The organism is Clostridium sp. AM33-3, assembly GCF_003480315.1.
Taxonomy (GTDB): domain Bacteria; phylum Bacillota; class Clostridia; order Lachnospirales; family Lachnospiraceae; genus Brotaphodocola.
Map to the genome: position 1 here is coordinate 118946 of NZ_QUIV01000007.1, position 43094 is coordinate 162039.

At 51.3% G+C, this 43094-nt stretch carries 32 protein-coding genes and 1 tRNA gene; 32 read left to right on the forward strand and 1 reads right to left on the reverse strand.

Annotation, left to right across the window (positions count from 1 at the left end; all coding sequences use genetic code 11):
- The 17 genes from DW819_RS15790 to DW819_RS06195 all read left to right on the forward strand — a co-directional run.
- A partial coding sequence (locus DW819_RS15790) for a hypothetical protein (protein ID WP_207665297.1) occupies nucleotides 1-454 on the forward strand: 454 nt, incomplete at its 5' end.
- 190 nt (nucleotides 455-644) lie between these two features.
- Complete coding sequence (locus DW819_RS06120; RefSeq protein WP_347560175.1) at nucleotides 645-3023, forward strand: DUF3656 domain-containing protein; 2379 nt, start codon at nucleotides 645-647, stop codon at nucleotides 3021-3023.
- Between the two features lie 6 nt (nucleotides 3024-3029).
- Nucleotides 3030-4358, forward strand: a complete 1329-nt coding sequence (locus DW819_RS06125; protein WP_118732523.1) for an FtsW/RodA/SpoVE family cell cycle protein — start codon at nucleotides 3030-3032, stop codon at nucleotides 4356-4358.
- Nucleotides 4339-5754 carry a penicillin-binding transpeptidase domain-containing protein gene (locus DW819_RS06130; RefSeq protein WP_243025634.1) on the forward strand — a complete coding sequence of 472 codons (1416 nt, stop codon included), beginning with the start codon at nucleotides 4339-4341 and terminating at the stop codon, nucleotides 5752-5754. Before DW819_RS06125 ends, DW819_RS06130 begins: the two co-directional genes overlap by 20 nt.
- Before the next feature lie 54 nt (nucleotides 5755-5808).
- Entirely contained in the window at nucleotides 5809-6585 is a 777-nt protein-coding gene (locus tag DW819_RS06135; protein ID WP_118732525.1) for an FAD binding domain-containing protein, read from the forward strand.
- 1 nt (nucleotide 6586) lies between these two features.
- On the forward strand, nucleotides 6587-7045 hold the full coding sequence (locus tag DW819_RS06140) for a 2Fe-2S iron-sulfur cluster-binding protein (RefSeq protein ID WP_118732526.1): 459 nt from the start codon (nucleotides 6587-6589) through the stop codon (nucleotides 7043-7045).
- 3 nt (nucleotides 7046-7048) lie between these two features.
- Entirely contained in the window at nucleotides 7049-9334 is a 2286-nt protein-coding gene (locus DW819_RS06145) for a molybdopterin cofactor-binding domain-containing protein (RefSeq protein WP_118732527.1), read from the forward strand.
- A gap of 120 nt (nucleotides 9335-9454) precedes the next feature.
- Nucleotides 9455-9907, forward strand: a complete 453-nt coding sequence (locus DW819_RS06150) for an NUDIX hydrolase (protein WP_118533268.1) — start codon at nucleotides 9455-9457, stop codon at nucleotides 9905-9907.
- 111 nt (nucleotides 9908-10018) lie between these two features.
- Nucleotides 10019-11392 carry an FAD-dependent protein gene (locus tag DW819_RS06155; protein WP_118732528.1) on the forward strand — a complete coding sequence of 458 codons (1374 nt, stop codon included), beginning with the start codon at nucleotides 10019-10021 and terminating at the stop codon, nucleotides 11390-11392.
- 50 nt (nucleotides 11393-11442) lie between these two features.
- Complete coding sequence (locus DW819_RS06160) at nucleotides 11443-13116, forward strand: ABC-ATPase domain-containing protein (protein WP_118732529.1); 1674 nt, start codon at nucleotides 11443-11445, stop codon at nucleotides 13114-13116.
- A 128-nt stretch (nucleotides 13117-13244) separates the two neighbouring features.
- On the forward strand, nucleotides 13245-14834 hold the full coding sequence (locus DW819_RS06165) for a carboxypeptidase M32 (protein ID WP_118732560.1): 1590 nt from the start codon (nucleotides 13245-13247) through the stop codon (nucleotides 14832-14834).
- 77 nt (nucleotides 14835-14911) lie between these two features.
- Nucleotides 14912-16681 carry a S8 family peptidase gene (locus DW819_RS06170; RefSeq protein WP_118732530.1) on the forward strand — a complete coding sequence of 590 codons (1770 nt, stop codon included), beginning with the start codon at nucleotides 14912-14914 and terminating at the stop codon, nucleotides 16679-16681.
- Nucleotides 16682-16785: 104 nt separating this feature from the next.
- Nucleotides 16786-18144, forward strand: coding sequence for an MATE family efflux transporter (locus DW819_RS06175; protein ID WP_118732531.1), 1359 nt, complete (start codon nucleotides 16786-16788; stop codon nucleotides 18142-18144).
- A gap of 9 nt (nucleotides 18145-18153) precedes the next feature.
- The gene (locus DW819_RS06180) at nucleotides 18154-21315 is read left to right on the forward strand and encodes an ATP-binding protein (protein WP_118732532.1); all 3162 of its coding nucleotides are present in this window, start codon (nucleotides 18154-18156) and stop codon (nucleotides 21313-21315) included.
- 129 nt (nucleotides 21316-21444) lie between these two features.
- Nucleotides 21445-21819, forward strand: a complete 375-nt coding sequence (locus DW819_RS06185; RefSeq protein ID WP_118732533.1) for a GntR family transcriptional regulator — start codon at nucleotides 21445-21447, stop codon at nucleotides 21817-21819.
- A complete protein-coding gene (locus DW819_RS06190) occupies nucleotides 21816-22715 on the forward strand; it encodes an ABC transporter ATP-binding protein (protein WP_118732534.1) in 900 nt (299 codons plus the stop codon). The genes DW819_RS06185 and DW819_RS06190 overlap by 4 nt, the downstream gene beginning before the upstream one ends.
- Nucleotides 22690-24945 carry a DUF6449 domain-containing protein gene (locus tag DW819_RS06195; protein ID WP_118732535.1) on the forward strand — a complete coding sequence of 752 codons (2256 nt, stop codon included), beginning with the start codon at nucleotides 22690-22692 and terminating at the stop codon, nucleotides 24943-24945. The genes DW819_RS06190 and DW819_RS06195 overlap by 26 nt, the downstream gene beginning before the upstream one ends.
- Nucleotides 24946-25024: 79 nt before the next feature.
- Here DW819_RS06195 and DW819_RS06200 read toward each other — a convergent pair whose 3' ends face one another.
- Entirely contained in the window at nucleotides 25025-25456 is a 432-nt protein-coding gene (locus DW819_RS06200; protein WP_118732536.1) for an Rrf2 family transcriptional regulator, read from the reverse strand.
- A 170-nt stretch (nucleotides 25457-25626) separates the two neighbouring features.
- On the opposite strand from DW819_RS06200, the gene DW819_RS06205 reads away from it, so the two are divergent.
- The 15 genes from DW819_RS06205 to DW819_RS06275 all read left to right on the forward strand — a co-directional run bounded on the left by DW819_RS06205 (nucleotide 25627) and on the right by DW819_RS06275 (nucleotide 42998).
- A complete protein-coding gene (locus DW819_RS06205; RefSeq protein ID WP_118732537.1) occupies nucleotides 25627-27549 on the forward strand; it encodes an NAD(+) synthase in 1923 nt (640 codons plus the stop codon).
- 20 nt (nucleotides 27550-27569) lie between these two features.
- Nucleotides 27570-28397 carry an RNA methyltransferase gene (locus DW819_RS06210; protein WP_118732538.1) on the forward strand — a complete coding sequence of 276 codons (828 nt, stop codon included), beginning with the start codon at nucleotides 27570-27572 and terminating at the stop codon, nucleotides 28395-28397.
- A gap of 16 nt (nucleotides 28398-28413) precedes the next feature.
- The gene (locus DW819_RS06215) at nucleotides 28414-28854 is read left to right on the forward strand and encodes an NfeD family protein (protein ID WP_118732539.1); all 441 of its coding nucleotides are present in this window, start codon (nucleotides 28414-28416) and stop codon (nucleotides 28852-28854) included.
- Nucleotides 28854-29789 (forward strand): SPFH domain-containing protein, encoded by a 936-nt coding sequence (locus DW819_RS06220; protein WP_118732540.1) that lies wholly within the window; start codon nucleotides 28854-28856, stop codon nucleotides 29787-29789. The genes DW819_RS06215 and DW819_RS06220 overlap by 1 nt, the downstream gene beginning before the upstream one ends.
- A gap of 27 nt (nucleotides 29790-29816) precedes the next feature.
- Nucleotides 29817-30806 carry an ornithine carbamoyltransferase gene (gene argF / locus DW819_RS06225; RefSeq protein ID WP_118732541.1) on the forward strand — a complete coding sequence of 330 codons (990 nt, stop codon included), beginning with the start codon at nucleotides 29817-29819 and terminating at the stop codon, nucleotides 30804-30806.
- Between the two features lie 3 nt (nucleotides 30807-30809).
- Nucleotides 30810-31115, forward strand: coding sequence for a DUF6637 family protein (locus DW819_RS06230; RefSeq protein WP_118732542.1), 306 nt, complete (start codon nucleotides 30810-30812; stop codon nucleotides 31113-31115).
- A 3-nt stretch (nucleotides 31116-31118) separates the two neighbouring features.
- Nucleotides 31119-32099 (forward strand): biotin--[acetyl-CoA-carboxylase] ligase, encoded by a 981-nt coding sequence (locus DW819_RS06235; protein WP_118732543.1) that lies wholly within the window; start codon nucleotides 31119-31121, stop codon nucleotides 32097-32099.
- The gene (gene mutY / locus DW819_RS06240) at nucleotides 32086-33201 is read left to right on the forward strand and encodes an A/G-specific adenine glycosylase (protein WP_118732544.1); all 1116 of its coding nucleotides are present in this window, start codon (nucleotides 32086-32088) and stop codon (nucleotides 33199-33201) included. Before DW819_RS06235 ends, mutY begins: the two co-directional genes overlap by 14 nt.
- 40 nt (nucleotides 33202-33241) lie before the next feature.
- Entirely contained in the window at nucleotides 33242-34171 is a 930-nt protein-coding gene (locus DW819_RS06245) for a diacylglycerol kinase family protein (protein ID WP_118732545.1), read from the forward strand.
- Between the two features lie 122 nt (nucleotides 34172-34293).
- The gene (rpoD, locus tag DW819_RS06250; protein WP_118732546.1) at nucleotides 34294-35424 is read left to right on the forward strand and encodes an RNA polymerase sigma factor RpoD; all 1131 of its coding nucleotides are present in this window, start codon (nucleotides 34294-34296) and stop codon (nucleotides 35422-35424) included.
- An 11-nt stretch (nucleotides 35425-35435) separates the two neighbouring features.
- Nucleotides 35436-36068 (forward strand): epoxyqueuosine reductase QueH, encoded by a 633-nt coding sequence (locus tag DW819_RS06255; RefSeq protein WP_118732547.1) that lies wholly within the window; start codon nucleotides 35436-35438, stop codon nucleotides 36066-36068.
- 64 nt (nucleotides 36069-36132) lie between these two features.
- Nucleotides 36133-36399, forward strand: a complete 267-nt coding sequence (locus DW819_RS06260; RefSeq protein ID WP_118533218.1) for an HPr family phosphocarrier protein — start codon at nucleotides 36133-36135, stop codon at nucleotides 36397-36399.
- Nucleotides 36400-36745: 346 nt separating this feature from the next.
- Nucleotides 36746-41329: a glutamate synthase large subunit gene (gltB, locus tag DW819_RS06265; protein ID WP_118732548.1), complete on the forward strand. Its 4584-nt coding sequence runs from the start codon at nucleotides 36746-36748 to the stop codon at nucleotides 41327-41329.
- A 12-nt stretch (nucleotides 41330-41341) separates the two neighbouring features.
- Nucleotides 41342-42829 carry a glutamate synthase subunit beta gene (locus DW819_RS06270; protein ID WP_118732549.1) on the forward strand — a complete coding sequence of 496 codons (1488 nt, stop codon included), beginning with the start codon at nucleotides 41342-41344 and terminating at the stop codon, nucleotides 42827-42829.
- A 95-nt stretch (nucleotides 42830-42924) separates the two neighbouring features.
- Nucleotides 42925-42998: transfer RNA gene (locus tag DW819_RS06275), tRNA-Asp, on the forward strand.
- The last annotated feature ends 96 nt before the right edge of the window (nucleotides 42999-43094 follow it).

Here is a 43094-nt window from a genome sequence, read left to right on the forward strand (position 1 = left end):
GAGAAGCGAAACAGAAACCGCAAAGCAGGAGCTAGAGGAAGCATACGAGACAGCGACAAGGGCTGAGAGTGATCTGAAGGAAGCACGCGAGGAAAATGAGCGTCTCAACCGGGAACTGCTTCAGGCAAAACAGGATGCAGAGCAGGCGTGGCAGGAACTGGAAAGGTTGAAACAGTCAGCAGAACAGATTCAGCCTGAGGTACGGCAGACCCGGCCGGAGAAAGAGGCAGCAGTGGCCGTGGAAACCATGGAAGCAGCCGAAGTGGTTGAGGAGCAGGATGCAGAATCCGCAGCGGCTGAGGTGACTGCTGTGAAGGAGCTGGTTGCATCCATTCTGCCAAAGACAGTAAAAACGCCGGAAGAACAGAAAAAGGCTGATGAAATGGCAAAACAGGCAGCGTTCAAGGCAGCTCTTGCTGCAGCAACGCATCCGAACAGGCATTTTATCCGTTAAGTAATACAATATGGGGGTGAAGGGTGTTGAAAGACAATCGGAACTCCCTTTCTTTTGGCCTGAAACCAAAACGGTCATTTGACCGTTTTGATCCTGATTTGCAGAGAAGCGGATCCAGCGAAATGACTCACTTTAATATGAGGAGGAGAATTTGAATTCACGTGTAGAAATCCTGGCTCCGGCCGGGTCAATGGAAAGCATGATGGCAGCGGTTCAGGCTGGTGCCGATGCGATATATATGGGTGGCAGCCGGTTCGGAGCCCGGGCTTATGCAGACAATCCGGAGGAAGACAGGTTCTTGGAAGCAATCGATTATGTGCATCTGCATGGCTGTCGTCTTTATATGACAGTCAATACGCTGGTGAAGGAAGAGGAACTGGACCAGCTTTATGACTTTTTAAAGCCATACTATGAGCGGGGGCTGGATGCGGTGATCGTGCAGGATCTTGGTGTGTGGAAGTTCATCCGGGAGCATTTTCCGGATCTTCCGATTCATGCGAGCACCCAGATGACTGTGACAGGATGGCGCAGTGCCCAGAGCTTAAAGGAGATGGGAGCGACCCGCGTGGTAACAGCGAGAGAGTTATCTCTCCAGGAGATCGCAGAGATCCGCGACCATGTGGATGTGGAAATTGAGAGCTTTGTGCATGGCGCATTGTGTTACTGCTACTCCGGGCAGTGTCTGCTTAGCAGCCTGATCGGCGGCCGCAGCGGTAACCGCGGACGTTGCGCACAGCCCTGCAGACTTCCTTATGATGTGCTGACAGCAGCCGGAAAGCCGGTTCAGAGTGCGGCAAAGCAGAGTTATGCGAAACTGACGGAAAGCATATACGAAACCGGAAAACAGAATGCCAGAAATCAGAACACAGGAAAAAAGAACAAAGGAAAGCACAGTCCGGACATGCAGGACAGAAATGCCCGGATGAAGGGAAAGCCGTATGCACAGCAGAAAGCAGCGGTGGGGGATGACCGCTATGTCTTAAGCCTGAAAGACCTCTGCACCCTGGATATTCTCCCGGATATCATTGAATCCGGTGTCTATTCCTTAAAGATTGAGGGCCGCATGAAGAGTCCACGTTACACTGCCGGTGTTGTGAGTATTTATCGCAAATATGTGGATTATTATCTGGAGCATGGACGGGACGGTTATAAGGTAGATCCGGCAGACCGCAGGATGCTCCTGGATCTCTTTGACCGCGGCGGCTTTACGGATGGTTACTATGTCCGGCATAATGGCCGCGAGATGGTGGCATTAAAAGAAAAACCGGCATTCCGGGAAGGAAATCAGGCGTTGTTTGACCGTCTGGACCGGGAATATGTGGAAAAGAAAAAGCAGGAGCCGTTATCCGGCCATGTAGTGGTAAAGGAAGGCGAACCGCTGAAGCTTTCCCTCTGGTGCAGTGAGCCGGGGCGTCTTCTGGAGGAAGCAGCAGCTCAGAACCCGTATGCGGAGGTGACTGGCGCAGAGGTTCAGACGGCCCAGAATCAGCCCATGGGAGAGGAAAAGCTGTTAAAGCAGTTAAACAAGACCGGAAATACCCCGTTCTATTTTGAAAACCTGACAGCAGAGATCGAAGGAAACTGTTTTGTGCCGGTTCAGGCGCTCAATGAGCTGCGCCGGGAGGCACTGGAGCAGATGGAAGAGAAGCTGCTGCAGCCATTCAGACGTACAGAAGGAACGGTAGAAAGCCAGGATGAAGGCGAAAATGAGCGGTCTGAGCAGCAGAGCGAGACTGGCAGTGTGGAAGCAGGCTCCTGTGGTCTTCACATTTCCATCGAGGAACCTTGCCTCTTACCCACCGCCATTGCCCACTCGGATGTCACCCGCATCTACCTGGATTCCTGCGGCTTTGGTCCGGAGACCTGGAAGGCAGCGGTACAGGCATGCCATGACAACGCAAAGCAGTGCAGCCTGATGCTGCCGCATATCTTCCGCACGGAGGCGGAGACTTATTTCCGCAAACATATAGATGCGCTGAAAGAGGCCGGCTTTGATGAGCTTGTGGTAAAATCCCTGGATGAGATCACGTTTTTAAGAGAAAACGGACTGGGGGATATTCCTCTGGTATCTGACGCGAACCTTTATGTTCTGAACCATCTGGCAAGAGAGCAGATGGAAGACCTTGGAATTTCCCGCATGACCCTTCCGCTGGAGTTAAACAGCCGGGAGCTGGAGACACTGGGCTGTGAGGAGATGGAACTTTATGTGTACGGTTATCTTCCGGCTATGGTGTCGGCCCAGTGCATCGTAAGGACTACAAAGGGCTGTACGAAACAGCCGGAGGTCTTAAAGATGAAGGACCGCACCGGAAAAGATCTTCCAGTGAAGAATCACTGCCGGTTCTGCTATAACACCATCTACAATCCAAGTCCTCTGTCCCTGCTCGGACAGGAGAAGCTGATCCAACGGCTGGCTCCTGGGGCGCTGCGTCTTGCGTTCACGCTGGAGACACCGGAGCAGATGAAAGCAGTGCTGGATGCCTTTGCGGATCAGTTCCTTCACGGGGAAGAAACCAGGGATCCGTTCAAAGATTTTACACGCGGCCATTTCAAGAGAGGCGTAGAATAAATATATATGGTAAATATTGTCATTGAAGTATCGAAATACCTGCTGATCCTGCTGATCGCTGCTTATACCTACTGGAATTTCAGTTATTTCCGGTTTCGGGATCCCTGGCAGCAGGGAAGAGTCTGTGTCCGGCAGAATGTGGCCATGTTCCTGCTGCATTTTGTGGCGTATGCGGTGCTGTTCTTAAAATCAGAGGACGAGAGGGTAATCCTGTTTTATCTGGCACAGGTAGTATTCCTGGCAGTTTATCTGGGACTTTATAAGGTGTTTTATCCACTGCGGTCCAGGCTTCTGGTCAACAATATGTGCATGCTTTTGTGCATCGGCTTTGTGATCCTGACCCGTCTGGATTTTGACAAGGCCCTCCGCCAGTTTGTGATTGTTGCCATATCGGCTCTGATCACCTGGATTATCCCGTTCATTCTGGAGCGGGTGTGGCAGCTGGCGAGCATTCCGTGGGTATACGGTTTTGCCGGTCTGGCGCTGCTGATCGTGGTATGTATCATCGGCAACAACAGCTTCGGCGCGCAGCTTTCCGTGAACATTGCGGGCATCGCGTTTCAGCCGTCGGAGTTTGTAAAAATCCTGTTTGTGTTCTTTACAGCCTGCATGTTTTACCGGGACACCGAGTTTAAGACAATTATAGAAACCACGGTGATGGCGGCGGCTTATGTGCTGGTGCTGGTGCTTTCCAAGGATCTGGGAAGCGCGCTGATCTTTTTTCTGACGTACCTGACCATGCTGTTTGTGGCAACCGGAAGTTATCTGTATCTGTTTTCCGGCCTGCTTTGCGGCAGCGGCGCGTCGGTGGTGGCATATCAACTCTTTGCCCATGTGCGCACCCGTGTGGCAGCCTGGAAAAATCCATGGGCGGACATTGATAACCGCGGTTACCAGATTACCCAGTCCCTCTTTGCCATCGGCACGGGCGGATGGTTCGGCATGGGCCTGTATCAGGGTATGCCTTATAAAATCCCGGTTGTGGAAAAGGACTTTGTATTCGCGGCAATTTCCGAGGAGCTTGGTGGGATATTTGCTCTCTGCGTGCTGCTCATCTGCCTGGGCTGTTTCTTACAGTTTGTGCTCCTGGCAGCGCGTATGCAGGCATTGTTTTATAAACTGATCGCCTTTGGTCTTGCCATGGTCTATGCGGTGCAGGTGTTTTTAACTGTGGGCGGTGTGACCAAATTCATTCCGTCTACCGGTGTGACTCTGCCGCTTGTCAGCTACGGAGGCAGTTCTGTTTTGAGTACATTTATTATTTTCGGAGTGATCCAGGGCCTGTACATTCTGAAGCAGAATGATGAGGAGGACTATGAAAAAGACATCGACTGATAAGAGTATTTTGTTTGTGACCTATATTATGGTAGGCCTGTTTGTTGGTCTGATGGGCTATTTCGGCTATTTTCTGCAGGTGCAGAGTGAGACGGTCATCAACAATTCCTATAATGCGCGTCTGGACAGCTTTTCTGACCGGATCATCCGCGGAGAGATTTTAAGCAATGACGGCACGGTACTGGCGAAGACCAATGTGGCAGAAGATGGGACAGAGGTGCGGGAATACCCGTATGGAAGCCTGTTTGCCCATGTGGTGGGCTATTCCGACCAGGGCAAGACCGGCCTGGAATCTCTGGCGAACTTTTATCTGTTAAGTTCCCACATGAATCTGGTAGAGCAGGCCGTCAACGAGTTATCCGATGTGAAAAATCTGGGAGACCAGGTGGTGACTACGCTGGATGTGGGGCTGCAGCAGGCGGCTTCCGACGCGCTGGGCGACCGCAGGGGCGCTGTCGTGGTGATGGAGCCGGATACAGGCAAGATCCTCGCCATGGTTTCCAAGCCGGGCTTTGACCCGAATCAGTTGAGCAGCCAGTGGGAGAGCCTGATCTCCGGGGACAATACTGAGGCACAGCTTCTCAATCGTGCTGCACAGGGGGTGTATCCGCCGGGATCAACCTTTAAGATCGTGACGCTTCTGGAATATATCCGGGAGCATCCGGATACCTGGGAGGGTTTTACCTTTGACTGTGACGGCAGCTATGAGGCCGGAGATTACAGGATTTCCTGTTATCATGGAAATGCCCACGGCCATCAGTCGCTTTTGCAGGCATTTGCGAATTCCTGCAATGGCGCTTTTGCAAGCCTCGGTCTTACCATGGATCTTGGGCAGATGCAGAATACCTGCGGAGAATTGTTGTTTAATAAAGATCTTCCGGTGTCTCTGGCATATAGCAAGAGCTCCTATGCCATGGGACCCGGGGCTTCAGACTGGGAACGGCTGCAGACCGCTATCGGCCAGGGAAACACCCAGATGACACCGCTGCACAACGCTATGATCACAGCGGCCATAGCGAATGGCGGTACGCTGATGAAACCATATCTGATCGATCACGTGGAATCTGCGGCGGGAGAAGAAGTAAAGAAATATCTGCCTTCCGCTTACGGAAATCTCATGACTGCGCAGGAGGCTTCCACGCTCTCTATGTTTATGCGGAGCGTTGTGACGGATGGAACCGGTTCCGGCGTCCGTACCGATGCCTATTCCGTAGCCGGAAAGACTGGATCTGCGGAGTTTGAGACCGGAAAAGAAACGCATGCGTGGTTTACCGGGTTTGCCCCGGCAGAAGATCCGAAACTGGTAGTCACGGTACTGGTGGAGGAGGCCGGATCGGGTGGTCATGTGGCTGCACCGATCGCAAAAAGTATTTTTGATACCTATTTTTCAAGATGAAAATGGTGATATAACGCTACACAAAGTTTTTAGGAGTGACAAAGGAGGAATCGCATGTTTCATGCAAAGGAGTATGTGAAGGCGGAAAGCCTGGAACAGGCATATGAGCTGAACCAGAAGAGAAGCAACGTTCTGGTAGGCGGTATGATGTGGCTGAAAATGAGCAGCGGGAACCGGAATACGGTGATTGACTTAAGTGGTCTGGGTCTGGATCAGATCGAGGAGACAGAAGATGAATTCAGAATTGGCTGTATGTGCAGCCTGCGGCAATTAGAGCTTCATAAAGGCTTAAATCAGTACTTTGACGGCGCGTTTCGTGAGTGCACCCGCTGGATCGTCGGAACTCAGTTCCGCAACGGCGCGACTGTGGGAGGCAGTGTTTTCGGCCGATTCGGCTTTTCTGATATTCTTACCTGCATGATGGTTCTGGACAGCTATGTAGAGCTTTACAAGGGCGGAACCGTATCTCTGGAAGAATTTGCGAAGATGAAGTACAGCCGGGATATTCTGGTGCGCGTCATCATCAAAAAGGATGGCAGAAAAGCAGCCTATGTCAGCCAGCGACGTTCCAAAACAGATTTTCCGCTGATTGCCGTCGCAGCGGCAAAGAAGGATGACATGTGGTATATTTCCGTTGGCGCGAGACCGTCTAAGGCGGCACTGGTAACACGTCCGGTCCAGACCGGATGTGAGCTTTCCGCGCAGGCAGAGGAAGCAGTCAGCATGTTCTCATTTGGAGACAACCTGCGGGGCAGCGCGGATTACCGGAAGTCTCTGGCGGAAATTTATGTGAGAAGGCTCATGGAGCAGTTAAGTGGGGAGGAGGCATAGCATGAAGATCAGACTGATATTAAACGGAAAAAAAATCGAAGCTGAGATCAAGGCAGATACCCTGCTTCTGGATCTGGTCCGGGAAAAGGGCTGCTACAGTGTAAAGCGTGGCTGCGAAACTTCAAACTGCGGACTCTGCACGGTATGGCTGGATGGAAAGCCGGTGCTTTCCTGCTCTGTTCTTGCGGCCAGAGCCGACGGACATGAGGTTACAACTCTGGAGGGCCTTCAGAAAGAGTCAGAGGAATTTGCTGATTTTCTGGCAAGAGAAGGCGCAGACCAGTGCGGCTTCTGCAGTCCTGGTCTCATTATGAATGTACTGGCTATGGAACGGGAACTGGTAAAACCGACTATGGAAGAGGTGTGTGAGTATCTGGCAGGAAATCTCTGCCGGTGTACCGGATACGCCGGCCAGCTCCGCGCCCTGGAAAAATATTTAAACCGGAAGAAGGAGGCGTAAACCATGGAAGCGAAGAATAGATATGTAGGCATGTCTGTGATCAAGAAAGACGCAAAGGCACTCCTCGCCGGAAAACCGCTTTACACCGATGATATCGCTCCGAAGGATTGTCTTATCGTGAAGCTTCTGCGCAGCCCTCATGCACATGCGCTGATTGAGGAGATCGACCTTTCCAGAGCATTAAAGGTAGAGGGGATTGAGACGATCCTGACGTATCAGGACTGTTCCCAGAAGCGTTTTACCATGGCGGGCCAGACCTACCCGGAGCCAAGCCCGTATGACCGCCTGATCCTGGACCAGAGAGTCCGTTTTGTGGGTGATGCAGTGGCAATTGTGGCCGGTGAGACGGAAGAAGCTGTAGATAAGGCTCTGCGTCTTATCAAAGTAAAGTACCAGGTGCTGGAGCCGGTGCTCGACTTCCACACCGCTAAAGATAACCCGATCCTGGTACATCCGGAGGACAGCTGGAAGAGTCTGTGCCCGGTTGGCGCCGACAATAAACGCAACCTCTGTGCCTCTGCACAGGACAGCAATGGTGATGTGGATGCGATCCTGGCAGACTGTGCCCATGTTATTGACCGCACGTATCATGTGAAAGCGAATCAGCAGGCAATGATGGAGACCTTCCGGACCTTTACCTCCATGGACGCTTATGGACGTTTAAACGTGACATCCTCCACGCAGATCCCGTTCCATGTGCGCCGTATCGTAGCTCACGCGCTGGATATCCCGAAGTCTAAGGTCCGTGTGCTCAAGCCGAGGATCGGCGGCGGATTTGGTGCAAAGCAGACGGTGGTTACGGAGGTTTACCCGGCGCTGGTAACCTGGAAGACAGGAAAACCGGCCAAGCTGGTCTACACCCGCTATGAATCCCAGATCGCTTCTTCCCCGCGTCACGAGATGGAGGTACATGTGCGCCTGGGTGCGGATGAAAATGGAATTTTTCAGGCCATTGATCTGTATACATTGTCCAATACCGGAGCATTCGGTGAGCATGGCCCGACTACCGTAGGTCTGTCCGGCCATAAGTCTATTCCGATTTATTCCACGCCGAAGGCTTACCGGTTCTGCTATGATGTTGTTTATACGAATACCATGTCAGCAGGTGCGTACCGCGGTTATGGCGCGACCCAGGGTGTGTTTGCGCTGGAGTCCGCAGTCAACGAGCTGGCACGGGAACTTCAGATGGATCCGACCGTGATCCGTGAGAAAAATATGGTACACGAGGGCGATCTGATGCCGGCTTACTACGGCGAAACCGCCAACAGCTGTGCTCTGGACCGCTGCATGGCAAGAGCAAAGGAGCTGATGCACTGGGATGAAAAATATCCGTGCCGCGACATGGGTAACGGAAAAGTCCGTTCGGTAGGCGTTGCCATGTGCATGCAGGGCTCCTCCATTTCCGGTGTGGATGTGGGCTCCATTACCTTAAAGCTGAACGATGACGGCTTTTATACCATGATGATCGGTGCGTCAGATATGGGTACCGGCTGTGACACCACGCTGGCCCAGATCGCGGCAGACGTGCTGGGCTGTGATCTGGAAAACATTGTGTCCCATGGTGTGGATACAGATGTTTCTCCGTATGATTCCGGTTCCTATGCGTCCAGTACCGCTTACTTAACCGGTATGGCTGCCGTGAAGGCATCCAACTCCATGATCCGCCTGATCACCGAGAAGGGAGCGGAGTATCTGGAGAAGACACCGGAAGAGGTGGATTTTGACGGTGAGCAGGTATTTGCAAAGGACGGTTCGGCTTCCATCAGCTTAAAGGATATCGGAAACCGCGCCATGGCAAATAACGGGAAGGCCCTTGAGGTGACCGAAAGCCATTCCTCACCGGTATCTCCGCCTCCGTTCATGGTTGGTATGGCTGAGATTGAGATGGATCAGGAAACCTGTGATTTTGAGCTGGTCAACTATGTGGCTGTGGTAGACTGCGGAACCCCGATCAACCCGGCAATTGCCCGGGTACAGACGGAGGGAGGTCTTGGACAGGGCATCGGCATGGCAATGTTTGAGGATGTGACCCGTTCCGAAAAGGGCCAGGTGTATGAGAATTCCTTCATGCAGTACAAGCTTCCGACCCGCGTGGATGTGGGAAATATCCGGGTTGAATTTGAAAGCAGCTACGAGCCGACCGGTCCGTTTGGTGTTAAATCCATCGGTGAGGTTGTCATCAATACGCCGTCTCCTGCAATTGCAGCGGCCGTGGCAAATGCCACCGGCGTGCAGATCCGGGAGCTGCCGATTACTCCGGAGAAAATCTTTAAAGAACTGCACAAATAAAGTTTATGGAAGTAACAGAATAAGAAACTTGCAACTTACCCGAAATAGAGGTATACTTAAACCAGTCTGTGTGACACACCAAAGCTGTGCTTATTGCACGGTACAACAGGAGGAATTGCAATGATAGAAGCAACGAGCTGTGGAGGTGTGGTTATATTTCGCGGCAAGATCCTGGTCCTTTATAAGAATTACAAGAACAAATACGAGGGCTGGGTCCTTCCAAAGGGAACTGTAGAAGCAGGGGAGGAGTACAAAGAAACGGCTCTTCGGGAAGTAAAAGAAGAGACCGGCGTGAGCGCTTCCATTATTAAATATATCGGAAAGAGCTCCTATTCCTTCAATACGCCGCAGGATATGGTGGAAAAAGACGTACACTGGTATCTGATGATGGCGGACAGCTATTACAGTAAACCACAACGGGAAGAGCATTTTGTGGATTCCGGTTATTACAAGTTTTATGAGGCATACCACCTTCTGAAGTTCTCGAATGAGAAGCAGATTCTGGAAAAGGCCTACAACGAGTACCGGGATTTAAAAAAAGCGAACCTCTGGGGCAGCAAGAAGTATTTTTAAGATTTTGCAGAGCAACTGAAACAGTATGTAAGAACAGGGAATCCAGTGGATTCTCTGTTTTTATGCCCGGTGTTAAAAATGGGAATAAAAAAGAGAAGGAGTTTTGAGTGCATGAAGTATGATGTGATTATTGTGGGCGCAGGCCCGGGGGGTATTTACTCTGCGTATGAGCTTACAAAGAAGTGCGGCGGCAAAAAAATCGCGGTTTTTGATTCCGGCTACACCTTAAAGAAGCGTCACTGCCCGATTGACGGTGATAAGATCAAAGCCTGCATCAAATGTAAATCCTGCTCCATTATGAGCGGATTCGGCGGAGCGGGCGCATTCTCCGATGGTAAATACAACATTACCAATGATTTTGGCGGCACTCTGTACGAATACATTGGCAAAAAGGCAGCTACTGAGCTTATGGAATACGTGGATGAGATCAACATGGCTCACGGAGGTGAAGGTACCAGGATGTACTCTACCGCAGGAACCAGTTTAAAGAAGGTCTGCATCCAGAACCGCCTGAAGCTGTTAGATGCATCCGTGCGTCATCTGGGAACCGATATCAATCTGGTTGTGCTGGGACAGCTTTATGATGAGTTAAAGGAACTGGTGGATTTCTACTTTGAATCTCCGGTTACCCATATTGAGAGCCTCGAGGACGGAACCTACCGGGTATGGGTGGGGGAGACCTCCTATGACTGTGAGAAATGTATTGTTTCCGTAGGAAGAAGCGGAAGCAAATGGATGGAGAAGATCTGTAAGGAGCTTGAGATTCCGACCAAGTCCAACCGTGTGGATCTGGGCGTTCGCGTGGAGCTTCCGGCGGTACTGTTCTCCCATCTGACGGATGAGCTTTACGAGAGTAAGATCGTATACCGCACCGAGAAGTTTGAGGATAATGTGCGTACTTTCTGTATGAACCCGCGCGGCATCGTGGTAAATGAGAATACCAACGGCATCGTGACCGTAAATGGCCACAGCTATGAGGATCCGGCCAAACAGACAGAGTGCACTAACTTCGCGCTGCTGGTGTCCAAGCATTTCTCTGAACCGTTTAAGGACAGTAACGGCTACGGTGAGAGCATCGCCCGTCTTTCCAACATGCTGGGCGGCGGTGTCATCGTACAGCGTTTCGGTGATCTGGTACGCGGAAGACGAAGCACCCAGAAACGTATCGAGGAAAACATGTTCATGCCGACTCTTTCCGCAACTCCGGGCGACTTAAGCCTGGTGTTGCCGAAACGTATTCTGGACGGCATTATTGAAATGATCTACGCCCTGGATAAGATCGCGCCTGGTACTGCCAATGACGATACCCTGCTGTACGGCGTGGAGGTCAAATTCTACAACATGGAAGTAGATGTAGACGAGAATCTGGAGAGCCGCCATAAAGGCCTTTACATTATTGGTGATGGCAGCGGCGTGACCCATTCCCTGTCCCACGCATCCGCAAGTGGTGTGTATGTAGCGAGAAAGATCGCGGAAACATTATAGAGAATGACATCTGCACAGATGTCCGGCAAACGTGTATAAGGAGATATGCCATGAAATCATCGAATGAACTGCGCACGATGCTGCGTGCCATTGATCATAAAAGCTATCCGTCCTACAGGTCCCTGGCAGGGGAGTACCGATTCGGAACCTATGTGCTGGTGATCGACCATGTGCAGGGGGATCCGTTTGCATCCCCATCCGCGCTGCATCTGGAAATTTCCTGGAAGCAGTCAGGCTTTCCGGAAGAATTGCGGGATCAGGATTGTAAGCGCATTGCACTGCAGGATCATCTGACGAGACTGTTTTTCTCCCAGACAGAGCGGTTCAGCTTTCGGGCAAAGGGCTCCGGCAAGAGTGGTCTGATCTCCATCAGCCGGTGTGGGCAGGAGGTTTTGGAGCGAAGCGCCTGTGAGATCAGCCGCGACACCATTACTGTGCGCTTTCATGTGGGCTTTCCGGCCTTTGGAAGAACCATTGACGCGGGTGGACTGGAAAAGATCCTCTTTGATTTTCTGCCAAAAGCAGCGGAAAAGAGCTTCTTCGCAAAAAATCTGGACCGAAAGTCTTTGCAGGCAGCGGTATGGCTGGCTGAAGACCAGACTGAGCTGCGTCGTCGGATGCGGGAGCGAAATGTAGTGGCCTTTGTGGCAAACGGCTCTATTCTGCCGAGAAAAAGCGGTGTTTCTGACCAGCCTATGAAGGACAGTATTCCCTTTATTTCCCCGAAGACGATGGAGCAGAGCTTTGTTCTGCCCCATCACGGAGAGATTCGTGGCATGGCGGTTCCTGCAGGCATCACGCTGATCGTGGGCGGCGGCTATCATGGAAAATCGACGCTGCTTTCCGCGCTGCAGATGGGCGTGTACGACCACGTTGCAGGAGACGGACGGGAATTTGTCCTGGCGGATGAGACCGCGGTGAAACTGCGGGCCGAGGAAGGCCGTTCCATCCGGAATACCGATATCTCCATGTTCATCAATGACCTGCCAAACGGCAAGAACACGAAAAGCTTTTCCACGCCGGACGCCAGCGGAAGCACTTCCCAGGCGGCGGGCGTGTTGGAAGGCATTGAGGCTGGAAGCCGGCTGTTTTTGATTGATGAAGATACCTCCGCCACTAACTTTATGGTGCGGGATGATTTCATGCAGCAGGTCATCAGCCGGGAGAAAGAGCCGATCACGCCATTTCTGGAGCGGGCAGGAGATCTGTATGAGAAAGCCGGCGTGTCCACGATCCTGGTAGCAGGAAGCTCCGGAGCTTTCTTCTACATTGCGGACCATATCATTCAGATGGACTGCTATAAGCCGGTGGAAATTACGGAGCGGGTGAAAGCACTTTGTAAAGAGCATCAGGCACCAGAAACGCAGGCACCGGGCTTTGCAGTTCCGTCATTTGCAAAAGTGTATGCAGCGGGAAAATCTGAAAATGCTAAAGTGAAAACCTTCGGCCGTGATTCCTTCTCCATCGACCGGGAGACGGTGGATCTGCGCTATGTGGAGCAGATGGCGGATTTTGAACAGACCTCTGCTCTGGCCTATTTGACCCGTTACGCTCTGGAGCAGCTGGCCGACGGACGAAAGACTCTGCGGCAGCTTGCGGCGGAATTGCAAAAGCGGATGGAGACAAAGGGCTGGGACGGTCTGACGGGCTCCTATGTGCCCTGCGGGCTGGCAAAGCCGAGAATTCAGGAGATTTTTGCGGCATTGGATCGTTACCGGGGATAAGAATGCAGGCTTCCATTCTGTCTGGTGGATGTGTCAGAAGAGAATGGGGCATAGTAAGGCTGTCAACGGTGGCTGGAAATAAAAGCGATTCAGCAGGACCTTGCGTTTCCTGCGGTCAGGAGGACCACATGAATACAGAAAAGAAACAATCTGATTATGAAGAACTGATGCAGTATCTGGAAGAAGCCCAGGCCTACGAGACGGCGTTGATCCTCTTTGAGTGGGATGAGGAGACACTGGCTCCGGAGAAGGCGGGAAGCCGCACGGCACGGATGCAGGGCGTATTGTCTTCGTCTTACCAGCGCATTATGATGAGTGACCGGGTGAAGGAACTTGTGGACAAGTGCCTGCAGGAACTGACGGAAACAGAAGGTATTGCGCCGGATGGAACGCAAAACAGAGCAGAAAAACCTGCACTGGAGACCCCGGACGGGGAACTTACGGAAGAAGGCATCCGCTACGCCATTCTGAAGGCCGCAAAGCGCACCATCGAGGAGGTGTCCTGCATTCCGCCGGAGGAGTACCGGGCGTATCAGGAACTGACATCGAAATCTACGCGTATCTGGACAAAGGCGCGTCAGGAAAATGATTTTGCTTCCTTCGCCCCGGTTTTAAAAGAAATCATTGAGTACCAGAAAAAGTTTGCGTCCTATCGCCAGAAGGATGGCCAGAGGCTTTACGATGTGATGCTGGATTCCTTTGAACCGGGCTTTACCATGGAGAAGCTGGATGAATTTTTCAACATGTTAAAAAGGCATATCGTGCCGCTGTTAAAGCAGGTGATGGAAAGCTCTGTCCGCATTCAGGATGATTTTCTGGATGGAGACTATTCTGAGGAGAAGCAGCGGCAGCTGGCAGAATATCTGGCAAAGTATGTGGGCTTTGATTTTTCCAGTGGAGTCCTTGCGGTCAGTGCCCATCCGTTTACCACGAACCTGCATAACCGGGATGTGCGCATTACCACTCATTACAAATCCAGAGTGGATTCCTCCGCATTTTCCGTGATCCACGAGAGTGGCCATGCCATTTATGAATTTGGAATTGATGACCGGTTAAGCCAGACTCCGGCCGGACAGGGAACCTCTATGGGCATGCATGAGTCCCAGTCCCGGTTTTTTGAGAATATCATTGGCCGCAGCGAGGCGTTCTGGATCCCGGTATACGGAAAACTGAAGGAGCTTTTCCCGGAGCAGCTAAAAGGCGTTGGAAGAGAAATGTTTGTCCGCGCTATCAACAAGGTACAGCCCGGTTTGATCCGCACCGAGGCAGATGAGCTGACCTACAGCCTTCATGTGCTGGTGCGCTATGAACTGGAGAAAAGGCTGATTGAGGAAGACCTGGATGTGAATGAGCTTCCAAAGCTCTGGGCTGACAAATATGAGGAATACCTGGGAATCCGCCCGGAAACTGACGCGCAGGGCGTGCTTCAGGACATCCACTGGGCCCAGGGGTCCTTCGGCTACTTCCCGTCCTACGCGTTAGGCAGTGCCTTTGGTGCGCAGATGCTCTTCCAGATGAAAAAGGAGATGGATTTTGACCGTCTGCTGGAGGAAGGAAAGCTGGATGTGATCCGGGAGTATTTGAGAAAGCATGTACACCGCTACGGAAAGATGAAGGACAGCCGGGAAATTTTAAAGGATATGACCGGGGAGGATTTTAACCCCAAATATTATGTGGAATATCTGGAGGAGAAGTACAGGAGGCTGTATGCAGTATAAAAATCAGGGAACAGCTGACGAGTAAGAGAGTATAAAGTATATTGAGATATCAATGGGAAGCAGAAGCAGGTAGAACGATGTCTGTGAATCAGAAACTGGAAAATCTCTTAAACCTTTCCCTGGACACCACTGCTAAAGAACGGAGCCGCTCTGCGGAGCTGGAGACCGGCTATAACCCGGAAGAACAAACCTGGGAGCTGATCGTAAAATACTCCGGGAGCCTGGATGCGGCACGGGAGCTTGGCGCTGCGGTGGAGGAGATGCGTAACGAGTACGCGATCCTGACCGTGAAGGAAAGCCTGATCCCGTACATCAGCGCACTTCCGCAAATTGAATACATTGAAAAACCAAAGAGGCTGTTCTTTGCCGTTGACCAGGCAAAGACAGCCTCTTGTGTGAATCTGCTGCAGGAGGCATCGCCATATTTGAGCGGAAAAGGAGTGCTTGTAGCCATTGTCGATTCCGGGATTGATTATTTTCATGAGGTATTCCGGAAGGAAGATGGCACAACCCGGATTCTTGAGCTATGGGACCAGACGCAGAATCGGATTTATACGGAAGGTGAGATCAATCGCGCGCTGGAGGAGGGCAGCCGGGAGGCAGCCCGGAACATTGTGCCATCTGTGGATGCGAGCGGACACGGGACGGCAGTGGCGGGGATTGCGGTGGGAGACAGCAGAGGGAATACAGTTGGAAAGACTGCTGCTGGCGGCGAACGGAGCACCGCTTTTTCAGTCAGCACCGCATCCGGCATGTACCGCGGCATCGCCTGCGAGAGTGAGCTTTTGGTGGTGAAGCTTGGCACCGCCCGCCCGGAGAGCTTTCCGAGGACCACAGAGCTTATGAGGGCAGTCAATTATGCAGTTTCCTTCGCGGCAGAGCGTTTTCTTCCTCTGGTCATCAACATCAGCTTTGGAAATACCTACGGCTCACATGACGGGACCAGTCTGCTGGAAACCTTTCTGGATGATATTGGAAACTATGGCAGAACAACGATTCTGGTGGGGACCGGAAATGAGGGAGCATCAAGCGGTCATACCTCCGGGACGCTGCAGATGCGAAGAACGGAGAACGTGGAGTTTACAGTATCTCCCTATGAAAGCAGCTTCAGTATCCAGCTCTGGAAATCCTACAGTGATCAGTTTACGGTTAGTCTTCAGGCGCCATCCGGGGAGATGTTTGGTCCATTTTCAGAGGAACCCGGCACTGCCAGATTCCGTTACCGCAAAACACAGATTCTCCTGTATTACGGGGAACCGGGGCCCTACAGCACAGCCCAGGAGCTGTATTTTGATTTTATCCCGGATGAGGGCAGTTATGTGGAGGAAGGAATCTGGAGCTTTTATTTAAGTCCGGTCAGTCTGATAAGCGGCCGGTACGATTTCTGGCTTCCGTCTGCCGGAATTTTGAATACGTCGACCCGTTTTCTGCGGCCGACGCCGGATACCACCTTGACGATTCCGTCCACAGCCTCTAAGGTGATTACCATTGGAGCCTATAACAGCAGGTATCATTCCTATGCGGATTTTTCCGGCCGGGGATTTACCCGCCTGACGAACCAGATAAAGCCGGATCTTGCCGCGCCAGGCGTAAATATCATGGCTCCGGCAGCAAACGGCGGATACCAGTCTGTTACCGGAACCTCTTTCGCAACACCGGTGGCTTCCGGAGCAGCAGCGCTTCTCATGCAGTGGGGGATTGTAAACGGAAATGATCCGTTTTTGTATGGGGAGAAGGTAAAAGCATATCTGAGAAGAGGAGCAAAGAAACTTCCGGGGATTTCGGAGTATCCGAATCCGATGGTGGGGTATGGGGCACTGTGCGTGCGGGACAGTCTGCCGGAGTGAACGAAGGCGGCCGTGATTTTACCGGATACCAGCGAGGACACTTTTCACGAAGCCAGGACCATGCTATACTCTAAATCAGGAATAAAGAAAAGGACGAAAGAGACATGAAACAACTTGATTTTGAACATGGTACAGTGACCGGAAATATCCTCGGAGCTGCGGTTCCTATGCTGGTGGCGCAGATTTTAAATCTGCTCTACAACATTGTGGACCGCATTTATATTGCACGTATCCCCAAAGTGGGAACAGCAGCGCTGGGAGCAGTGGGACTCTGCTTTCCACTGATCGTGATCATCACGGCATTTTCGAATCTGTACGGAAGCGGAGGCGCACCGCTGTTTTCTATTTACAGGGGGAAAAAGGAAACACGGGCAGCGAATGATATTATGAATACGTCATTTTCCATGCTCTGCCTGACAGGAGTGATCCTGATGGTAGTTGGCATGCTGCTGATCCGGCCGATCCTGATATTATTCGGAGCGTCAGAGGGAGCACTGGCATATGCCTGTCCGTATATGATGCTTTATCTGATCGGTACGCTGCCCTCTATGATCGCGGTGGGTATGAATCCATTTATCAATGCCCAGGGCTATTCCCTGACCGGCATGCTTTCCGTTGCGATCGGTGCGGCGGCCAACCTGGTTCTGGATCCGCTGTTTATCTTTGTTCTGGGCTTTGGTGTGCGTGGAGCAGCTATCGCAACGGTTATTTCCCAGTTTTTGTCAGCGGCCTTTGTACTGCATTTTCTTTCCGGAAAAGCGGAGCTGAAGGTGCGCTTCCTGCGCAGGACGGAACTTGCAGGATCCGTCAGTTACGCGAAAGAGATCGTCAGTCTCGGTACGGCGGGTTTTATCATGCAACTGACCAACAGTCTGGTGACGATCTGCTGCAACCATGTGCTTTCTGCTACAGGTGGTGATATTTATATTTCAGTCATGACTATTGTATCCAGTGTGCGCCAGCTGGTGGAAACTCCGATTTCAGCGATCAATGACGGATCTTCTCCGATTTTAAGCTACAATTATGGAGCGCGCCGTCCGGCCCGGGTGCGGAAAGCGGGCGTGGTGATGGGACTTCTGATCCTGGGCTATACAGCGGTAATGTGGAGCGTTATCATTCTGGCACCTGGAGCGCTGATCCGGGTGTTCAGTTCTGATGCCCTTCTGCTGCAGGACGCGGTTCCGGCCCTGAAACAATATTTTGCGGCATTTATTTTCATGGATCTGCAGTATATGGGACAGACCACGTTTAAATCACTGAACAAAAAGGCCTATGCGATCTTTTTCTCATTGCTTCGAAAGGTGTTTATTGTGGTTCCGCTGACTTATTTCATGCCATATGCGCTGCATATGGGAACTGCTGGTGTATTTCTGGCAGAACCGGTCTCAAATGTGATCGGCGGCAGCCTGTGCTTTATCACCATGCTCTGCACGGTATTGCCTGAATTAAAACGAATGGAGTAGACAAAAACTATGAAAAAGAACGCTGCAAAAAAACTGACTTATGTAAGCCGTGCGTGCATGACGGTTCTGACTACAGTGCTGATCGTATTATTTTTCTGTATCATGTCTCTGGTGGGGAAAATTCAGGGGACAGCAAGGGTGGTAAACTACGCCGGTCTGGTGCGCGGCACGACGCAGCGCATAGTCAAGCTGGAAAACATGCAAAGTCCGCAGGATGAGATGCTTGAGGAGGTGGAGTCGATCATAATCGGACTCCGCTATGGAAGTGATGATCTAAACCTGGTCCGTCTGGATGATTCCGCATTCCAGGATAAGATGCAGGAGCTGGAGGATTATTTTGAAACCCTGAAAGTGGAAATACAGCTTGTTCGGGAAAATGGCTATGAAAACACGCAGATCATTGAAAAGAGTGAGCAGTTCTTCCGGATCTGTGATGAGGCTACCGGACTTGCGGAGGCCTATTCCCAGAGAAAGGCAACGGCACTGAATCAGCTTGAGCAGGTGGTCTTCGCGGATATCGCAGGACTTCTGATCCTGATTGCCATGGAAATATTTAAGGCACTGCGCTATGCGGCCCAGAACCGCATTCTGCAGAAAAAGGTTTATCTGGATGAGGCCACGGGGCTTCCGAATAAAAATAAGTGTGAGGAAATTCTGGACAATGATACATTTCTGGAAGATGGGGAAACGGTTGCAGTCTGTGTGTTTGATTTAAACAATCTGCGTATCATCAATAATAATCTCGGCCATGAGAAGGGAGACGAATATATCCGTTCCTTTGCGGTGCAGCTGCGCGGGGCTATGCCGGCGGAGCATTTTGTAGGACGCGACGGAGGGGATGAGTTTCTGGCCGTGATCCGCGGACTGGAGCGGGAGGCGGTGGAAGCCTGCCTTTCCCAGGTACGGAGCCAGACAGCGGAGTATTCTGCCGATCATCCGGAGATGCCCATCAGCTATGCGGCTGGTTATGCGATTTCATCGGATTTTGAATCCTGCAGCATGCGGGATCTGTTCCGGCAGGCCGATAAGAATATGTATGTCGATAAGAACCGCGCCAAGATGCTGGAAGCGGCGGAAAAGCAGAATGAAAATATCCGGCTGCTGGATACAGTCAAACAGCAGGGCTATTCGTTTTCGGACTGCCTGTACTGCGATGCATTGCTCGACCAGTACCGGGTGCTGCGTGCAGATTCCGAGTTTTTTCTGGCGGAAGACGGCAGCTACTCCGGTGCAGTGGAGCAGATCGTGCAGGAACTGGCCCAGGGAGCGGAACGCGGACCATTGCGCCGGAAGCTGCAGCCGGAGGCGCTGAACCAGGTGCTGACCAGTACGCGGAAAAAGCTGGACTTTCCGTATCAGTATACGGACGGCGAAAAGGTGCGCAGAGGCCGCATGACGTTGCTTTTCTTAAACAATACGGAAGATGGACGGCTGCATCATTTTATCTTTGGTTTTGAGCCGTTCCATGACAAAAATCAGGTGTCAGCCAATGAGAAGGTCCAGCTGACCCGGTATTATGAGCAGATGAAGCAGTCCATTCTGGAAAATGGAAATTATGTGGATGCTCTGGTGGATGCGGCTGAGGCGGTCTATACGGTGGACTTAACACATGATCGTCTGGAAAAAATCTTTTTTCCGTCCGGCAGCAATAAATTTAGGATTTCGCAGCAGGCACCCTGCTCTTACAACGAATATTGTGCATCCAGAATTGTGCTGGTCACAGAGGATACCATGGAGAATTACCGCATTGTGGATTCTTCGGAAAAACTTCTGGAGCGTTTTCAGAATGGCGCTAAGCAGGTTACGGTGGAGTATCAGGAAAACGGAGCGAACGGGAAACCGGAGTGGCTGCAGAAGACAGTGCTGATGTCGCAGGATACACTGTACGATGAAAAAGTGGGACGGGAGATGACCGTGGTGCACGGGATTATCCTCTTTAAAAATACATCTGTTTTCCATGAGAAGGAGCAGAAGGAAAAGGAGCGCCTGAAGGTGGCCTACGAGGAGGCAGACCTGGCAAGTAAGGCAAAAACGGAGTTCTTAAACCGTATGAGCCATGATATCAAGACACCGATCAATGGCGTGATGGGTATGCTGGAGATCATCCGACGGAACATGGATGACCGGGAACGGGTCGAGGAATGTCTTGGAAAGATCCAGCTGTCCACCAGACATCTGCTGGAGCTGGTCAATGATGTGCTGGACATGGGGCGCATTGAGACAACACAGGAAAAAGGAAGGATGGAAGCCTTTGATCTGGAACAGCTCATGACCGAGACTTCCTCTCTGGTGGAAGCCCAGCTGGCGGAAACCGGAATCCGGCATTACCGGCACAGGGAAGGAATCCGGCATACAGATCTGACCGGAAACCCGCTGCATCTGCGCCAGATCATGATCAATCTTCTGAGCAATGCAATCAAATACAATAAGCCGGGCGGAAGGATTGATACCTATGCGAAGGAGCTTTCCTGCGATGGAAAGCAGGCTTTTTATGAGTTTGGGATTACGGACACCGGCATTGGCATGCAGAAAGAATTTGTAAAAAATAAGCTGTTTCAGCCCTTTACACAGGAACAGGCAGACGCCAGAACCCAGTACAAGGGAAGCGGTCTTGGCATGTCGATTGTCAAGGGCCTGATCGAAAGTATGAATGGTTCTATTCAGGTGGAAAGCGTGCCGGGAGAGGGAACGACCTTCACATTTCAGCTTCCTTTTCTTCTCGATGATACGGCTTGCAGCAATCGGAAGAGGGAGCAGACGGCAGAGACTGATGCAGCCGGAATGAAGATCCTGGTGGTGGAGGACAACGAAATTAATATGGAAATTGCCGAATTTTATCTGACGGAAGCAGGGGCGAAAACGGAAAAATCATGGAATGGAGCCGAGGCAGTTCAGAAATTTGCGGAATCCGAAACAGGAAGTTTTGATGTGATTCTGATGGATGTTATGATGCCGGTCATGGACGGCCTGGAGGCAACTAGAAGAATCCGTGCGCTGGAGCATCCGGATGCAGGGACGGTCACGATTCTTGCTATGACAGCCCAGTCTTCTGCCGACAGCATTCACCAGTGTGAGCAGGCTGGAATGAACGGCTATATCGCAAAGCCGGTGGAGGCAGCAGAGCTGATAAAGATTCTGTCAGAAAAATGTCCAAAAGGGTGCAAAAACTAAAATGAAATTCTGACGAAAATCTTAAATATGGAAACTTTTGTGAGATATGGTTGCATTACAGGGGAAAACATGATATAAGTGTATTAAGATAATTAATACACTTATACAGGAAGGAGACGCATCAGGGACATGATTCATCTGGACTATAAAGACAGCCGACCGATTTATGAACAGGTGGCAGACCGTTTAAAGGAGCTGATGATCCTCGGTGTTCTGGAAGAGGACGGCCAGATGCCTTCTGTCCGATCTCTGGCAACGGAATTGTCCATCAACCCCAACACCATACAGCGGGCTTATGCGGAACTGGAACGGAATGGCTTCATCTATTCAGTCAAGGGACGGGGAAGCTTTGTGGGAAGCATCAGCAGACTCCGGGAGCAGAAACGCCGGGAGCTGGAAGAGAAGGTAGCAGGTCTTGCGGTGGAGGCAAAAAGTCTTGGTATGGACAAAACAGCATTCGTCCGCATGGCGGAGGAACAGTTTGGAGGAGAGAAAACAGTATGATAGAGGCAACCAATCTCACAAAAAAATTTGACGATATCCTTGCGGTGGATCATATCAATGCGCAGATCCGGGAAGGCAGCGTCTTTGGTCTCATTGGAACCAACGGAGCCGGAAAGAGTACGTTTTTGCGGATGGCGGCAGGTGTGCTGAAGCCGGACGAGGGAAGCATCACGATAGACGGAATGGATGTATATGAAAATGAGGCGGCAAAACGGAAATTTTTCTATATTTCCGACGACCAGTATTTCTTCGGCAATGCGACACCGGGGGATATGATGAACTATTACCGTATTGTTTATCCGGAGTTTGACGAAAAACGCTTTGACTCTCTGTTAAAGAGCTTCGGACTTCAGAAAAACCGCAAGATCAATACCTTTTCCAAGGGCATGAAAAAGCAGGTTTCCATCCTGTGCGGTATCTGCGCAGGGACAGAGTATCTGTTCTGCGATGAGACCTTTGATGGCCTGGACCCGGTTATGCGCCAGGCGGTCAAGAGCATTTTTGCGAATGACATGGAAGAACGGAAGCTGACCCCCATCATTGCATCCCACAATCTGCGGGAGCTGGAAGACATCTGCGATCATGTCGGCCTTCTGCACAAGGGTGGTATTCTCTTAAGCCGTGACCTGGATGAGATGAAGATGAATCTCCACAAGGTTCAGTGCGTACTAAAAGAGGGCATGCAGCCGGAGCATATTACCGGTCTTGACATTTTGAAGACGGAGCGGCGCGGAAAGCTTCTGACCCTTACGGTACGAGGCAGTTTAAATCAGGTGGAATTTGTTATGCAGCAGGCGGATCCGGTATTTTATGAAACTATTCCGCTGTCCTTAGAGGAGATTTTTATCAGTGAAACGGAGGTAGTCGGTTATGACGTCAAAAAACTTATTTTTTAAGCTGATGCGGGAGGACTGGAAAAACCGCCTCTGGGCGCCGGCCCTCATTACTCTGGCAAGCTTTTTCGCTTATCCGGTTTTTCTGGCTTTTATGGCAGGAAAGGCTTACCGGGACTGGAACACAGCTGCGGAAGCCTTCCACTGGTTCTCGGAACAGTCCATAAGATGGATCTCTTTTGAAAACGGTGTGGCAGTCTTTTTCGTAGTGGTGGTTTCTCTGGTCTGCGGACTCAGCAGCTTCTACTATTTAACCTCCGGAAAGCGTGTGGATTTTTATCATAGCATACCGGTACGGCGGGAGACCCTGTTCCTGGTCCACTATGCAGACGGCATCCTGATGCCGGCCATTCCGTACGCACTTGCACTTGCTGCTTCTGTGATCGTGTGCGCGGCAAACGGTGTGAGCACGGATGCTCTGTGCACAACAGCTGTAAGTGCCTATATACTGCACATGATCTACTACATCCTTTGTTACACAACCGTGGTGATCGCGTCCCTGATGACCGGTCATCTTGTGATCGGCTTTTTTGGCAGCATGGTGCTGATGTTTTATATGCCGATCGCAGCCAGCCTGTTTGAATCCTTTTTTGAAAGCTTTTTTCTGTCCTATTATTATCCGGGTGACGATTCTGTGTTTGAAAATCTGATCCGAATTTCCCCGGTCATGGAGTATGCTCATACGGTATCGCTCTACGCAGATCAGAAGCCGGTGGTTATGGTGGCGGCTGTAGCGCTGATCGTGTCGCTGATCCTGATAGCGGCAGCAGTCTTCCTTTACAAAAAGCGCCCGTCGGAGGCGGCAGGAAAGGCTATGGCCTTTGCAGTGAGCCAGCCGGTCATCCGAGTGCTCATCACGGTGGTGGCAGGTCTTGGCATAGGGGATTTTTTCTGGTCCCTGCAGCACTCCAACGGCTGGATGGTTTTTGGTGCGGTCTGCGGAAGCCTGATTTCGCACTGTGTGATCGAAAGCATTTATCATTTTGACTTTAGAAAACTGTTTTCCCATAAGGAGCAGCTTGCCTTCAGCACCCTTGCGGCACTGGCAATTCTGTTTTCATTCCGGTTCGATGTATTCGGATATGACACCTACCTTCCGTCTGCAGATAAGGTTGCGTATGCATCTGTGGATATTGGCAGGCTAAATGACTGGGTTTCCTATGGAAGATTAGTGGAAGATCAGGAAATATATGGACAGCGGGTGCTTTATAGCTATGAGTTCATGCCATCGGAAATCTATATGGCGCAGCATATGAAAAGCACCGATGTGAATACCATTCTGAATATTGCCGCAGCCGGTATTGAGGAGAACCGTCTCCGCAAGAACGAGTGGGATCAGCGTGGGACAGGAGAAAACGCAGTGGCCTATGAAATGGCTGAGGTGACGGCAGCTCCGGCAGAGACATCTGATGAGAGTGAAACCGCGCGCTATACCACGGCAACCGTTACCTATACCTTAAAGAGCGGACGCAGGGTCATCCGCAATTACAGCATCAACATGACAAAGAGCTATGAGCTGATCAAGAAGCTCTCTCAGGATGAGGAATACCAGAAAGCAGCATATCCGCTTCTTGCGGCAGATGCAGATACCTTTGTTAACGTGCGTTACCGCCAGAGCCGTTCCAAGGGAGACCAGAGCCTGAAGAATCTCACAGCCGAGGAGCGGAATGAAGTGTTTTCTGCATATCGGCAGGAGTTTTCTGCCATGACCCTGGAGCAAATGAAGGAGGAGATGCCTGTAGGGCTGATCCGCTTTACCACAGAGACCGATGAAAAGGCGATTGCATGGTGGAATAACCCGGATCTTGACACTGTGAGCAGCCGGAATTACTATTACGGTGCAGATGTGCGGGATCAGGATTTTTATCCGGTGTATCCGTCCTTTGTCAGGACCATCCGGCTGCTTGGGCAGTATGGTGTTTCTGTGAAGGATGAACCACTTTCAGATAAGATTGTTTCGGTGACCGTGAGCGGTTATGCGCCAAATTCAGATTCTTACCAGATGGTTACGTTTACGGATCCGGAAGAGATCAAAGCCCTTGGCGATATCACACGCAATGAGCGGCTGCTCTACTATGATCCCATGTACGAGAAGGATGATCTTACGGTAGCAGTAACGGTATCGGATAAAACAGGAAAAGCAGAACAGGAAGATGATATGGAAAATACATACAGCAGCTTTTTCAGAAAAGGAGAGGTTCCTCAGATCGTAAAAGACAGGATGGGATTCTGATAAAAATAAAGACAGGATATGCGCGGAAAGGAAGGATTTCCGTGTATATCCTGTCTTAAATTATGCATAATCATGAAGTCTACATGAGGTTTGCGTCCGGCATGTTTTTCTGCTCCTCGATCAGATCGGCGAGGGTTGTGTTATCTACCACGTTGTCGATGGCATCTTTTAACTGCTGCCAGATTGTTAATGTGGTGCAGCGGCCGGCATGTTCACAGTGGTTGATGTCTTCATCCAGGCAGGAGACCGGAGCAAGGCTTCCTTCGGCAGCGCGCAGGATCATGCCGACTGTATATTCCTCCGGCTTTCTGGTAAGCATATAGCCGCCCTGTGCGCCGCGGATACTCCGGACATAGCCGGCTTTGTGAAGAAGTGAAACGATCTGTTCCAGATATTTATCGGAAATGCCCTGGCGTGCGGCCACCTGGCTGATCTTGGTACACTGGTCCGGATTCAGGCCAAACTCGATCATCATGCGCAGTGCATAGCGTCCCTTGGTTGATACTCTCATGGTTATCCCTCCTCACAGGATATTGTACAGGAAAAAGTCATGAATGTAAATGGAAACGGCTTTTTCTCATGCTTTATTTTTGATGCAGGATATGATATACTGTCTGCAATAGTATGCACTGATTCAGTATGAAATCTGATATGTGCACATTCCGTCAGGAGGAAACTGATATGAGAGACGGCTTTATCCGCACAGCGGCAGCTACACCTAAGATCAAGGTTGCAGACCCGGTTCATAACCGAGAGACCATCTGCCGGATCATAGAAGAATATGAAAAGAAAGGAGCAGAGCTTCTGGTCTTCCCGGAGCTGTGCCTTTCCGGATATACCTGTAACGATCTGTTCCAGCAGGAGATCCTGCTGGAACAGGTAAAAGAAGAATTAAAGAATCTTGTGGATTTCACAAAGGAACGGAAAATGCTTTTGTTTGCCGGACTTCCCTGGGAGCATGAGGGAAAGCTTTACAATGTGGCAGCAGCCATCTGTGATGGAGAACTCCTTGGCCTGGTGACAAAGACCAATATGCCGAACTATTCAGAGTTTTATGAACTGCGGCATTTTACACCTGGTATGGAGATACCGGTCCTGACAGACTGGCTGGACACCCAGGTTCCTATGGGAACCAACCTGCTGTTTACCTGTAAGGAGAATCCGAAGCTTACGGTGGCAGCCGAGATCTGTGAGGATGTGTGGGTACCGTGCCCGCCAAGTATCCGCCATGCGCTGGCCGGCGCAACCGTTATTGTGAACTGTTCCGCAAGTGATGAGGTGGTCGGAAAAGATTCCTACCGCCGGGAACTGATCTGCGGCCAGTCTGCGCGCCTCATCTGCGGTTATGTGTATGCCAACGCCGGAGAGGGTGAGTCTACCCAGGATCTGGTATTTGGCGGCCACAATATCATTGCGGAAAACGGAACCCGCCTGGCAGAGTCCTCCCGGTTCGTCCCGGAGACAGTCATGGCAGATATGGACCTGGAGCGTCTGAATGCGGAGCGCCGCCGTACCACCACGTACCCGGCAGCAGACCGAAGCGGTTATCAGACCATCTGTTTTTCGCTGGCTTCTTCTGAAAAAACTTCAGAAAAGCTTCTCCGCTATATCGATAACCGTCCGTTTGTACCGCACAATGAAGCGGAACGGAGCCGCCGGTGTGAGGAAATCTTCACGATTCAGGCCATGGGCTTAAAAAAACGCCTGGAGCACACAGGCTGCAGCCATGTGGTTCTCGGCATTTCCGGAGGACTGGATTCCACCCTGGCACTTCTTGTGGCGGCGAGGGCCTTTGATATGCTGGATATTCCGAGAAACCAGATTCATGCCATCACCATGCCATGCTTCGGCACGACAGATCGTACCTACCAGAATGCCTGCCAGATGACAGAAAAGCTTGGGGCATCTTTAAAGGAGATCGATATCAAGGCGTCGGTGACCCGTCATTTTGAGGACATCGGCCACGACATTTCTGTCCACGATGTGACCTACGAGAACGGACAGGCCAGAGAGCGCACCCAGATCCTGATGGATATCGCCAACCAGGTGGGCGGTATGGTAATCGGCACCGGTGACATGTCAGAGCTGGCTCTCGGCTGGGCTACCTATAACGGTGACCACATGTCCATGTACGGCGTAAATGTTTCTGTGCCGAAGACACTGGTCCGTCATCTGGTGCGCTATTATGCGGACGCCTGTGGCGAGGAAGCACTGAAGGCAGTTCTTCTGGATGTGCTGGATACTCCGGTAAGCCCGGAACTGCTTCCGCCGGAGAATGGCGTCATTTCCCAGAAGACAGAAGATCTGGTGGGACCGTATGAGCTTCACGATTTCTTCCTCTACTATGTGCTCCGTTTTGGCTTCCGGCCTTCCAGAATTTACCGGATGGCCCTGCAGGCATTTGAGGGAGAATATGACAGAGAGACGATACTCAAGTGGCTGAATGTATTTTACCGCCGCTTTTTTGCCCAGCAGTTTAAGCGTTCCTGTCTGCCGGATGGCCCGAAGGTCGGTTCTGTGGCTGTATCCCCGAGAGGAGATCTGCGCATGCCGAGCGATGCGGCAAGAAGAATCTGGATGGAGGATCTCGAAAACATCCATTAAACATAAGGAGAGTATAAAACGTGATCAGCAGTACAACCAACAAGCAGGTGAAATTTGTGAATGCTCTGGTGAAGAAAGCAAAAACCAGGCGAGAGGAAGATCTGTTCGTGGCGGAAGGACTCCGCATGTGTTCGGAAATTCCCAAAGACCGTATTCACACCCTGTATCTGTCCGAAAGCTTCAGCAAAACGAAGGAAGGCAAAGCACTCCGGGAAGGTGTGAAGCATATAGAACTGGTAACCGATGAAGTATTTAAAAACCTGTCTGACACTCAGACACCACAGGGGATCCTGGCGCTGGTAAAACAGTATCATTATACTCTGGAGGATGTGGCCGGCGGCAGCCGGAAGTCTGCACAGGCAGAGGACCTGCAGGAAAAACCGGCACTTCTCATGGTGCTGGAAACCATTCAGGATCCGGGCAATCTCGGAACGATCCTGCGCGCGGGCGAGGGCGCCGGTGTGACCGGCATCGTGATGGATGCGAACACCGCGGATATCTACAATCCCAAGGTGATCCGTTCCACCATGGGCTCCGTGCTCCGTATGCCGTTCGTCTATGTGGAGAATCTGCATGAAACGCTGGAAGAACTGAAAAAGAAAAAGATCCGCCTGTTCGCGGCTCATTTGCAGGGGAAACATGCCTATGACCAGGAGGATTATACCGGTCCTGCGGCATTTCTCATCGGAAATGAGGGCAACGGACTTACGGAGGAAACCGCGGCTATGGCAGACACCTACATCCGCATTCCCATGGAGGGCCGCGTGGAATCGTTAAATGCAGCTGTGGCAGCCTCAGTCCTTATGTTTGAGGCGGCAAGACAGCGCAGAAACCATACAGGAAAATAAGAAAGGGGGAGTTGTTATGGCAGCAATTTACTGGCTTATCGCTTTTGTAGTGCTGGTGGGGATCGAGATCATGACTACAGCCCTGACCACGATCTGGTTTGCGGGTGGCGCAGTCATTGCCTTTGTGGCAGCCCTCTTAGGCGCAGCGGTAGCAGTACAGCTTCTGGTATTTGTTGTGATCTCCTTCCTCCTGCTGTTTCTGACCCGCCCGCTGGCTATCAAGTATGTCAATACCTCTACGGTGAAGACAAATGCAGAGAGCCTGATCGGAAAAGATGCAGGAGTAACGGCAGAGATCGACAACACAAAAGAGACCGGTGCCGTTATGGTGCAGGGCCAGGAGTGGACCGCACGGGCAGAAAAAGACAGTGAGGTGTACCCGGAGGGAACCAGAGTCCGGATCCGTGCGATCCAGGGTGTGAAACTGATTGTGAGTGATGAAAAGGAGGAGGCATAATGGGTTTTCTGTTTATTTTTCCGTTACTGATCGTGATTTTAGCGGTGCTGGCATCCTGTATCCGCATTGTACCACAGGCTCAGGCACTGGTTGTGGAGCGTCTGGGAGCCTACCTGGACACCTGGTCGGTCGGTGTGCATTTTCTGGTTCCGTTTGTGGACCGCGTGGCAAAAAAGGTAAGCTTAAAGGAGCAGGTAGTTGATTTTGACCCACAGCCGGTCATCACCAAAGACAATGTTACCATGCGGATCGATACCGTTGTGTTTTTTCAGATCACAGATCCGAAGCTTTACGCCTACGGTGTGGTAAATCCGATCATGGCGATTGAAAATCTGACGGCAACCACTCTGAGAAATATCATCGGTGACCTGGAATTAGACCAGACCTTAACTTCCCGTGAGACCATCAATACCAAGATGCGGGCTTCCCTGGATGTGGCGACTGACCCCTGGGGCATTAAGGTAAACCGTGTAGAACTGAAAAACATCATCCCGCCGGCGGCCATCCAGGATGCCATGGAGAAGCAGATGAAGGCAGAGCGTGAGCGCCGTGAAGCGATTCTTAGAGCAGAGGGTGAGAAGAAATCCACGATTCTGGTTGCGGAAGGTAAGAAAGAATCCGCGATCCTAGATGCAGAGGCAGACAAACAGGCAGCGATCCTTCATGCGGAGGCAGAGAAAGAGCGCCGGATCCGCGAGGCAGAAGGTGAGGCTGAGGCAATCTTAAAAGTACAGCAGGCAAAGGCAGATGGTATCCGCTTCTTAAAGGAGGCAGGTGCAGATGCTGCCGTGCTTCAGCTTAAGAGCCTGGAGGCATTTGCGGCAGCAGCAGACGGCAAGGCCACCAAGATTATCATTCCGTCTGATATCCAGGGCATGGCAGGTCTGGTGACATCCGTGGCTGAGATCGCGAAGAATCAGGATGGAAAGCAATAAAAATTTTTATACAGAGGAGAGACAATTATGAACTTAAGAGGAAGACATTTTCTGACACTGAAGGACTACACTCCGGAGGAAATCCTGTATCTCCTGGATCTTTCCGCAGAGGTGAAGCGTAAGAAACAAGAAGGCATTCCGGTTGATAACTATAGAGGCAAAAACGTGGCCCTGATCTTTGAGAAGACCAGCACCCGCACCAGATGCTCCTTTGAGGTTGCAGCGCATGATATGGGCATGGGCACCACCTACCTGGATCCGTCAGGCTCCCAGATCGGCAAGAAGGAGAGCATCGCGGATACCGCACGCGTACTTGGCCGTATCTACGATGGTATCGAGTACCGCGGCTTTGGACAGGAAATTGTGGAAGAGCTTGCAAAATATGCAGGTGTTCCGGTATGGAACGGTCTGACCAACGAGTATCATCCGACCCAGATGCTGGCAGATATGCTGACAGTCCGTGAACAGCTTGGCCGTTTAAAGGGCGTTAAGTTTGTGTACATGGGTGATGCCCGCTACAACATGGGCAATTCCCTGATGATTGTCTGCTCCAAGCTGGGACTCCACTTTGTAGCATGCGCACCAAAGAAATATTTCCCGAATCCGGAGCTGGTAGCACAGTGTGAGGAGTACGCAAAAGAATCCGGTGCAACCATTACCCTGACTGAGAATGTGGAGGAGGCAACCAGGGACGCTGATGTTATCTGTACCGACGTATGGGTATCCATGGGTGAGCCGGACGAGGTATGGGAGGAGCGTATCCGCGACCTGACTCCGTATAAGGTTACCTCTGCTGTTATGAAGAATGCAGGTGAGAAGGCAATCTTCTTACACTGCCTGCCGTCCTTCCATGACTTAAAGACAAAGATCGGTGCTGAGATGGGTAAGCGTTTCGGCATTACTGACATGGAAGTAACCGATGAGGTGTTTGAGTCTGAGCAGTCCAAGGTCTTTGAGGAGGCAGAAAACCGTATGCACACCATCAAAGCAGTTATGATGGCAACGCTTGGAGTGTAATTTATGGCTGGGCAGGAGAAAAAACGCAATCCGCGCAGTGCGGCGCTGATTCTGGACCTGCTGCATATCGTGATTGGCATTCTTGTTGTTATCTGCGCCATTCTGGCGTTTTTGGATCCGGAAGGGAACAGTATTCTGTTCCCCGTGATTTTCTGGCTGGCAGCCCTGCTGAACGGTATAGTCGGCGGATTCCGGTTAAAAATGAGCGGACACGATAAAAAGAAGCAGGCGGGGGGAGCGGTCCAGTGCCTGCTGGCAGTGATCCTGACGATACTGGGTGTGTTAAGTGCCATCAGCATCTGGAGGTAAAGTTTGAAAAACGAAATTTTAAAATGCTTAAAACAGACAGACGGTTATGTTTCCGGGCAGGAGCTCTGTGAGCGTCTCGGGGTATCCCGCACCGCGGTGTGGAAGGTGATCCGCCAGCTGGAAGCGGAGGGCTATGAGATCGAGGCAGTGCGCAACCGTGGCTATCGTCTGCATGACAGTGCGGATATTTTAAATGAAGCAGAAATCCGTGCCGTATTAACATCTCAGTGGCTGGGACAGAATGTAAAGTTTTTAGAAGAGATTGATTCCACCAACAATGAAGTACGCCGTATGGCAGAGCAGGGCGCGCCGGAAGGCACCCTGGTGGTGGCAGAAAACCAGACAGCCGGAAAGGGCAGACGGGGGCGCAGATGGGACTCTCCAAAGGGGAGTGGGATCTGGTACAGTTTCCTGCTTCGCCCGGAGTTTGCGCCGGAGCATGCCTCCATGCTGACGCTTCTTGCAGCTATGGCTGTACAGAATTCCGTGAAAGAGGTCACCGGCCTTGATGGACTGATCAAATGGCCGAATGATATTGTGGTGAACGGCAAAAAAGTCTGCGGAATCCTGACGGAGATGAGCACGGAGGAGGATGCCATCCGTTATGTGGTGGTGGGAATCGGCATCAATGCCAATACCACGGATTTTCCGGAGGAAATCCGCGCTACGGCTACATCCCTGGCACTGGAGCTGGGCCATCCGGTTTGCCGGGCGGCTGTGATCAACGGTGTGATGTGCGCTTTTGAGGAATATTATGGAAGGTACCGCGAAACACTGGATATGAGCCTTCTGAAGGAACTCTATAATCAGAAGCTGGTCAATGCGGAGCGGGAAGTTAAGGTGCTGGCGCCGGGGGGTGATTACACCGGAATCTCCCACGGAATCAATGACGCGGGAGAGCTGATCGTGGAACTGCCTGACGGCAGCATCCGGGAGATCAATTCCGGAGAGGTGTCAGTAAGAGGAATTTATGGATATGTATGATGCAAAACAGCTGTATGACCGCTTGAAGGTTTCAGAGCGTGAGGACGGGATATTAGATCTGGATGCCAGACTGCGGGCCATGAACGGTCCGCTGCTTGCCTGGTACGAGGAGCATGCCCGGATCCTTCCCTGGAGGGAGAATCCGGAAGGCTACCGGGTCTGGATCTCGGAGATCATGCTGCAGCAGACCAGGGTTGAAGCGGTAAAACCTTATTTTGAGCGGTTTCTTGAGGCGCTGCCGGACGTGGCTTCGCTGGCATCTGTAGAGGATGACCGGCTGATGAAACTCTGGGAGGGCCTCGGCTATTATAACCGGGCGCGCAATTTAAAAAAGGCAGCAGGAGTCATTATGGAAGAATATGGCGGGAAGATGCCGGAGCAGTATGAGGAGCTCTTAAAGCTTCCGGGGATCGGCAGCTATACAGCCGGAGCCGTTTCTTCCATCGCCTTCGGTCATCCGGTGCCCGCTGTAGACGGAAATGTGCTCCGGGTTATTTCAAGGGTCACAGCCAGCCGGGAGGATATTTTGAAGGCATCCACAAAAAAGTGGATGGAGACTCATCTGCGGGAGACAATGCCCAAAAACCGGGCCAGCCATTTTAACCAGGGTCTCATTGAAATCGGTGCCATTGTCTGTGTGCCGAACGGGCAGCCCCATTGTGCAGAATGTCCGCTGGAGTCCATCTGCCTTGCAAAGCGGCAGAAACTGATCGGTGAGATCCCGGTCAAAACCCCACCGAAAAAACGCCGCCTGGAAGATAAAACGGTCTGTATTCTGGAATGCGGCAGCCGGGTGGGCCTGAATAAACGGGCTGACAGCGGGCTTCTGGCATCTCTTTATGAGCTTCCAAACCGCGAAGGCCATCTTGCGCCGGAGGAGGTGCCGGAGGCCTTTGGCCTGGATCCGGGAGAGATTGTGGAGCTGGAGCCAATCGGCCCGGCAAAGCATGTCTTTTCCCATGTAGAATGGCATATGACCGGCTACCGGGTACGGCTGAGGCATGAAATCCCGAAGTCCTACATTGCTGCTGCAAAAGAAGAGCTGAAAACGATTTACGCACTGCCGAATGCGTTTGGCAGGTATACAAAGATGATAGAATGACGATAATGAAAAAGAATGAGAAGGAGGCAGACGGTATTATATGGCAAAGAAAAAACAAATGCTTCTGATCATTAATCCGAGATCCGGAAGGGAGAAGATCCGCTTAAAGCTTCTGGATATTCTGGATGCCTACACAGGTGCCGGATACCAGATCCAGGTGCACGTGACGCAGAAATCCCTGGATGCCAGAGATGCTGTCTTAAAATATGGCGGAAAGAAAGATCTGATCGTGTGCAGCGGCGGAGACGGAACCCTGAATGAGGTCATTTCCGGCATGATGGAGCTGACAAAGCCTGTTGCCTTGGGCTATATCCCGGCCGGCTCTACCAACGATTTTGCGTCCAGCCTGAAACTTCCAAAACAGATGATGCCGGCAGCCCTGAATGCGGTAAATGGCATTCCCCGTGCTGTCGATATCGGCAGGTTCTGTGAGGACAGCTATTTTGCTTACGTGGCGGGCTTTGGAGCCTTCACGGAGGTGTCCTACATGACGCCGCAGGATAAGAAAAATCTGCTTGGACATCAGGCGTATATTCTGGAGGGCGTAAAGAGCCTTGCTTCTATCAAATCCTACGTCATGAAGGTTACCTCTCCGGCAGAAACCATAGAAGGAGAGTTTATCTATGGCATGGTGACCAACACCGTCAGTGTGGGTGGGTTTAAAGGACTGATCAATCAGAATGTATCGCTGAGTGATGGTCTGTTTGAGGTGCTTCTGATCCGTATGCCGAAAACACCACTGGAGTTCAGCAGTATTGTGACGGGGCTCTTGATGCGGGAGGAGGAAACAAGTGATCTCATCTATAAATTCAAAGCCAGTGAGCTGCATATTGAGGCACAGGAGCCGGTAGACTGGGTGCTGGACGGAGAATTCGGAGGAAGCAAAACAGCAGTGTCCATCCGGAATCTGCCGCGGCAGATTGAGATTCTCTGCCCGGAACCGGGAAAGGAACGAAAATATGCTGTATAATGAGAAGATACCTGCCGTAAAAACAGAGAATAATGAAAATAATTGTTGAAATCTGCCGCTGGGTATTATATAATGGTTAGTTGTGTAGGCTTTCGTAAACCTTCAACTGAAAGGATGTTACTGTGGAAAAAGACAATTTTTTAGATAAGCTGAAAAAGCTGGTAGAAGTTGCCAAAACAAAGCATAATGCATTGGACATCACCGAGATCAATGACTTTTTTAAAGGGGAAAACCTTGGTCCTGAGCAGATGGAGCAGATTTACAGCTTCCTCGAGGAAAAAAATATTGATGTAGTCCCTGTTATTGATGATGCTGCCCTTGCAGATGACAGTCTGCTTCTCGATGACGATGATGTAGACATGGACGACAGCTTCATGAAGGATTCCGATGATATTGAGCTGGATGCGGTTGATCTGCTTGAGGGAATCGGAACTGAGGATCCGGTCCGCATGTACTTAAAGGAAATCGGAACCGTACCGCTGCTTACCACCGAGGAAGAGCTGACGCTTGCAAAGCGTAAGGCAGAGGGCGATGAATATGCAAAAGAGCGACTGATCGAGGCAAACCTGCGTCTGGTAGTAAGTATTGCAAAGCGCTATACCGGCCGCGGCATGAGCTTCCTTGATCTGGTCCAGGAGGGCAATCTTGGTCTGATCAAGGGTGTAGAGAAGTTTGATTATACAAAGGGATATAAACTGAGTACATATGCGACTTGGTGGATCAGGCAGTCTGTAACCCGTGCGCTTGCGGATCAGGCCCGTACGATCCGTGTGCCGGTGCATATGGTAGAGACCATCAACAAGATGTCCAAGATGCAGCGTAAGCTGACTCTGGAACTGGGCTATGAGCCGTCTGTTGCGGAGCTGGCAGATGCTTTGGAGATGTCTGAGGATAAGGTTATGGAGATCATGCAGATCGCCAGAGAACCTGCATCGCTGGAAACACCGATCGGTGAGGAAGATGATTCCAATCTGGGAGATTTTGTTGCAGACAGCAATGCTGTGACACCGGAGGGCAATGTGGAGAACGTGATGCTGCGGGAGCACATCGACGCGCTTCTTGGAGATTTAAAGGATCGTGAGCGTCAGGTTATCGTGATGCGATTCGGCCTGGAGGATGGCCATCCGCGCACACTGGAGGAGGTTGGAAAGTCCTTCAATGTAACCCGTGAGCGTATTCGCCAGATTGAAGCGAAGGCACTGAGAAAACTGCGCAATCCGGTCAGAAGCAAACGGATCCGTGATTTCCTGTAAAAGGAGCTGTTATGAACCGCAGAAATTATCAGCGTGAGCTGGAAGCAGTCATAAAAGAAAATGAAAACAAGAGTCGGGTTCCCCGGCTCTTGTTGCATAGTTGCTGCGCTCCCTGCAGCAGCTATGTGCTGGAATACCTGTCAGATTATTTTGAGATCACTGTATTTTATTATAATCCCAATATTTCTCCGGCTGAGGAATACGAAAAGCGTGCCGCAGAGCAGCAGCATCTGATCCGGGAGCTGCCTGCAAAGCATCCCATTACGCTTGTAGTCGGTGCTTATGAGCCGGAACGCTTTTACGCAGTAAGCAGGGGACTTGAGACAGTTCCGGAGGGTGGAGAACGCTGTTTTCGGTGTTACCGACTGCGTCTGGAAGCGGCTGCCAAAATGGCGGCGGAGGGCGGTTTTGATTATTTTGCCACGACTCTTACTATCAGTCCGCTTAAGAATGCCGGCAAACTCAATGAGATCGGAGAGGAACTCTCTCAAATCTACAAGGTAGAGCACCTGCCATCGGATTTCAAGAAGAAAAACGGTTACAGGCGTTCCGTGGAATTATCTGCGGAATATGGACTTTACCGGCAGAATTACTGCGGCTGCGTGTTCTCAAAAAGAGAACAGGAACTTAGGGAAGAACCTTGACACTTGTCGTGATTTGTAATAAAATTTATTAAGGTTGATATTAATTCTAAAGGAGACGTGAACTATGCTTAGTAAGAATTTAACCGTTGTAAATCCGTCCGGATTACACTTAAGACCGGCAGGAGTTTTATCCCAGACTGCCATGAAATTCAAATGTGACGTTATCATCGAGTGTGGTGAGAAGAGAATCATTGCAAAGAGCGTATTAAACGTAATGGCAGCAGGCATCAAGTCCGGTACCGAGATTACCCTGATCTGTGACGGTGAGGATGAGGCAGCCGCTATGGAGACTGTGAGCAAAGCAATCGAGAGCGGTCTTGGAGAAATGTAAGTCTTCTTTGAACAAATGCAAGTGAACATATTTGAATAGAAAAAGGTATCTTTTGGAAGAAAATTCTGGAAGATACCTTTTTTATTTCTGAGAATGCAATAAAATACTGATAATAGCAATCAAAAGATATAAATAGACAAATAATCTGACAATTTAAAATAAAAAAAGGATTTACAAATGAGAAAATATGTAGTATTATGCAGGAAGATTACACAAGGAAATCGCGAGGGTGCGAAAATTCGAAATGGATTTTCGCGCCCTCTTTTCATTTGCTCTGCAGATTGAGAAAGCGCCAAAAGGCGCATCCGCTGATTTCCCCATTACAAAACAGGAAAGGAAATGATTTATGGACAGCGATCAGAGAACCTTAACCAACTCCCCAAAAAACTCTGCTCCTACAGCAAAGGCTCCGGGCCTTTATGATCCGAGCTTTGAGCATGACAACTGTGGTATCGGTGCTGTAGCCAATATCAAGGGTATCCCGAGCCACCGTACCGTGGAGCAGGCACTTCATATTGTAGAAAACCTGGAACACCGCGCCGGCAAGGACGCGGAAGGAAAGACCGGAGATGGTGTCGGCATCATGCTTCAGATTTCCCACAAATTCTTCCAGAAGGTAACAAAGCCGCTTGGCATTGAGCTTGGCGAGGCCCGTGAATACGGTGTCGGCATGTTCTTCTTCCCCCAGGATGAACTTGCAAGAAACCAGGCAAAGAAAATGCTGGAGGTGATTGTAAAGAAGGAGGGACTGAAGTTCCTTGGCTGGAGAACCCTTCCGACTCATCCGGAGAAGATCGGTGATAAGGCTGTAGAGAAAATGCCTTACATCATGCAGGGCTTTATCGGAAAGCCGGCAGAGGTGGAAAAGGGACTGGATTTTGACCGTCGCCTCTATGTGGCACGCCGCGTATTCGAGCAGAGCAATGACGACACTTATGTGGTATCCATGAGCAGCCGCACAATTGTATACAAGGGTATGTTCCTGGTCAAAGAGCTGCGTCAGTTCTTTGAGGATCTGCAGGATCCGGATTATGAGTCCGCTATTGCAACCGTACATTCCCGTTTCAGCACCAATACCAACCCGAGCTGGATGCGTGCCCATCCGAACCGCATTATTGTCCACAACGGTGAGATCAACACTATCCGCGGCAACGTGGATAAGATGATGGCTCGCGAGGAGAACATGGAAACAAAGTTCTTCAAGTCTGACATGTACAAGGTTCTTCCGATCATCAGCCAGGAGGGCTCTGACTCTGCCATGTTAGATAACGCGCTGGAATTTATGGTCATGAGCGGCATGGAGCTTCCGATGGCGGTTATGATCCTGATCCCGGCTCCGTGGCAGCATGACCGGTTCATGCCGCAGGAGGTCAAGGACTTCTACCGTTACTACGCAACCATGATGGAACCATGGGATGGCCCGGCCTCCATTGTATTCAGTGATGGTGATGTAATGGGTGCGGTTCTTGACCGCAACGGCCTGCGTCCGTCTCGTTACTACATTACTGATGACGACCAGGTGATCCTGGCTTCCGAGGTTGGCGCGATCGATATCGACCAGTCCCATGTCATTAAGAAAGAGCGCTTAAGACCGGGCAAGATGCTCCTCATCGATACTGTGAAGGGCGAACTGGTAGGAGATGAGGAATTAAAGCTCCGTTATGCGTCCCGCCAGCCGTATGGTGAGTGGCTGGATGCCCAGATGGTAGACTTAAAAGATCTTCCGATTCCGAACAAGGGCGTGCCGGAGCTGACTAAAAAACAGCGTGCGCAGATGCAGAAGACCTACGGCTATACCTACGAGCAGTATAAGACGATGATCCTTCCGATGGCATTAAATGGTGCAGAGGCCGTTTCCGCTATGGGTGCGGACAGTCCGCTGGCCGTGCTGTCCAAGAAGCATCAGCCGCTGTTTAACTACTTCAAACAGCTCTTTGCACAGGTAACCAATCCGCCGATCGATGCGATCCGTGAGGAAATCGTAACTTCTACCACGGTTTATGTCGGTGAAGAGGGCAATGTACTGGAGGAGGCTCCGGAGAACTGCCACATCTTAAAGGTAGATAATCCGATCCTGACCTGTACCGATCTGTTAAAGATTAAATATATGAAGAAACCGGGCTTCAAGGTAGAAGTGATCCCGATCACCTATTATAAGAATACTTCCCTGGCCAAGGCGATTGAGCGCCTGTTCCTGGAGGTAGACCGTGCGCACCGCGACGGCATCAACATCATCATCCTGTCTGACCGTGACATCGATGAAAACCATGTGCCGATTCCGTCCCTGTTAGCGGTATCTGCCCTGCAGCAGCATCTGGTAAAGACCAAGAAGCGCACTTCCATGGCTCTGATCCTGGAGAGCGGCGAGCCGAGAGAGGTACATCACTTCGCAACTTTGCTGGGCTTTGGTGCCAGCGCCATCAACCCGTATCTGGCTCAGGAGTCTGTTCACTACCTGATCGAGTCCAAGATGTTAGATAAGGACTATTATGCAGCCGTAAATGACTACAATTCCGCAGTCCTTCACGGCATTGTCAAGATCGCGTCCAAGATGGGTATTTCCACCATCCAGTCCTACCAGGGCGCGCAGATCTTTGAGGCTATTGGCATCTCTAAAGAGGTCATCGACAAGTACTTTACCAACACGGTCAGCCGTGTGGGCGGTATCACCCTGGAAGATATCGCTAATGATGTGGATGTGCTGCATTCCACCGCATTTGACCCGTTGGGCCTGGATGTAGATCTGACCCTGGAGAGCGTGGGAAGCCACAAGGAGCGCTCTGGTCAGGAAGAACACCTGTACAATCCGCGTACCATCCATCTGCTCCAGCAGGCGGCATGGACCGGAAATTATGAAATCTTCAAAGAGTACAGCCATGCGCTGAACGAGGAAGAACAGACCATTAACCTGCGAAGTCTCATTGACTTTAACTTCGATGAAAACGGAGGTATCCCGATCGATGAGGTCGAGAGTGTGGACTCCATCGTGAAACGTTTTAAGACCGGCGCGATGTCTTACGGCTCCATTTCCCAGGAAGCCCATGAGACTCTGGCCATTGCCATGAACCGTCTGGGCGGCAAGTCCAATACCGGTGAGGGTGGTGAGAGCCTGGAACGTCTGGTTCCGGGATCAAAAAACAACAACCGCTGTTCCGCTATCAAGCAGGTGGCATCCGGACGATTTGGCGTTACTTCCCGTTATCTGGTCAGCGCCCAGGAAATCCAGATCAAGATGGCCCAGGGCGCGAAGCCTGGTGAGGGTGGACAGCTTCCGGGCGGAAAGGTATATCCGTGGGTGGCTAAGACCCGTCATTCAACAACCGGTGTCGGCCTGATCTCCCCGCCGCCGCACCACGATATCTATTCCATTGAGGATCTGGCACAGTTAATTTATGACTTAAAGAATTCCAACACCAGAGCAAGGATCTCTGTAAAGCTGGTATCTGAGGCCGGTGTGGGAACCGTAGCCGCCGGTGTTGCAAAGGCAGGTGCACAGGTTATCCTGATATCCGGCTTTGACGGCGGTACCGGTGCTGCTCCGAGAAACTCCATCTACAATGCGGGACTTCCGTGGGAGCTTGGCGTGGCTGAGGCGCACCAGACCCTGATCATGAACGGCCTGCGCGACAAAGTCATTCTGGAGACTGACGGTAAGCTGATGACCGGACGTGATGTGGCTATTGCCTGCATTCTGGGTGCCGAGGAGTTCGGTTTCGCAACCGCTCCGCTGGTAACCATGGGCTGCGTCATGATGCGTGTCTGCAACCTGGATACCTGTCCGGTGGGCATCGCGACTCAGAACCCGGAGCTGAGAAAACGCTTCAAGGGCAAACCGGAGTACGTGGTAAACTTTATGCATTTCGTAGCACAGGAGCTGCGTGAGTACATGGCAAAACTGGGTGTCCGCACCGTGGATGAGCTGGTTGGCCGTACCGATTTATTAAAGAAGAAAGAGCACATTCCGTCTGAGCGTGCGAATAAAGTGGATTTAAGCAATATCCTTGGAAATCCCTACGAGGGCATGCATTTTTGCGGTTACCGCGATAAACTGGAATACGATTTCAAGCTGGATCAGACCATCGACGAGCAGGTATTCTTAAAGCAGTTAAAGACCGCCCTGAACAAGGGACAGAAGAAGAGCCTGCAGGTGGATGTCTCCAACGTAGACCGTACCCTGGGAACCATTTTCGGATCCGAAATCACCAGACAGTATCCGGACGGCCTGCCGGAGGATACCTTCACCATCCAGTGTAACGGAAGCGGCGGCCAGAGCTTTGGCGCCTTCATCCCGAAGGGACTGACCCTGGAGCTGGTAGGTGACAGCAATGACTACTTCGGAAAAGGCTTATCCGGCGGCAAGCTGATCGTATATCCGCCGAAGGCTGTAAACTTTAAGGCAGAGGAAAATATTGTTATCGGTAACGTTGCACTTTACGGCGCTACCAGCGGCAAGGCTTACATCAACGGCGTAGCCGGTGAGCGTTTCTGTGTCCGCAACTCCGGCGCAACGGCAGTTGTCGAGGGCGTGGGCGATCACGGATGTGAGTACATGACCGGCGGCCGTGTCGTAGTCCTTGGCACCACAGGAAAGAACTTCGCAGCCGGCATGAGCGGCGGTATTGCTTATGTGCTGGATGAAAACCGTGATTTCTACAAGCGCCTGAACAAGGAACTGGTTTCCCTGGAAGAGGTAACCAACAAGTACGATGTCCAGGAATTAAAAGAAATGATCCAGGAGCATGTGACTTACACCAACTCCGCAAGAGGAAAAGAGATTCTGGATCACTTTGGCGAGTACCTGCCGAAATTCAAGAAGGTTATGCCTCATGACTACCGCCGCATGATGAACACCATCGTGCAGATGGAGGAGAAGGGCCTGAGCAGTGAGCAGGCGCAGATTGAGGCATTCTACGCAAATCAGAGAAAGTAAGGAGGAGAGAAGATGGGAAAGCCAACAGGATTTTTGGAATATGACAGAGTAAACGGCAAGGCGGCTGCACCACTGGAGCGCATCAAAAACTTCAATGAGTTCCACACTCCTTTGACGGAGGCACAGCAGAGAAAGCAGGGCGCACGCTGTATGGAGTGCGGAGTCCCCTTCTGCCAGTCCGGCATGATGATGAACGGCATGGTATCCGGCTGTCCGCTCCACAACCTGGTTCCGGAGTGGAATGACCTGGTGTACACCGGAAACTGGGGTCAGGCTTATAACCGCCTGAAAAAGACCAACAGCTTTCCGGAGTTTACCAGTCGTGTGTGTCCGGCTCCCTGTGAGGCAGCCTGCACCTGCGGCCTGAACGGAGATCCGGTCAGTATCAAGGAAAACGAGCATGCCATCATTGAAAAAGCCTACGAGACAGGAGCGGCAGGGCCAAAACCGCCGCATCTGCGTACCGATAAAAAGATCGCAGTCATCGGCTCCGGCCCCTCCGGCCTGGCTGCGGCAGACCAGTTAAATAAGCGCGGACACAATGTGACCGTGTTTGAGCGGGAGGACCGCGTGGGCGGTCTTCTGATGTACGGTATCCCGAATATGAAGCTGGAAAAGCAGATCATTGACCGCAAAATCAACGTGATGAAGGAAGAGGGCGTGACCTTTGTGACCGGCGCCAATGTCGGAAAGAACTACAAGGCAGCGAAGCTTTTAAAGGAATTTGACAGCGTAGTGCTGGCCTGCGGCGCATCCAATCCCCGGGACATCAATGTGCCGGGCCGGGACGCAGAGGGTATTTACTTTGCGGTAGACTTCTTAAAATCCACCACAAAGAGCCTGTTAAATTCTAACCTGGAGGACGGCAATTACATTTCCGCAAAGGATAAGCATGTCATTGTCATCGGCGGCGGCGATACCGGAAACGACTGTGTCGGCACAGCCATCCGCCATGGCTGTGCATCCGTGACCCAGCTGGAGATGATGCCGAAACTTCCGGAAAAGCGCACGGAGAACAACAGCTGGCCGGAGTGGCCGCGTATCTTAAAGACTGACTACGGCCAGGAAGAGGCCATTGCCGTGTTTGGTCATGACCCGCGCATCTACCAGACTACTGTGAAAGAGTTTGTGAAGGATGAGAGCGGCAAGCTGGTAAAAGCAATCCTTGTCAGCCTGAAGGCAGAGAAGAACCCGGAGACCGGACGTATGTCCATGGTGCCGGTGGAAGGCTCCGAGAAGGAGGTGCCGGCAGATCTGGTGCTGATCGCGGCAGGATTTTTAGGTGCCCAGAGTTACGTTGCAGACGCATTCGGCGTAGAACTGAATGCCCGTACTAACGTAGCAACCGAAGCCGGAAAATATGCCACCAATGTTGAGAAAGTCTTCACCGCAGGAGATATGCACCGGGGACAGTCCCTGGTGGTATGGGCCATTCACGAAGGCCGCGATGTGGCAAAGGAAGTGGACAAGTATCTGATGGGATATACGAATCTGGCGTAACATTTGCCTGTAAAAATAAAAAATCCGCTTGACAGGAAGTCGGTCATCTTATATAATGTTGTTATTGCATGAGCAATACATACAATTTATAAGATGGCCTGGTGGCTCAGCTGGTTAGAGCGCCGCCCTGTCACGGCGGAGGTCGTGGGTTCGAACCCCATCCGGGTCGTTAAAAAGAAGTCTGGCAGCAGGCTTCTTTTTTGCGTAAATAAAAATTTGAGTTACAAAGCTGAATAAAGGTCCGGAAGTGAAAGAGACCGCCTTC

What these genes read in the sequence shown, in the direction of transcription:
- DW819_RS06120 (WP_347560175.1), top strand. Translation starts at nt 645, where the DNA reads ATGGAAAGCATGATGGCAGCGGTTCAGGCTGGTGCCGATGCGATATAT.
- DW819_RS06125 (WP_118732523.1), top strand. Translation starts at nt 3,030, where the DNA reads ATGGTAAATATTGTCATTGAAGTATCGAAATACCTGCTGATCCTGCTG.
- DW819_RS06130 (WP_243025634.1), top strand. Translation starts at nt 4,339, where the DNA reads ATGAAAAAGACATCGACTGATAAGAGTATTTTGTTTGTGACCTATATT.
- DW819_RS06135 (WP_118732525.1), top strand. Translation starts at nt 5,809, where the DNA reads ATGTTTCATGCAAAGGAGTATGTGAAGGCGGAAAGCCTGGAACAGGCA.
- DW819_RS06140 (WP_118732526.1), top strand. Translation starts at nt 6,587, where the DNA reads ATGAAGATCAGACTGATATTAAACGGAAAAAAAATCGAAGCTGAGATC.
- DW819_RS06145 (WP_118732527.1), top strand. Translation starts at nt 7,049, where the DNA reads ATGGAAGCGAAGAATAGATATGTAGGCATGTCTGTGATCAAGAAAGAC.
- DW819_RS06150 (WP_118533268.1), top strand. Translation starts at nt 9,455, where the DNA reads ATGATAGAAGCAACGAGCTGTGGAGGTGTGGTTATATTTCGCGGCAAG.
- DW819_RS06155 (WP_118732528.1), top strand. Translation starts at nt 10,019, where the DNA reads ATGAAGTATGATGTGATTATTGTGGGCGCAGGCCCGGGGGGTATTTAC.
- DW819_RS06160 (WP_118732529.1), top strand. Translation starts at nt 11,443, where the DNA reads ATGAAATCATCGAATGAACTGCGCACGATGCTGCGTGCCATTGATCAT.
- DW819_RS06165 (WP_118732560.1), top strand. Translation starts at nt 13,245, where the DNA reads ATGAATACAGAAAAGAAACAATCTGATTATGAAGAACTGATGCAGTAT.
- DW819_RS06170 (WP_118732530.1), top strand. Translation starts at nt 14,912, where the DNA reads ATGTCTGTGAATCAGAAACTGGAAAATCTCTTAAACCTTTCCCTGGAC.
- DW819_RS06175 (WP_118732531.1), top strand. Translation starts at nt 16,786, where the DNA reads ATGAAACAACTTGATTTTGAACATGGTACAGTGACCGGAAATATCCTC.
- DW819_RS06180 (WP_118732532.1), top strand. Translation starts at nt 18,154, where the DNA reads ATGAAAAAGAACGCTGCAAAAAAACTGACTTATGTAAGCCGTGCGTGC.
- DW819_RS06185 (WP_118732533.1), top strand. Translation starts at nt 21,445, where the DNA reads ATGATTCATCTGGACTATAAAGACAGCCGACCGATTTATGAACAGGTG.
- DW819_RS06190 (WP_118732534.1), top strand. Translation starts at nt 21,816, where the DNA reads ATGATAGAGGCAACCAATCTCACAAAAAAATTTGACGATATCCTTGCG.
- DW819_RS06195 (WP_118732535.1), top strand. Translation starts at nt 22,690, where the DNA reads ATGACGTCAAAAAACTTATTTTTTAAGCTGATGCGGGAGGACTGGAAA.
- DW819_RS06200 (WP_118732536.1), bottom strand. Translation starts at nt 25,456, where the DNA reads ATGAGAGTATCAACCAAGGGACGCTATGCACTGCGCATGATGATCGAG.
- DW819_RS06205 (WP_118732537.1), top strand. Translation starts at nt 25,627, where the DNA reads ATGAGAGACGGCTTTATCCGCACAGCGGCAGCTACACCTAAGATCAAG.
- DW819_RS06215 (WP_118732539.1), top strand. Translation starts at nt 28,414, where the DNA reads ATGGCAGCAATTTACTGGCTTATCGCTTTTGTAGTGCTGGTGGGGATC.
- DW819_RS06220 (WP_118732540.1), top strand. Translation starts at nt 28,854, where the DNA reads ATGGGTTTTCTGTTTATTTTTCCGTTACTGATCGTGATTTTAGCGGTG.
- argF (WP_118732541.1), top strand. Translation starts at nt 29,817, where the DNA reads ATGAACTTAAGAGGAAGACATTTTCTGACACTGAAGGACTACACTCCG.
- DW819_RS06230 (WP_118732542.1), top strand. Translation starts at nt 30,810, where the DNA reads ATGGCTGGGCAGGAGAAAAAACGCAATCCGCGCAGTGCGGCGCTGATT.
- mutY (WP_118732544.1), top strand. Translation starts at nt 32,086, where the DNA reads ATGGATATGTATGATGCAAAACAGCTGTATGACCGCTTGAAGGTTTCA.
- DW819_RS06245 (WP_118732545.1), top strand. Translation starts at nt 33,242, where the DNA reads ATGGCAAAGAAAAAACAAATGCTTCTGATCATTAATCCGAGATCCGGA.
- DW819_RS06255 (WP_118732547.1), top strand. Translation starts at nt 35,436, where the DNA reads ATGAACCGCAGAAATTATCAGCGTGAGCTGGAAGCAGTCATAAAAGAA.
- DW819_RS06260 (WP_118533218.1), top strand. Translation starts at nt 36,133, where the DNA reads ATGCTTAGTAAGAATTTAACCGTTGTAAATCCGTCCGGATTACACTTA.
- gltB (WP_118732548.1), top strand. Translation starts at nt 36,746, where the DNA reads ATGGACAGCGATCAGAGAACCTTAACCAACTCCCCAAAAAACTCTGCT.
- DW819_RS06270 (WP_118732549.1), top strand. Translation starts at nt 41,342, where the DNA reads ATGGGAAAGCCAACAGGATTTTTGGAATATGACAGAGTAAACGGCAAG.